Origin of the sequence: Mesobacillus persicus, assembly GCF_900109925.1 — a bacterium.
GTDB classification, from domain to species: domain Bacteria; phylum Bacillota; class Bacilli; order Bacillales; family Cytobacillaceae; genus Mesobacillus_B; species Mesobacillus_B persicus.
The window spans coordinates 65,381-123,051 of the sequence record NZ_FOBW01000010.1; the positions used below are offsets into that span (position 1 = coordinate 65,381).

Sequence of the window (57,671 nt, forward strand, 5' to 3'; positions counted from 1 at the left end):
ATCATAATCGGAAACCGGAGTAATCGGATGGAAATCGCCATATTAAATCTTGGGATTGTAAAGGATGCAATACCGGTTAATGAAACGATAATGACCATTGGAGCAGAAACAATTCCGGCTTCGACGGCAGCCTGTCCAATAACAAGTGCCCCTAATATACTGACTGCTTGACCAATAACCTTTGGGAGCCTTATCCCCGCTTCCCTTAACGCCTCAAAAGCGACTTCCATAATTAACGCTTCAATAAAAGCAGGAAAGGGAATTGCCTCTCTACTAGAAGCCACACTAAAGAGGAGATTGGTTGGGAGCATTTCTTGATGGTAAGTCGTTACTGCTATATAGATTGCCGGAAGTTCAAGAGCTAGAAAAATAAAAATAACCCTTATGACCCTTAAAAATACAGATATATGAAATCGGTGATAATAATCCTCGCTAGCTTGTAAAAACTGCCAAAAGGTTGTCGGGAGTATTAAGGCAAAGGGAGTACCATCAACAATAACGCCTACTCTCCCTTCAAGAAGATTGGCTGCCAATGTGTCAGGACGTTCTGTATTTTGAATTTGCGGAAACAAACTCCAGGAATTATCTTCAATGAGTTCCTCGATATAACCGCTCTCGAGAACCGCATCGATTTCAATCTTTTCAATCCTAGCCATTACCTCTTTAACTAATTCAGGTCGAGCAAGTCCATCGACATAAAGAATGGCAATATTCGTTTGCGTTTCTTCTCCTACCGTCTTGGCAATCATTTTCAAACGGTTGGACCGAATTTTATGCCTTACTAACGCAGTATTTACACGCAGACTTTCAGTAAATCCTTCACGTGGACCTCTAATAACTGTTTCTGTTTCCGGCTCGGCAACACTTCGTCTTGAACCACCCTTTGCATCAACAATAAGTGCCTCATTTAATCCGTCAATTAACAAGCCAGTATTACCAGACAAGATATCTTTTACAATAGCATCCAATTTTTCGGTTTCTTTAACGGAACCAATTGAGACGATTTTATCTTTTACTATTTCAATGGATAAGGATTCCCGACTAGCTTCTTCTAATGCATCTAAAACGTGAAACTGAATACTATTTGCATCAATTAACCCATCGATAAAAATTATACAGGCTTGATGAGAACCTACCTTGAATGTGCGGTAGATAACATCTGAACAATCTTCGAATAACTCTTTTAAAATATCTATATTCTCATCTAGGCTACTATGGACCTGACTTTCAGTTTTATCTGTATGAAGGTTGCTCTTTTTTTCCGATTGCTTATTTCTTCTCAACTTCATAATGAATCAAGCCCCACTTGTCAATCAAAATCAGTTCTTATTCCCAGAAAGGGATTTTTTTCGTGTAGACTTACATTTCCCCAATAACGGTAAATTTATCAATACTTAAATGAGAGAATCATTAAACAAACCATTAAACAGCAAAAAAAGCCGAGCTCACTAAACTGAGCTCGGCTTTTTTTACCTATTATCTCTCTTCTTTAAGAGTGCTTTCCATTTCTGCGAACCTCTGATGGACTGCCCCTTCAGGCTCTTTCGTAAATAAGCTTACGACAATTACAGTAAGTAGACTTAGGAAAAATCCTGGAATCATCTCGTACATGAAATCTGAAAGTGTAGGAATGTTTGCCCAAATAAGAACCGTAACAGCCCCGACAATGATGCCGGCTAACGCGCCCCATTTAGTCATTCGTTTCCAATACAGACTCAGTAGTAAGACAGGTCCGAATGCTGAACCAAAACCGGCCCATGCATATCCAACTAACCCTAAAATGGTATCATTCGGGAACATGGAAAGGGAAACCCCCACAATCGCCACTAGCAAGACAGCTAGTCTGCCAACAAACACTTGTTCTTTATCACTTGAATTTCTTTTAAGGAACGTTTTATAAAAATCCTCCGTTAATGAGCTTGATGTTACAAGAAGCTGAGAGGAGATTGTACTCATAATTGCGGCTAGTACAGCAGCCAACAAAAACCCTGTAATATACGGGTGGAATAAAACATCTGCAAAGTAAATAAAGATTGTTTCTGAATTATCAAGAGTTGTTCCGTTCATTGAGTGATAAGCTGCACCTACCAGCCCTGTTAGCATTGCACCGATAAGGGAAATCCCCATCCAGCCCATTCCTATTCTTCGAGCTGATTTAAGTTGCTTTAAGCTTCCCACTGCCATAAAGCGAACAATGATATGAGGCTGACCAAAGTAACCCAATCCCCATGCTAATAATGAAATAATACCAACGAAAGATGTGCCTTTAAATAAGTCTAACATCGCTGGGTCGATCCCACGTATTTCATCCATCGTTGCAGATACGCCACCAACCTGTGTAAAGGCTACAATCGGAACGAGGATTAGCGCTGTAAACATGATGACACCTTGAATAAAGTCCGTTATACTTACGGCTAAAAACCCACCAAATAATGTATAAGCCACTACGACACCAGCCGTAATTAATAAGCCAGTTTGATAGTTTGCTCCAAATGAACTTTCAAAAAGTGTCCCACCGGCTACAAGCCCGGATGAAGTATATAAAGTGTAAAAAATCATAATTACAATCGCTGATACAATTCGTAGTACTTTCGATTTATCTTCAAATCGATTTTCCAAAAAGTCTGGAATTGTTAAGGAATCATTCGCTACAATTGTGTATGTTCGTAATCGTGGAGCAAGAACTAAGTAGTTCACGTAAGCACCGACGAATAACCCAATTGATAACCATGCACTTGAAAGTCCTGAGACAAACATTGCCCCCGGGAGACCCATCATCATCCAGCCACTCATATCAGAGGCACCAGCAGATAATGCCGTAACGGCCGGTCCTACTTTACGTCCTCCTAGCATATAGTCACTGAGGTCTGACGTCCTTTTGTAAGAATAATAGCCTACTAGTAACATTACTAAAAAATAAACACCTAACGAAATAAATATCTCTACCTGCACCAAATCTCTCCCTTGTTGTTTAAATTTCTTGTAGATTAGTATGGCTTGGTGGAAAAGCCACTTTATAACCCTAACAGGGAATACAAGCTTATTCAAGTGATACGGGTTTTAAGGATGTTTTCCTTGTATTCCCTGGAGGCCAATGCCTTATTAGGATGGTATATTCCCTGCCTAGGCAAGATATTCCCCTTTGCCCCAATTACACTAACTTGCCAAATTATAACAATAGACCAGAATCTCCCTCATATTTTAATAGAAGTCGGCTTCATAAGCGCGTTCTTTAACACGAAACCTTTCCAAGACCTATATGGAAAGTACACTTTGTTCCCAATCCAGTTAGATAACGAATAGTTAGAGTTTCGCTAATGTGTTCGAATGCAAAAGAGCTACCTAAGGTAGCTCCGGCTTCGTATAGACTGGTGGCTCCCCACCCAGGACTTCTAAAAAAGCTAATAAATCATCTTTTTCTTCCTCAGTTAATCCCAAAGGATTCATGAACTGTTTCATGAAGAAGCTAGTATTGGGATGACCGTCTCCACCACGATCATAATAATCAATAACTTCTTCTAATGTTGCTAAGCTACCATCCCTCATATACGGTTCGGTATGCGTAATCCCATATAAACTTGGGGTTCGAATTCTTCCAATATCGCTCTCGTCTCCGGTAACAGCGAAGCGGCCAACGTCATCTGTGTTGATGCCGATATTATAATATTGGTTATCAGATAAATTTTCCCCATTATGACAAGTGCTACAAAATGCTTTCCCAGCAAATAAATTTAGACCACGTACCTCTTGGTCTGTTAAGGCTTCAGGATCTCCATTTAAAAACTGGTCATACGGTGTATCCTTCACAACAATTAACCTCTGAAAAGCAGCTAGCGCTTTAGCGATATTGTTTTCTGTTATACCATCTTCAAAGGCTGAAGCAAAAAGATCTTCATAACCTTTAACGGCTCTTAATTCAATCAATAACTCATCTAACGACTGATCCATTTCATCAGGATTTTGTATTGGACCTAGCGCTTGCTCTTCCAGTGAACTTGCCCGACCATCCCAAAAATAAGTGGAATAATAACCAGAGTTGATAATGGTTGGACTGTTTCTGGCTCCATCATCACCATCGACCTTCTCAAATGTTGGCCGGTCATCACCGTATCCCTTTTCAGGATCATGACAAGTGGCACAACTTATTTCATTGTTGCCAGAAAGTCTTGAATCAAAGAATAAAATCCGACCTAATTCCAATACTTCTTGTTCCATAGGATTATCAACCGGAATAGACACATCCCCAAGAGGAACGAGCATTCCATTACTGAGTAGCGCACTTTTCATACCATCGACTGATGGCTGAATTGCTTTCTCTTCCTTAATTCTTTCTACAGCTGAAATAGGTTTGTTATCCGTTTCAGCAGAACAGCCTAGTAATATAAAAGGAATTAAAAAAATAGGATATAGATACTTTCTCATATTTGATCGAACCTTTCTTTAGTGTCTACCTTTATTATAATTCTAGAACAACTTTCATAGCTGAATGTAATGTGGCTATATTATTAACAGTGAGAAAGCTATTTTTATAAATTGCCGGATAAATGATATGCTAGGAACTGATGACAACCCGGGATAAGCTTCAATATAAGGAAAAAGAGAGGTGGGATTTTGGTGGAGTGGTTAATCCAATATAATAAAAGGTACATTTTTGAAATGTTCTCAACCAGCCATATTCTTGTTCTTCTTCTTTTTCTAATTGGGTCTGTTACCATTTTTATTTTTCGAAATAAATTAAAAAAGGTAAAATGGAGACCCATCGAAATCGGGATTGCTCTTTCGTTGCTATTTTTTGAAGTTGCTTTTCATATATGGTTACTTGCATCTGGTTATTGGGATGCGAGTGATTCAATTCCGATTGAATTATGTAGCATAAGCTTAATTTTAACAATTGTCCTGCTTTTAACGGGACGCAAATTGATATATGAACTTTTACTATTTTCGGCATTATTAGGGGCAACCCAAGCCTTGATTACGCCTGTCCTGTACTATGATTTTCCCCATTTCCGTTTCTTATATTTTTTCTATACCCATGTGATGATGATTTGGGTGGCCCTATATTTTACTTGGGTAAAGGGTTTTCGACCAACGATTTGGTCTGTTGGTAAAGTGTTTATCTTCTTAAATGTTTTACTGCCCATCGTCATACTCGTCAATACACTTGTGGATGGGAATTATATGTTTTTGAGTCACAAACCCAAAACCGCAAGTCTTCTCGATTTCCTCGGCCCCCATCCATGGTACATTTTATCCATGGAGGCAATTCTCCTTTCCTTAAGTTTGTTTGTCTGGTTACTTTTAAGGGAAAAAGGCGATAAAAGGGCAGTTGTTAGAAAAAGCAATTGAAACAAAGACAATAAAAGCTAGCCCTCAATGAGCTAGCTTTCTTCGTGAATCTCCTTAAACAATCGACAATAATTGGTTAATGTATAAAGCCTCCCAGAAAAAATATATAAATCATTCAGGTTATTCTCCATGTATTCTGTAACATCACCCCATGCAGTAACAAATCGATCTATTAACATGGGGGAAGACCTTTCATCCCAGGCGTGCATGTTTACTCGCATCAACTCATCCGCAATCGTACCTAATCGGTATTCATCAATAATGAGCTTTAACCGAAATAACTTATCAGGTTGAGAGAAATGTTTATTAGGACCATGATAAATAAGATCTACAAATTCAACGAAACTTTTAAGATTTGTCGCTAATAAAATCGCTTTTTGACGCTCCAATTCCATTTCCTTCACACCCTTTAATCAAAAATGGTCTTTAAAAGTGTATGAAGTGGCTCGAGAAGATATTTCTTGCAAAAAAAAACCACCTTATTGGCAGCCCTCTACATCTTATTATTTTTCTGCTTGTCGGTTAAAAGCATATTCTTTAAAAGAAAAGCTAAAGAGCTTACGTTCCACGCGTCCTTTTTCACTAGTCAATTTATACCATGATTGGCCAATGTAGAACGGGTTTGAAATCATTTTATCAACTATATTAGAGATTTCAAATTCTGCTTGTTGAGGTTCAACTGTATTTTTCACAGAGAGTGCGACGACAAAGTACGTCTTGTCCTCAACAATTTCAAGTAATTCTAGATGAAATTGACCATAATGTTTTTGGTTAAACACCGTTAAGACGTCTTCTATACTTTTTTTAACGTCTATTTCATGCTTACTTGCTTGTGTCCAATTACAAATCACTGGTTCAAAAATGGACAACGTGAGGATATAGTGAGAGGCATATTCGCGAGGGTCGAAGCTTTTTTTGCTAAACTCAGGCTTCTCCACAGGAATGACAATATATTTTTTGTAGTCAGCAAAAAATTGAGTGCTCATGTTTTGATACCTACCTTCTCCAAGAAGTTGAAATTAAACGTCAAATTTCGATTATTTATTTATTCAACAACCGCAGCTTAAAACCCTGTTAAAATTTTAAAAAAACTCTATAATATTAGGAAAACTTTTTCCAGCTAAATAAAGACCTAAAGGCCGAAGCCTTTAAGTCTTATTTTTTATCAAAAGTAAGATGAATGACCATTACTTCTGATTGGCTACCTATACGAAGTGGCGGCCCCCATGTTCCAAAGCCGGAAGAAACGAGGGAATGGAGATTGCCCTTTTGAAGATAACCCCAATCATTTTCGAAAATCCTGCTCGTTATCAAATGTGCAGGGGCCATTTGTCCCCGGTGTGTATGACCTGATAGAATCAAATCAACCCCGTTTTCTTCAGCTATTCCAAGCGAGTTTGGCTGATGATCTAACATAATCAAGGGCTTTGAGTGGTCTAATTCCTTTACAAGATGGCTAATTTCTTTTCGCTTAACATCAGTTAGATCGTTTCTTCCAATTATATAAAACTGATCATTGATGAGGATCGATTCATCCATCAACATTTGAACTCCAGCCTTTTCCACCTCTTCAACAATCTCATCAACGTCATCTCCGTAATAGTCATGGTTTCCTGTAACAGCATAGACGCCAAGAGGGGCCTTAAGTTTAGACAACGTTTCCCCCATATCCTTTTCAAGGAAAGGTTCAATATAGTCATCAACCAGATCTCCAGGAATCAAGACGATATCAGGTTTAACTTCCTCCACGATGTCAACGAGGCGCTGAAGGTGTCTTTTTCCAACAATCTGGCCTAAATGAAGGTCTGATGCCATTAAGATTTTTATATCTTCTCCACCTGCTGTTTCTTTTTCAATAGTTAAATCATACGTTCTTACAACGGGATTCCATGCATTGTAAGACCCATAAACGAGTATGAAACCGAAAATCCCAGTAATCCCTAAACCAACCCAGAAAATCCCCCTTTTTCTCAAGAGAAACAGAAGTAAATTGGCAATGGGTAGCAGTATCAGGCTATATCCAATGATAACCAACCAAAAATAGCCGATCATCTTTAAAGGGAGAAACATGCTGAATTGCCCAATAAACATTGATAAAGAGACTAGAGCAATTACTCCGATATATATCCATTTATTTAACTGCAAACGGGTAGACTTTAACCAAACCCAGCCATTATAACCAACATAGAAACAAATAGCTGTATATAAAAGAATAAATAATAGAACTGCAAGCACTGCTAGAATTGACATAGATGTGTTACCCTTTCTTTTAGGATCTCCCCTCTATTATATACCTTGACGTTGATTGAAGTATAATTAAGGTTTGAGGAAAATATGTTTTGTTTTGGGTGAAAAGAAAATAGCTGTCTTCTACCTTTGTTAAAGAAGTTTTTCCTGAATACTTCTAAGGACCGATTCATAGTATGCCTTCTCATGTGGGACAAAACTTTCTCGCGAAACAGACTTACTAGTATTGGCTCTTTCTCCTTTATGATTAACAGTAAATCCCTCAACCTTGACCTCCTGTTTCTGTTCGGAAATGAGCAGAGCAAAATCGACTAATTTCACTCTAACAATCCCTGAAACCTCTTCCACTCGTAACTGAAAGTCTTCCAAATTTCCTTTCCAATTATATAAAAAGACATTGGCAAGCTCGTTATCAACAAGTTGTTCTGATACTACAGAATACTTAGCAATGCCTAGTGGCATCAACTCATCATAATCGACGGCTATACCAAGCTCTTCTTTTACTTCACGTATTCCATCCTTAACGTTTTCAGTCGCTAATAGGTGTCCAGCAGCTGTAATGTCAAAAAGGTCCGGGTAATCTTTTTTCTCTGGACTGCGAAGTTGGAAATAAAGGTGATTTTCTTCCTTTTCACGACAAACAAACCAGCAATGAAAGGTTTCATGCCAATGGCCAAGTCTATGTACTTCCTCGCGAGTCGCTGTGCCTAGGTGACGGTATTGTTCATCAAAGATATTTAAACGTTCAAGTTCCATTTATTTTCCCCTTTTTAATATTTGGCTGTCTACAGCAACTTTACTGTCTTCGAAAAAAGATAAGTCCTTTTTAAACAAGCTCTCTTTGCCCCTTTACCTTTATCCAGGGACTTTATTTAATTTGAATTTGGTACTCAATAGCTAGAAAGGGAAAACCGAAAATCCACATAGTATGAGTTGCCGCTAACTGATTATGTTCCCTTTCTGTAATAACAAATGTTTCGGACAAAGGCAAACGAATGGTCATATAACGGCTACGGAGGTAAATGCCTTCATCTCCGTTTCCATCAGGTCTTAATTTACTCGTTAAAATCAGGTTCTTGCCTTCATTTCTCAATTTTAGAATGCCCGTCATATTTGAAAATGGCAGTGGTAGCGCAATATTCATATACGTTTCAGCATCTGAAGTGTGCTGAGAATAGAGCGCGACAAAAATACTTTCTTGTTGTTCATTCTTGCGTACCCATGCACGGACTTTTTCACGTCCATCCCTATTAGAATTGACGCCAATGATCTCTCCCTGCATTGTCTCCCAATGATTTCCCATTCCTAAATGTAGTTGCTGAACATGTTTGCTGATTTTTTCATAAAGGTGAGCGAATGGCTTAAACCAAGGTGCCCAATGAATATTTGCTTTCAGGTCAAAATCACTTGTATGTTCATAAAAATCGCGAATAGAAGCAGAAAGTTTTTTATCATCGAAGTAGTCTGAGGAGTAATCGCTCATTTGATCAACCAGTCCTTTATATCCACTATCTTCAATCAAATTCTGTTTCGTTATAAATTCTTCACCAATTCTCTTTTTTCCAAAAAGAGCACTCATTGGCTTCTTATAATAAGGGTAAGCTGGTGCTGTGTCTTCCAAAAGCCAGCCGACTAACGCCGGGAGAACCACTCCAAACGCATTAACTACTCCATGAATAAAAATCATCGTTGGAATCGTAATTGTAACGCTGCTACTTACCCTACCAAATGCGTAAATGAGTGAGAAAGCGATAGTCATAAGGAGTACAGCCGCCGAAAATGAAACCAAGAATTTGGCCAACTTTCTCTGAAAATGAGCGGTGAATACGAAAAAAGCATAGAAAATGAGGGCAAGAACATACACAGTCACGGCGATAAATTCGAGTTTCCGAGAGATTGTTATACCTACCGCAATCGTCATTGGTGAAGAAATAATCACAAGCGAAACCAAAGTGTATAACCGATGACTGCTCGTTAATTTTCTTCCTATAAAACCCATAAAGATTGGTATGACAAATGCTGAGTAATGAAAGTGAATGGCAGTTAATAGGTTCGTTAAGCTTGAAAAACTCATTATTTTTATCTCCGAGACATAAGCAAAAAACCAAAAACCGCCTAGACCTAAATAAATTAAACCAAAATCAATGGCCGTTTCACTAATTGGCTTCCAGCCTCTCTCCAACAAACGACTTAGACCTAGCATCGTAATCAAAACGGTAAACCCAAACCAAACAACGGAAAAGACAAACACATCCGTTACAATTGCCAGTACTGCGCTTAAAGCGGCCAAAGGATAAATAGTAGAAAGATATTTTACTAGTCGGTCGTCTTTTCGATCGTTTCCAACTAGAAACATTGCAATTGGAACAAAGCACAACATCGACAGTAATAACAGGGCTTCAACTAGGTGAATCTGTTGCCAGTCTAGTGCAATATACACGAAAAAGGAGAAGACACCAAGCAGGATATTTCGTTTCATTCGCTTCTCCTTTCGACTTCTGTAAATTTCCCCTGGTAATAAAAAAGCCTACCCACCAATGAATTCTTCACTTCAACAATAATGCGATAACATTGTTCCCCTTCATCATAGGACTCCGATATGTTAGCCACTCCATGGAGGAATTTAGGCAAGGGAATTTTCTTCCCAAAGAGATTTAACCATTGTTTCTTAGAAGAAATCTGCATTGAACCGTTTTGATCAACAGTTATGGACAACGTGGAACCTAGGAGAGCAGGCTTGCCAAAATAATCGAAAAGCTCATCCCCACGTTCATTCAGAAACATGATGGCATCAAAATACCGAGATTTCTCTTTGAAACGGAAGGTCCGGTCCCAATGGACAATCTGTTTTCCCTTTTCATCTAAAGTTACTTTATTAACAATTTCAAAAGGAATTTGATTCCCCCTCTCGGCAAAGAAAATTCGGTACTTCGTTCCTAGGGTGAAAACCGGGCGTACAAGAAATGAGCCTCCGGAAATCTCGTCCATTATCCCTTTCCCGATAAAATCTTTTTCCTCGGTGAGCCGATAGCGGTGTTGCAATTTTGGATGTAAATTTTTATATGAATTTCCTAAGATTTTTTCATAAATAGATGACAAATAGATTCTCCCTTTCTGCAGTCCTTTACTATCCTCTTGTTCCCCTAGTTCTTCTTCTTCGGCAATTTTTAGCACTAGGTAACTGATCGCTATTGGCATACCCAATGATCGATAAACCGATCATGAGTAGATTTAATGTAATCGGGTTAAATGGCTGGATAAAGCTATTTGGATTAGCAAACCATGCAGTTACTGTTAAAACTAACATGATTGCTGCATGTACGATAAAAAGCTTCCTTTTATTAAAGGGAAAGAGCCAAATCAATCCAAAAAGCATTTCTGCTATCCCCACGAATTGAACTGCCATTATAATGTCTATACTGGTACCAATCGTTGCTGCAAGCATGTTAACTTCTTCTGGATGGCTGACAATTAACTTTGGTACGAAACCTTGATAGAACCATACAAAGGCTAGTAAAAAGCATACTGTCCAATAAGTAAACGTCTTTTGTAAGGATTGTTTCGGGTGAAGACCACTCTCAAGCCAAAGTCTTAATGAATCAAAACTCCACGCCGTAGCCCAACCAAGCATGGGGCGAAAAAGATACGCATCGATGATCCTGCCTATCTTACCAAAGTTCGTTTCGTAGTCATACTGAGTTTCAAATTCTATGCCCTTTTTCGTTTGAGTGTACTTCCAATACCCCCGCCCCTCTTGGATAAGTGATAATGGGTGCTCTGTTGAAAATTTCAAGGATGAAATTCTTTCTCCATTTTCTTTGTGAACCTGTCCTGCTGTTTCCCCTGTTCCCGTAATGGCAAGGCCAAAGCCTATTTTTGTTTGATATAAAAATTTTTGCGGTTCATCTGGCTTTTTATCAAGATAATTGATCTCGGTAAAACGCAAATCCCAAGCAGTATGTAAATCAGGGGTCTGGGTATATTCCCAGAGTTTGTCCATTGACGTTTTTATTTCAGATTGTACGTATATTGGTTTCTGTTTACCCATTGATTTCTCCCTATTGTTTATTCTTCCCTTTAAGTATAAAAAAAAGAGCGCGAAATCGCACCCTTTTCGGCTCTCCAACCTTTAAAGTAATTACTTGCCTATTAGTGTCAAAAGTGCAAAGAGCCCTAACAATAATAAAACGTATTTTTATGCCGAGTACTTTTCAGTGATAGCGAGTTTTAATTGTTTCCTTGCTCGATGGAGGCGGGTCTTGACAGTTGTCGATTTCAAATGAAGCACTTTTGCAATCTCGACTTCCTTTAAACCGTATTGTACCCTCAAGACTAGCACTTCCTGGTATTCCTTTGACAAATGATTCAGAGACTTATACAAGTCCTCTTTCAGAAACGTAATCTCAACCTCTTCTTCTGGGTTCATCCCTGTTTCAGTAAAGGATTCAAGATAATCCATGTATGATAAGTCAGCCGGAATCCACTTTCGCCGTTTCTCCGCCCTGAGGAAGTCAATAGCTGTCCTTGTGGTAATTGCAGCTAACCAAGAACCAATTTTTCCTGAATCCTCAATTGTATCAATTTTCTTATAGGCCTTAATAAATGCTTCCTGGACAACATCCTCAGCCGTATACCAATCCCTTGTCACAGAATAAGCAAGCAACGTCAACCTTTTGGAGAACACCGTAACAATCCCCTCAAAATCAACCATCCCATATTACCCCCTAAATTCTGGATGGTGCCTGGCACCATCCAGTTTTCCGCCAGTTCGTGTTTCTGTTTTTTCTATTTAAAATGGTTTTTAATAAATTCCGGCGTGTGTTCTTCGTCGAGGTAGAGAATGTCTGTATAGTTGTCTTGCTCAAAACGCAGAACAACGATGTACTTATGCGTTCTTCCCCAACCTGAATTGTTTAATATTTCACCTATTTCCTCTTTCTCGATTACCTTTAATACATCAGAGTTATTTTCCATTTTCTCAACGATTTGCTCTGGGAAATCATATTCATAATCTTTCTCGTTCCACTCAGCAATTTGAACACTAGAAATATCCTCAGGCATTACTCTGGCCTGGTCTAGGACCTCGCGATCCTCTAACCATTTCGTTACGCCCTTGTAAGTTGGTTTAAACTCAAAATAAGCAAAATGATCTTTGTCTAAGAAAACCTCGATACTTGGACCTCTTCCACTAAAATAGATTTGGTCCTGATAAGACTCCGCGAGAATGTCTCCTTGTAGAACCTGAACCAATTCTTTTATTTCATCAATATCATTTATTGTAACGTTTCTTTTTCCTGGTCCATTTGCACTAATCGTTATTTGATCAATATGATTTATGTTCAAATGAAAGATTTCATTCGTAGCACGTTTATATTCCTCTGATTCATAGATTCGCTTGTAAAAATCTTCATACACTCGTTCATAGACTTGATATTGGCGAATGACTTTCTTGCCATTTTTTAATTCATAAAGGAAAAACGCTGGAATCATGTATTCATTTTCTTTTAACTCAACAGGTATGTCTTTATCGTTTATGATTTGCTGATGAAGCTTTTGTACCGCCGCAATATTTTCTTTCTCCTTTAAAGGGTTTGGAACAAAATTATGGTCGAAGGATGCTTGATCCATATAGACATGTGGCGTGTCCGCAAGTAAGACACTTTGAACCTCACTTTCGTCTGGAACCTTATTTTCATAGAAGCCTAGAGTTTCAATTCCTAAAAGGAAGATACCGACAACCAACGCATAGATTACTAGACCTTTAATGCGCCCAAAAACTCGCCAATTTTTCTGAAGCACCATTTCAGCGATATAATAACCAAAAGTTGCTCCTATTGTATAGCCGAAAATCATCCAACCAAGGCTGTTCGTTTGAACCTCTCCGAAGTACATTCCACTAAGTAGCATCGCGCAAAAGGTCACACCATATTTAAAAAATGACCGTAGTTTCGGAAATGCGATGGCTTCCGATGCACTTTCAATTTTTCTTTTCTTATATAAAAAGAGTGATAATCCATAAAGAACAATGGTCAGTACTATATATAGAATAATATCTTCACTTCGAAGCAGCCTGCCATTAAGTAAGGATGCATAGGTAAGTGGAGACAACGTCTCGAGATTTTTGACTAGGAAATAATCACTTGGAAATCCATATAGAAAAAACTTCAAATTAAATAAGGTCATCAAGGTGATTCCAACTGGAAATAGAAGTAGTATATACGTCAGTACCCCCTGTACTGCGGATATTCCAGTGATCATGGCAACGAATACGCCTGCCATAAATATCAGCAAGTTTAGAACACTCATGGTTCCAACCCAGTACAAGATATCTTTCAATTGAAAAAACTCACCAAGGTCAAGTAGGTTATGAATGATGAATACGCTAATCGCAATCAGTCCTATTGGTAAAAGCAAAGAAACAATTCCACTCAACACATAGTGTTGAAATATTTTTCCTCTCTTCATTGGAATACTGTGCATTAAGTCCGCAGACTGCTTAACTTGTAAAAACCGAAATAGAAATACAGAAAGGAGAACTGGGATGACAATGAGTAAACCAATTTGAATCTCAAATGTATAATCAAATAAACTATTGACTTGCATATCATTCAAACGATACCTTTCATCAGAATATCGCATGATCATCACAAGTGGTACCGAAAAAAATAGACCTAGGAAGTATAAGATGGAAATCCAGCCTGTACTTCGGACAATTTGCAGGATTAACTCTTTATTCAACCATGATGTTATTGATGGCATAGCCGATATCCCCCATTTCATAAATGAAAATTTCTTCAAGGGTAAGCGGCAATAAGTCAAGTAAAACTGGTTTCGTTTTTTGGATCTGTCCAATTATTTCCTCTTCTTTGCCCCTGACAATACACAGGAAGACACTTCCCCTTTTCTCCGTGTGAAGCACATTTAATTTGCTTAATAACTGCTCTGGTACTCCGTCTTTATATGCAACCTGAACTTTATGGACATCTGATTTTAACTCATCAAGTTCCTTCTCTATTAACAGGTTGCCTTTATGAATGATGCCAATATGATCACATATATCCTCAATTTCACGTAAATTATGGGACGAGATTAGAATGGTCATTTCTCTATCGGCTACATCCTGAATCAACAGGTTCTTTACCTTTTTTCTAACAACTGGGTCTAACCCGTCCATTGGTTCATCAAGGATTAAAACATCTGGTTTTGCGGAAAGCGCGAGGATAAAAGCCGCCTGTCTTTGCCACCCCTTCGAAAACGTATGTATCCTTTTCTTCATATCCAGTTCAAACCAGGCAACTAAGGTTTGAAAGCGCTCATCACTCCAAGTAGGATAAATACTTTTATAAAATTGAGCCATTTGTTTTGTTGTGTACTGCGGTAGAAAATAGGGTTGATCCGGAATATAGAACACTCGCTCTTTTAAGCTGAGATTTTCAAAGACTAGTTCCTCTTCAATCGTTACACTTCCTTGATCTTGAAGGTAAATTCCTGCGAGAAGCTTAATTAAGGTCGTTTTTCCTGCACCATTTGAACCTATTAACCCGTATATAGAACCTTTTTGAATAGATAAATTAACATTTTCAATTGCTTTGAACCGATCAAATGTCTTGCTGACATTTTGCATTTTAATCATCAATCTCGCCTCCCCCTTTTGAAGCGTTTAATTTTTGAACCAACTGAATCAATTCATCCGTTGTTACTCCGAGGAAGAACGCCTCAAGAATCAGTCGTTCTAGCTCTTCTTTCACGGTTGTTATTTTCTCGGAATCCTTTGTTTCATTACCCGGATGCACGAAGCTCCCTTTCCCTTTTTGTGAATAGATAAATCCTTGGCTCTCAAGTTCTCTGTAAGCTTTTTGGATTGTGTTTGGATTAATTGTAAGTTGTTGAGCTAGAGTTCGGACTGATGGAAGTTGTTCATCTGACTTCAGTACCTCATTAATAATTAATTCTTTTAGTTTGTCAACTAGCTGCTCATATATGGGTTTACGGCTCCTCGTATCAAGTTCAAACATGCGGACCCCCAATCTGTACTAAGTGTATTAACTGTACCAAGTGTACTATTATTATTAATACAGTTGATTATAAGGGTGAATTTTCCAAAAGTAAAGGTCTTTATTCTATGAATAGTTATTGTTAAACAGAAATTTAGAAAAACAGCCAATTCTACACATGAAAAAAATCGTAAATCTAATACTAACAAGGAGGTGAATCTTTTGAGTTTAGCTTGGATATTTGGACTTATTTTACTAGCGCATCAAGGAGAGACGGCTCCAGAGCAAGAGTCATTATTAATTCTTCATGAACAGGATCCAGTTGTAAGAGTGAATCGAACTGATTTTTCATTGCCGATTGTTGGCTATCCGTTCATTGATGTGGAGGAATTCAATCAGTTAACAGAAGAGTTGGATAAGCATGTGAGGCAACCAGCAACAGATGCAATCATCGATGAGCAGGGCAAGATCGTTCCTGAGAAAGCCGGAATTGAATTAAACCGGGACCGTTTTGAGAAACAGTTCTATTCGTTCTTCCATGAGAAAAATCAAAGTACGGTTGAATTGCCGTTGAGAAGTGTTTATCCTCGTGTAGACAGCGAGCTGCTTTCAAGTATTAAAACGAAATTAATTGGCCATTATGTGACTTATTTTAATAGTCATAATGTTGAACGATCACATAATATTGGACTTGCTACAGCGGCAATTAACAACCATGTTGTATTTCCAGGTGAGACTTTTTCCTTTAACGAAATTGTAGGGATGAGAACAAAGGAGAAAGGTTACCTACCAGCTCCTATTATTGTAAGAGGCGAGCTGTCAGAGGGGATTGGCGGTGGGATATGTCAAGTTTCTTCGACGCTTTTTAATGCTGCGGACAGATCAGGTTTACATATTCTCAAGCGCTATTCGCATAGCAAACGTGTCCCCTATGTCCCTCCCGGAAGGGATGCAACCGTTAGCTGGTACGGTCCCGACTTCACGTTCAAAAACAAATACAATCAACCCATTCTCATTCGCGCACAGGCAAAATCAGGGATGATGGCAATCACGATCTTTTCCTCAGATCAAGTCAATGTCAATCCCCGGAAAATCCCAAGCATGAGCTACTTCAAATGATGGTAAAAAAATGGTAGGTGCCTGGCACCTACCAAAAATTATCCAAAAAACATCAAAAAAGGACCAAACTCATTTGAAAGTTTGGTCCTTACTTATTCCTACCTACTACTATACTACTTTTTCTTCAATCGGATTAACTTGCTTTGGTGATTTCCCCGATAGGAACCAAATCCCGATGAGGAATAAGATAACAACAGCTAGCGCCGCCATTGTGCTACCAGTAAATCCAACGATAATAAAGCCAATAGAAGCTATGCCTGCGCTGATAAGGGCATATGGCAATTGCGTCATTACATGGTCAATATGGTTCGATCCTGCACCTGTCGAAGACAAAATGGTTGTATCAGATATCGGAGAGCAATGGTCTCCAAACACAGCTCCAGCAAGAACTGCTGACATCGCTGGAAGAATTAAACTAATATCTGATACCGCTGCAATTTCACCAGCAATCGGAAGTAAGATCCCAAAGGAACCCCAAGATGTACCCGTTGCAAATGCCATAAAGCCAGCAAGGATAAATAGGATAAATGGTAGATACGCAACATTTAGGTTTGCATTCTCTACCACTCCCGCTAAGTACGTTCCTGTTTCAAGTCTACCAATAAGGTCACCGATAGCCCAAGCGAATATCAGGATGTACACCGCAGGGAGCATGGATTTTAATCCTGCTATTACCCCACTACCTAAAACATTTGCTTCAACACCACGTAGTACCAAAGCCTGCCTTGCAAACATGATCATCGAAACAATAAAGCCTAACAAACCGCCTAGGATCAAGGATAAAGTAACATCGGTGTTTTCAAAGATTCCTAAGATTGTCGTTTCACCCTCAATAGCTTGCGCACCTGTCCATAGCATTGCACCGACTGTACCGACAAAAAGACCAAGAATTGGCCAAATTAAATCACCAATCGTTCCAGTTCTACTAGTTGGTAAATCTTCTTTCAACTCACCAGGAATTGTTTTGTCTGGATTGAAGACTTCCCCTGTGCTAATCGCTCGGTCCTCATGGACTTTCATAGAACCTAGATTCATATTTCTGATAGCCACGATAAACACCATTCCAATAGCTGCCCAAACATAAAAATTCATTGGTACCATTTGCATAAATGCAGAGAATGCGCTATATTCCGTTACACCGTGAGAAGCTAGAATCGTTCCGATCAATACAATGATTGTTGCACCCCAGCTAGAAACCGGCGAAACGACGCAAATCGGGGCAGAAGTTGAGTCAATAATATACGCAAGTTTTGCTCTAGAAACCTTTTGTCTATCGGTAATTGGACGGGTAACTTGTCCAACGGCAAGAGCATTAAAATAGTCATCAATAAAAATAATAATTCCTAAAATAGCACCGACGAGTTGTGCGCCAACACGTGTTTTCACACGTTTCATTGCCCAGTCCCCAAATGCTCTGCTTCCACCTGAAATCGAAATGAACGCAGTAATGATTCCTAGCAAAAGTAGGAACAAGATAATGTAGACGCTTGATGTGTTTATAGCCCCTTCTGAAACGAAGATGCCTTTCACTGCATCCCAAGTAATCGCAAACGTCTCACCAATCTTAAAGTCAGCGAGCAATAATGCGGAAACAATAATTCCTACACCTAATGATAAGAGTACTCGTCTTGTTATCACTACCATCAATATTGCTAAAATCGGTGGTAGTATTGAAAAAATTGTGTTTTCCATTCCTTTGTCCTCCTCCTATTTTTTGAAGGGGGGAACTTACCATGATGAGAAATGCTAGATTTATCTATAGCGCTCTTTTCAAGCAAAATAAAAAAGAGCAACGATAGAGAAAAATCTATCGTTGCTCTTTGTAAGCAACTAGTTTCTCCATCACGATCTGTAGCTCCTCATTATGAGGGAATCCTCATAATGACAGTGTTACTCTTATTCAAAGTAACCCCAGCAATTAACTTTAGACAAGTTTAATTACTTCGGCAGTATTTCCTTTTAACTGTGGTCATTGTTGTCATCCTCACACAGTCTACTCTTAAATCCTGCACCTCTACCCCATCGGAATGATAAGGTGAATATTTAATTTTCTATATCAATATACCAAATTCAGACCTTATTTGACAACATAAAAATCATTTGTATTCAAAAAAATTTGCTCATAAACATTATCAAGAAGATAACGTTTAATGCTTGAAATTTCAGTCATTATCCCATGTATCATTGCCGGTCTAGTTCTCTTCCCTGCAAACGGTCCCTCGAAGGGCCATGGTCCATCCGTTTCTAGCATTATTTTATTCAATGGATAATATTGAACAAGCTTTTTAATTTCACTTTCGTAAACAACATCAGGTGTAACCGAAATAAAATAACCATTTGCCGCTAATCTTTCAACGATTTTATCATCACCCTTAAACCAGTGAAAATGGGCTTTCTCAATTGTATGTTTTTCAAGTAAATCACATACAATATGGGCATCATCATAGACGGCGTGTAGAGCGATAGGCTTACCTAATTGTTTTGCTAATACAATGAAGGCTTCTAAGTATTCGATGTATTGATCGTAGGACTGAAGTAACTTCCCTTTCCTACGCAAATAATATGGAAGACCTACTTCACCGATCGCAACCGCTTTTTCTTTGTTCGTCTTAATCCATGAAAATAATTCTTGCATACCCTCTTCTGTGGGAAGTTCTTGTTCGGGGTGGAAACCAAATGCTGGCCGTACTGTTGGGTAGCGTTGTGATAATGCCGCATTTTGTTCACAGGATTTTAAGTCATTTGAAACAGCAACAAGTGCTGCGGCGTCTGTGATAATTTCACTTATTTCAGCTTCAGGATATTTATCCAAATGTATATGGGCATCAATTACTTTCCGCAAAACAGGTCCCTCCAGCATCATTCTAATTATATTCTAGTAAATCATATACTAAGCTGATACGTCCGGGAAAGGGCTACAGGAGGTGCACTTATGACTAAGGAAAAATCCCCTATCTCCATGAGAATCAATATGTTATTCTTTCTTGTTTTCCTCCTCTTTTCCCTGCTTATTTTAAGACTAGGAATTGTCCAAATCGTTCATGGTGAAGATTATCAACGGGAAATTGATAGGAAAGATGATATAACAGTAAATAATCCCGTGCCCCGTGGTCGTATCGTGGATCGAAATCTTGCAATTATCGTCGATAATGAAGCAAGAAAAGCGATTACCTATACAAATGAGGGACATAATCAAGAAGAAAAGCTTCGTATAGCCGAAAATCTTGCGAAACTAATTGATAAAAAAACGGACCGAGTGCGTTTAAGAGATAAAAAGGATTTTTGGATAATGAAAAATCCAAAACTGGCAGACAAGCTGATTACCAACCAGGAAAAAATATTAGTTAAACAAAAGAAACTCAGCCAACAAGAGCTATATAGACTTAAATTAGAAAGAATTACAGAAACAGATTTAAATCAATTGAGTGAGGAGGATTTAGAGGTATTAGCCATTTTTCGTTTACTAAACCTTGGTTCTAAATTTTCTCCGCAAATTGTAAAAAATGAAGAAGTCACACCTGAGGAATTTGCCTTGGTAAGCGAACATCTCGAAGACCTACCTGGCATTAATACAACAATCGACTGGGAACGTTCTTATCGGTTTGACCATACGCTTAGGACTGTATTAGGATCTGTTAGCTCCTCTGAAGAAGGACTTCCAGCTGATCAACTAAATGATTTCCTATCACGTGGATATACAATGAATGATCGTGTTGGTAAAAGCTACTTGGAAAGCCAATATGAAGATGTCCTCCACGGAAGAGAAGAAAAAGTCGTTCATATAACAGATAAAAAAGGACACTTAATTAGCACAGAAGTCAAGGATGAAGGAAACCGTGGAAAGGATTTGATTCTTTCCATAGATATGGAATTGCAACAGAAGGTTGATCAAATTATTGAAAAAGAACTTTGGGCGGCCAAGAATAGTCCCGGTACCAAACTGCTTGACCGGGCCTATGTAGTATTAATGGATCCATTTACTGGGGAAGTATTAAGTATGTCCGGAAGAAGATTGGTCAAGGACGAAAAAACAGGCGAACGAAAAATGATTGATGATGCACTCGGGACAATCACCACAACCTATAGTGTTGGTTCTGCGGTCAAGGGTGCTACCATTTTAACTGGTTACAAAACGGGCGCAATTAAGCCTAATACTTATTTTGACGATAAGGGCCTTAAAATCAAAGCTACCCCATTAAAGGCTTCTTATGCTTACCTCGGATTCCTAAATGAAGTAGATGCCTTAAAGAAGTCGTCAAATGTGTATATGTTTCACACTGCGATAAAGATTGGGAATGGTCAGTATGAATATAATAAACCTTTAAACCTAGAATCTGCTGCATTTGAAACGATTCGAAATTCATTTGCCTCATTTGGACTTGGGGTGAGAACAGGGATCGACCTTCCAAACGAACAGTCTGGCTATAAAGGAGCTAGCAGACTTCCAGGCTATGCATTAGACCTTGTTATTGGTCAGTATGATACCTATTCGACCATGCAACTCGCTCAATATGTATCAGCAATTGCAAACGGTGGTTATAGGATGCAACCGAGAGTGGTCAAGGAAATCTTTGAGCCAGAAACTTCTCAAGAACAAATTGGAACTATTTACCATGAGTTTGAGCCGAATGTATTAAATACGATTGATGTAAAGGAAGAATGGTTAAACCGTGTCCAACTTGGCTTTAAAAAAGCATTGACGGAAGCTGGTGGTACCGGGGTTAACTTCTTTGGTGATGCCCCCTACTCACCAGCAGGGAAAACAGGAACAGCTGAGGCTTTTTATGACGGGCCATTAAGAGGCAATTATGGAAAAGTCCCACCAGAGGTACTCAACCTAAGCCTGGTTGCATATGCTCCCTATAAAAATCCTGAGGTTGCGATGGCTGTTGTTGTCCCTTGGGCTTACCAAGGTAAAAAAGATCACAAAGCTAATTTGAAAATTGGTCGAAAGGTAATGGATGCCTATTTTCAACACAGCAGAAATCGATGAGGTTGCCGTAGCATTTATACTGCAGCCTCATTTTTTTGTTCTATCTTGAAACTTCCGAATATTTATAATCGTATAATATAATTAGAGAGGAGTGTTATCATGGATCCAATGAATACAGGGAATTTCTTGTTCCAGTTTGGACCAATTTTTATTGGGATTGTTTTTATAATTGTAATTGGTGGAATTATCTTTTCCATTGTCAAAGGAGTTGGCCAATGGCAGAAAAATAATAACTCCCCACGTCTCACCGTCTATGCAGTAGTTACCTCAAAGCGGACCCATGTTTCCCGAAGAGCTAGCAACGAGCACCATCATACCCATACATCATATTATGTAACTTTTGAATTTGAGAGTGGGGACCGCTTAGAACTCAAGCTGTCGGGAACCGACTACGGTCAATTATCAGAAGGAGATAAAGGATTCCTTGCCTTTCAAGGCACAAGGTATCTTGGATTTGAGCGGGAATCTAACTAACGATACTGAAGCTTTTCTGTTATAGTAATAGTTGAAATAGCAGGAAAGGAATTAAAACATACAATGAAATGTTTTTCAATTGATCTTGATGGGACATTATTAAATTCACAGCATGAAATCTCGGAGGAAAACTTAAAGACTTTAAGTGACTTGCAAGCACAAGGGCATTGCCTTATTTTAAACACTGGGAGGGCTTATGCGGACGTTAAGAAAATTAAAGCCATCCAAGAGATGAAACTCCCCATCTTTTGTGTGAATGGGTCTGTTTTATTCTCCGAAAACGGAGAGTTATTATACGAAGCAACGATTCCGATCCCCGTATATAAGGACCTATTTTCGTTTCTAAAAGAAATGGGCGTAGGAATTCTCGTCTATACAAATGACGGTGGGTTCCCTTCTACCTTGCCTCCATTACATCATAAAAGCAAGGAAGAGCTTGATGCCATTTTCACGCAGTTCAACTATGATGCAATTCTTGAAAAAGAGGAGCTCAAAATCTATAAACTCATTGCGCTTGTTCACATTGATCAACTAGCACGGATTGATGAAGTAAAAAAATCCTTATTCGGCAAATTCGATCTTACAATGGCTTCCTCCTTTCCCAATAATATCGAAATTACCTCAGGGGAAGCTCATAAAGGCAAGGCATTAATCCGCTACCAGCAAATGATGAATCAAAAATTCGAAGAGATTATTGCCTTTGGAGACGGTGGCAATGACCTTGGCCAATTCGAGGTTGCAGACATTGCCGTCGCGATGGGCAATGCTCCTCGTCACATCCAACAAGCAGCCAACATCGTCACAAAATCAAATGATGAAGATGGATTTTCCTATGCAGTCCGCCATCTGTTAAATTCTTAAAATCCAAAAACTGGATGGCGCCTGGCACCATCCAGTTTTTGGTTAATCCACTCATTCACATGAATCCTATAAAAAGCTATTCCTTACATGGTTAGAATCTAAATACTTTTTGACTATTTGATCTGCACAAGCTTCCAAACTTTCCATACTAGTATTTACTTCAATATCATAGGGTTCTTTTTGCTGATGCACATATTTCAGTTGTGTTGTTGCCAGACCTAAGTACCGATCACCTCGTTCCTTCTCTCTTCGTTCTAACTCATCTTGTGAGCAATGAACTCCTACGAAGAAAACCGGATACCCTTTGAGTGCAGTGAGACAATCTTGTAGGGTTTCGTCATTATGTAAAATTTGATCGACAACTACGTTAATACCTGAATCAGAAAACATTCGGATTGTTCGATGAAAATAGTACTCTGTCGACACTGGAATTAACCTTTGATTTTCACGGTCCTCCATTCGCTCAATCACTAAATCAAAATCATCAATGCTATAGTGAAAATGATCAGGAAGCTTATTCACCAACACTTTCGATAAAGAAGATTTCCCAGAACTTGATACCCCATTTAATAAAATAATTCTTCCCTGTGCCATCTTCGGCCTCCATATTCCATTGAATACTAGTAGAATACGCCAAAGCATCTCTTTATGGCAATAGAACTTTTCAATAAAAAAACATTACCATCTTTAACTCCCTAGACGATAAAAAAGGCGAAAAACGCCTTTAGTTTGCTTGGTGATAGGAACGTTGATCTATTAAACGCTTCTCCTCTTTGTTTAAGCTCCCCGGTGCGACCTTTTTTACCACAGGGGTAACACGAATAGTCTCTTGCAGCTTCTTAACTAAGTTAGGGTTTACCTTCTGGTCGGATTCAATCGATATTTCAAGGATGTCTTGTTCACGATCCTTGATAACAATTGCTTGAAAATGGGGATACCCTTCTTGCTCTAAAACTTGCGCAAGCTGCTTTTCTCGAACAAACATCCCTTTTACCTTTACCCCATCGCTTACACGTCCAAGGATGCCTTTTATCCGTTTTCCTTCATGACCTTCAACCCACGCTGATAAATCCCCAGTGCCAAACCGGATTAGTGGGTAGCTTTTATCAAAAAGGGTGACCACAATTTCACCTTCACCGGAATCAACTTCCCTGCCAGTCAATGGGTCACAAATCTGTACAATGGCGGAACTCGTCAACTTTAATCCTTGACCTTCTTTGTCTTCGAATGCAAGGCATCCGCAATCCGCGGTACCGTACCCCTCATAAACTACAATTCCATTTTCCTCACATTTAGTTCTCATCGTAGGGGTGAGCATTTCCGCTGTGAAAAACGCTTTTTTAATCGAAAGGTCCCTTTCAACAGACCATCCTTTTTCTTCAATCGCGTCAAGTAAAATAGAGAAAAAGCTCGGTGTACCCACATACCCTGTTACTCCTAAATCCTTCATAACTTGAATTTGTAATTCCCGATTTCCTGTTCCGGCCGGAATAACGGTAGCTCCTATTTGCCTTAGTGCAGAGTCAAACATAAAGCCTGCAGGTGAGAGATGATAAGAAAAAGTGTTTTGAACAATGTCTTTTTCCGTTATTCCTGCAGTACGAAGAGCCTCTGCGAACCTCCAAAAATCATTCTCATGGGTTTGTGGGTCATAGATGGGACCAGGGGACATAAAAATTCGGGCCATTTCCTTTGAATCTATTGTAGTTAAGTTGGCAAATGGTCCATTATCCGCCTGTAACTCAGGTAACCGGTCTTTTTTCAGCACCGGAATTTTCACAAGGTCCCCCACTGTCAAGATATCAGATGGCCGAATCTCTGCCTGATCCATGTGGTTTTTGAAGCCACTCGCATGATCGTATCCGTACTGAATGATTTCACGTAAACGATCCATTATAACCACCGCTTCCTTCTTTTGTAGGATTTAATATTTTTATAGCTTTTCCTTCCCTTCTCACCCATTCCTAGGTAAAATTCGCGGACATCCTGATTGGATAGTAGCTTATCTACGGTCCCGTCCATGACAATTCTGCCGTTCTCCATGATGTATCCGTAGTCAGCGATTGATAGAGCAATATTGGCATTTTGTTCAACGACAAGGATAGTGGTCCCTTCTTCTTCATTAATTTTTTTAATAATAGCAAAGATCTCTTTTACTAAAAGCGGAGCCAAACCAAGCGAAGGCTCATCTAAAAGTAGTACCTTTGGTTTTGCCATGATTCCGCGACCAATCGCGAGCATTTGCTGTTCCCCGCCAGACAAATAACCCGCTTGGCGAGACTTAAGCATTTCTAACTTTGGAAAATAGTGATAAACCTTTTGGATATCTTGTTTGATGTTTTTCCGATCTTTCCTTGTATGAGCACCCGCCATTAAATTTTCCTCCACGGATAAATGCTCAAACACTCTTCTCCCTTCCATGCACTGAAAAATGCCCTTTTTTACAATCGCTTCCGCGTCACTGACTTCAATCCGTTCTCCGTCCATTTCAATAAACCCGTCGGTCACCTCACCATTCTCACTCTTTAATAAACCTGAGATGGCTTTCAAGGTTGTCGTTTTTCCCGCTCCGTTGCTTCCCAATAAAGCGACGATTTTGCCCTGTGGTACCTCCATTGACATTCCTTTTAAAACTAAAATTACCCGGTCATACATGACTTCAACATTGTTAATAGTTAGCAATCGAGTCCCCCCTTTATTTACTTAAAGAAAGGCGATCCAACTTTCGACCGCCTCCTATGCCCACTTAGTACCCGATATACTCTGTGAATATTTCAAACTTCCCGTCTTTTACTTCTGCAAGTCGGATTTGATTCGTCCCAGCATGATTGTCTGAACTAAAGGAAACTGGCGCCGCCAATCCACCTAAATCAAGATTGTTCAGCTTTTCTAGACCACCCCGAATCCCTTCACCTGTCGTTGGATCATCCGCGAGCTTCATTCCTTCGATCATAATTTTCGCGGATACCCAGCCTTGGATGAACTTTTGGTCTTTTTCTTCTAATTTTTCACCTTTAGTTTCTAAATACGCCTTGATTTCATCCATTCCTGGCAGATCCTCATATGGAAATGCATGCGTCACTACGCCGATAAAGCCTTCTGCCGCATCGCCAGCGATTGGGATTAACCCCTCTCCAGTCGCCCAGTTTAAGCCAATGAATTGTGTATCGATTCCAAGTTTTTTCGCATCCTTTAAAATCGTTGCCGTTGCTCCCCATGTTTGCTGAATAATCGCGTAGTCAGGGTTTTTCTTTTCCATATTTAATAACTGTGAAGTCGCATCAAGAGCCTGTAGGTCCACCACTTGTTCATCGACCACTTCAATGCCATTTTCCTCCGCGAATTTTTTGGCATCTTCAATTGGGGATTTTCCAAAGGCGGTGTCATTATAAAGGAAAGCGATAGTTGGTGACCCTCCGCTGTGATTATCCTTAATCCATTTAATCGCCGATCTCGCTTGGTCAGAATACGTTGCCGCCGCTAAGAAGTTATATGGACTCTCTTCAATGTTTTTAAGATTTTCAGAATAAGAGCCAGAGATATAAGGAAGTTTATCTGCTGCAATTTGCTGACGGAGGGCTTCGGTATCCCCTGTTCCCCAGCCTAAGATCGCAGAAACTTTGTCTTTTGATTTTAATTTTTGATACATTTTCTGCGCTTCTGGAATTTTATAAGCATAATCGTCGCCAATAATCTCGACATTGTACCCGTTAATCAATTCCCCTTTTAATGAGTCAAAATAAGCCTCTGCCCCTTCAGCATAAGGTGTCCCAACATCGCCTGTGCCACCAGTCAGGTCGAAGATGCCGCCGAATTTAACGGTGCCTTTTGCCCCTCCAGAACTCTTTTCATCCCCTGATCCCTTCTCATCGCCACCGGAACAAGCTGCTAGGACCCCAACTACCAACAAGATTGCTAGAAAACCAGACCATACCTTTCTCATACTTTTCCCCCTTGTTATGTTTTTCTTTTAAAATAAATTATCCATTGAAGCAATTTCAGATTGAAATTACTAACAATCTAGCTAATAAGAAAACGGCCACAGTTTAAAATAGTCTTTAATGTTTTTCCAGATCTTCGCCAACCCTTGTGGCTCGTAAATGAGGAACAGGATAATCACTAGACCAAAGGCGACTTCTTTTAAACCGATTAAGACTGCTGAAAGTTCTGGAAAGACTCCGCTTAATAACTCAACCCCTGCCCGCAGCACGACTGGGAGCAAGGTAATAAACACCGCTCCATAGATGGAACCAAACACACTTCCCAGTCCCCCGACGAGAATGATTGCCAAATACTCAATTGAAACAGTAATGCTATACATTTCCGGACTCACAATCATTGTGTAATGTCCTAGTAAGGCGCCCGCAATGCCGATAAAAAACGAACTGACCACAAACGCTAATACCTTGTATTTAAACAAATCAATCCCCATAACTTCTGCGGCAATATCACGGTCACGAACCGCAATAAATGCCCTACCAACACGTGAGCGAAATAGATTTAGCGTAAAAATGGTCGTCAACACCAGGATGGTGAACATGAGATAGTAATAGCTTCGCTCACTGTAAAAAGCAAAATTGCCGATTTCAGGCCGAGATAACACGAGCCCCGCGGTCCCGCCTGTAACCGCATCCCACCTCGAAATGATAAACAAAATGATTACCTGAGCAGCTAATGTGGCAATCGCTAAGTACAGGCCTTTTAACCTCAAAGAAGGCAGACCAAACAATCCACCGACGATGGCTGTAATAATCCCAGCCATGGGCATCGCAAGCCAAAAGCTCAAGCCCAGCTTGGCCGTCAGAATCGCCGAGGTATATCCACCTACGCCAAGAAAAGCGCCAACACCAATTGAAATCTGCCCTGTGAAGCCGGTTAAAATATTGAGGCCAATCGCCCCAATCGCGGCAATGCCACAAAGGGTCGCGAGCCCAATCAAATAGTCGGAGGAAATGAGCGGCAAGAGAGCAAATACAGCAATTAATAGAAACACTCGCCACCTGACACGGGCAATTTTCCAAATCCTCATGTCTTGCTTATAATTCACATGGAATTCACCACAGTCCATTACAAAGGGATTCTTCATGCCGCTACACCCTCTCGATTTCTTTTTTACCAAACAGTCCGTAAGGCTTGAACATTAGAATAAATACAAGGATCACGAACGGCATCACCTCTTTTAAGCCCCCGCCAACCAAAGGATCTAAGTAGCCGCCAGTCATACTCTCTATTACGCCAATGATGAGGCCACCAATAATCGCACCTGGAATGCTATCAAGTCCACCGAGAATGGCGACTGGCAACACCTTCAGGCCAATCGCAGAAAGGGAGGCATTAACACCATTGATATTCCCGAGCAGGACGCCACCGACCGCGGAAACAATCGCGGCAATCGCCCATGCAACCGCAAAGATCGCTTTTACACTAATCCCCATCGACATCGCTGCTTGCTGGTCATCTGCTGTGGCTCGCATCGCAATGCCCATTTTTGAATACTTGAAAAATAGGGTAAAAATAAGAAGCATGATGATGACAATTAAAAGCGACCATAAATAAACAGGGGCGATGACGATTTCACCTAAACGAACCGGCTGGTCCGAAAAAATCTGCGGGAAAACCCGCGTCTCATGGCCCCAAATGATATGGACGATTCCCGCCAGGACGCTCGATAACCCGATTGTCGCCATGATCATTGAAATCACCGGTTCCCCAATAAACGGTCTAAGCACAATCCTTTCAATGGCGAACCCAAGAACTGCGCTAAACAGGAGCGCGATTAACAGAGCTGCGATAAAGGGAATATTGTACGAGGTGATAAGCGTCAAACAGACATACGTACCAATCAGCAAGAACTCCCCTTGAGCAAAGTTGATGGCATCACTAGATTTATAGATTAGAACAAAGCCAAGCGCGACAAGGGCGTAGACACTGCCAACCACAAGCCCTGTTACAAGCATTTGTAAAAAAAAGTCCATTATGCCGCCCCCTCCCCTTCTTCCATAAAAATCACCTGAAGTGTCGTTTGGATGGTTTGCTCTGCTCCATCCCGGTATTTTATTTTTCCAAACACTTCAATCTGTTCATCTTCAGAGTACATACCTTCAATTAAATCCTCGTATTTCTTGGCGACGAACTGACGGCGGACCTTTTTGGTTCTGGTCAATTCTTCGTCATCTGCATCAAGTTCCTTGTACAATAGGACAAACTTTTTGATTTTAGCCTTATCAGGTAAAGATTGGTTGATTTCGTTAACCTGCTTTTGAATCAACTCAAGCACCTCAGGTTTCGAGGATAAGTCTGTATAGGTGGTATAACTGACCTGGTTTTTTTCGGCCCAGCGCCCGACATTTTTCATATCAATATTAATAATGCCAACCACATACGGACGATCTTTCCCAATGGCCACAGCTTCCTGAATATAAGAGCTGAACTTTAACTTATTTTCAATAAACTGCGGGGAATACATTTCGCCCGATTGTAGGCGGATAACATCTTTTACACGGTCGATGACATAGAGATGGCCTTCTTCATCCAGTCTTCCGGCATCTCCCGTATGGAGCCATCCTGATTGAATCGTGTCTTTCGTCGATTTTTCATTTTTATAATAACCAGCACACACGCTAGAACTTTTAATTAAAATCTCTCCTGTTTCAGAGATTTTCACTTCTGTACCAGGCAATGGAAGCCCGACGCTATCAAATTTAATATCCCCATCGCGGTGAACAATCGATATCCCCGAAACTTCCGTCTGGCCGTAGATGCTTTTAACATTGACCCCAATACTATGAAAAAATTCAAATACATCAGGACCAAGTGGCGCACCACCTGTATAGGCACGTTTGATTTGGGCTAACCCGAGGTGATCGCGAATCGCACTGAAGAGGAGGTAGTCTGCGAGTTTATATTGCAGCTTTGTTGTCAATGGAATCGGTCTGTTGGTAAAATGAGCTTCCGCTATCTTTTTACCAATCGGTTTGCTCCATTCATAGACTTTTCTTTTCAACCAACCAGCATCCTGAATTTTTACCTGGAATCTTGAAACCATATCTTCATAGATTCTTGGCGGCGAGAACATGACTTGCGGTCCAATTTCACGCAAATTTTCTAAAACCGTTGTCGGTTCTTCTGGGAAGTTGATGGTCATTCCGTTATAAAGCCCCATGGCAATCGACATCATTTGTTCGCCAATCCAGGCTAATGGCAGGAAGGATAAGTATTCATCCTTCTCCGAAAGTGGGTCAATACTTGATAGATTTTTCGCCATGTCGAGCAAATTTTTATAAGAGAGCATCGTTCCTTTTGGATTTCCTGTCGTTCCTGAGGTATACGAGAAGATGGCAATGTCATCACTTTGTCCTTTTTCTACCTCGCGTTGGAAATAATCAGGGTCCAGCTTCTCTTGTTCTCTCCCTAAATCTAGTACCTCTTCAAACGCTAGAAGAAAGGATTCATCGTATGCCCTCATTCCGCGAGGGTCGTAGTAGATGATGGATTTTACATGAGGTATTTCAGATTTGATTTCTAATAGTTTATCTACTTGCTCTTGATCCTCTGCGACAACGATGCTTGCCTCACAATCATTTAGGATATAGCTAAGCTCATTTGTTAGCGACTCTTGATAGATTCCAACCGAAATCCCACCTAAACTTTGAGCGGCCATTTCGCTAATGACCCATTCAGGCCGGTTATCGCCAATAATCCCGAGCTTATCTCCGCGTACTAGCCCGAGCTTAGCCAGTCCGAGACTAAAGAATTTTACCTTGTGTAGATATTCCTCATAGGTAACTTCATTCCAAATCCCAAAGTCCTTTTCTCGTAACGCAACCTTCTCCCCAGAATGCCTCGCCCATTCTATTAAAAGTTGAGGAAACGTATTTTGCTCCTTAGACATCATCATATCCCTCCATTCATACGAAATCGATGTAGGTTAAACTGTGTTTTCTTCTCCCAGGTACGCTTCAATAACTTTTTGATTATTCTGAATTTCATTCGGAGTCCCATAGCCAATTAATTTTCCAAAATCAAGGACTGCAATATGATCGGACAGGTCCATCACGACCCCCATATCATGTTCAATTAACACAATCGTGGTCTGCATTTCTTCATGGATATCAATGATATAACGAGCCATATCCTCTTTTTCCTCAGTATTCATTCCCGCCATGGGCTCATCTAATAGTAGTAAATCCGGCTCAAGCGACAGAGCTCTTCCCACTTCGACCCGTTTTTGGAGACCATAAGATAAAGTCCCAACCGGAGTATTTCGGATGTGTTCAATTTCTAGGAAATCAATTACCTGCTCGACCTTTTCACGGTGCTCGATCTCTTCTCGCTGCGCTTTCCCAAAAAAGACTCCACCGGCTAAAACCCCCGTCTTCATGCGGACATGTCGCCCAAGCATCAGGTTGTCTAAAACAGACAAATGAGGAAAAAGTTCAATATTTTGAAATGCCCTCGCAATCCCTAAACTAGCTCGTTTATACGGCTTCAAATTTGTGATAGGAGAATCCTTAAATTGGATTGAGCCTTCATTCGGACGGTACAACCCGCTGATACAATTCAACATACTCGTCTTCCCCGCACCGTTTGGCCCAATTAACGAAAAAATCTCCCCTTCCTTCACCTCATACGACACATCATCTAAAGCAACCACTCCCCCAAACCTAAGAGTGAGATTTTTAACTTCTAGAATTCCCACAACTCGTCCCCCTTACCTCCTATATAAAAGCGCTTACATTTTTGTAAAAAAACAATTCTCTACTAGTTTCAAGTGCATAGCTTTTCTCACTTTTCAAACTTATGCCGGAATCCATTTTGATATTCCTTTAAAGTTTTAGATCTTCAATTATACAAATAAAACCATCCTAGTACTTTTAATAGGCGGCTATCGTATTCCATTAAACTCAAATCTTATCTAGCCAAAAAACATTTATATATGTAGGTGCTTAATGCCATCTAAAAAAACAACTCCGTCTGGACAAACGGAGTTGTTTCCTTTTGGTTCTATGTATGATATCCCTTACAGACTTACTTCCTTAGGATTCCCTGGATTACGTGAGCCATTCCGGTGTGTAGGATTCCTTCTTCCCGATTTTGTTCGCCGTAGAAAAAATGCTTTACCTCAAATCCTTTGCTCCATTCTAACAAATGTTGCGGATTATAAAGCATATCTTCCGTTTTTGGACCTCCTGTTTGATAGCGAAGCTGTTCCTCCGAATACACTTCAAATAATACCAGGCCACCTGGCTTTACAGTTGAAAGCAATTTATCGAATACCGTTTTTTGGTTTTCTTTCGGGAAATGTCCAAACACCATAATACCTACGTCAAACTCCTCAGTAATAACTTGATCGTGAATTAAGTCTTTTTGCTCTGTTTCTACTCTAACATTGTATTGGTTCGCCAGTTGTTCTGTTTTCTTTAAGCCGTTTACTGAATAATCCCAAGCGGTCACATCATGCCCCTGCTTTGCAAGAAAAACAGCGTTTCTGCCCTCTCCTTCTGCAAACGCTACTACCTTTTTCTTTCCTTCTAATAGGCTCACTTGTGATTCAATAAAGGCATTCGGCTTTTCCCCATAAACAAAAACATCTGATCCGAATCGTTCGTCCCAATGGTTTCCCATACACACACCTTCTTATATTTTTTTTACTATAAATCTAAATCTAGGCTAAATATCATTATAACCTCTCAAGAAGAGAAAATTCGCATGCAACGTATCGAATAAAATGGAAAGGATAGCCTAACTTGTATAATTGAACTAGATTAAAGGACAAATAAAATTTAATAGTATGGAGGTACTAGTTGATGGCAGAACTCACTTCAATTGAACAGGTTGAACAATTTATTAAGGATAATGAACTTAGTTTTATTTATGTGTTAACTGACAGCTGAAGTGTTTGTCACGGTTTGCTTCCTCAGGTTGAGGATGTTCTTAAAGATTTCCCACGAATCAAAATAGGGGTTATTAATGGCGAAACAGTTCCCGAAATAGCAGGATACTTAATGGCTTTTACAGTACCTGTCCTTGTCTTATATTTTGACGGGAAAGAGGTGTTAAGAGAAGCACGAATGGTACATATGGAAAAGTTTCATGAAAAAATTACGAGGATTTACGACTCCATCTAATTTATATAAAAAACCTTCACAACATGTGAAGGTTTTTTGTCTTATAAACGACTTAATGCATACCTTTCCATTCGCCTTGGTTTTTAGATGATTTTTTTCTCTTTTCTTTTTCCTTATGTGCTCGGTTAGCGGCCGCACTTCCAAATTCTTTGGAGAATTCCGAATCCGTTTTTGCTGCGTCGAAACCTTGTTTATTCTTTTGGTCTGCATCATTTTTCTTCGTTCGCTTTGCCATGTGTATCCCTCCTTCAATGTTTATTATGGGAGGTAAAAAAAGAATTATTCTCAATGTTTTTTGTTGCATAGTGGATAGTTTTTAGATGATGTTCTTTTAAATTTATGGCAAAAACTTAAAACAAGGGCTTCAAACAAAATAGGTCTTCTTTGTTAGTCTTTTGTATCTAATGGCTCTAGTCTTGCTTCAATTTCTTCCCGCTGGTCTTCAAAATAGGGTGGTAATGCAAGGCGTTCGCCGAGATGCTCAAAATCTTCATCTCCCTCAAAGCCAGGTCCATCGGTCGCGAGTTCAAATAGAATGCCATTCGGCTCGCGGAAATAGAGAGAGCGGAAATAATACCTTTCTACAAATCCCGTATTGGGAATGCGATTTTGTTTTAGGAGCGTTACCCACTTTCGTAATTCCTCTTCGCTCTCCACACGAAAAGCTACATGATGGACACTCCCTCGACCTGCACGTTCCCGCGGAAGATCTGCACGCACTAACACATGAAGTTCAGCACCATTGCCTCCTTCTCCTGTTTCAAATACCATTACCTCACCATCACTACCAGAGAGACCATATTTTCCGCTTTCACGATAACCTAACAGCTGTGTCAAGATCTGTTTAGTAGGTGCAAGATTAGCAACTGTCAACATGACCGGACCAAGTCCAATTATTCCATGCTCTTGTGGAACCGGGCTATTTGCCCAGGGCCTTCCACCTGATACACCAGTGTTCTTTTCATCAGAAATCAAAGCAAGTCGTTGTTCTTCAAAATCCCTGAAAAATAATGCCTTTCGCCCATTCATTTTAGTAATTTCATCATGATCCACCTTAAATTCTTTAAAGCGGTCTTTCCAATAATCGAGTGACTCATCCGTCGGGACCCTTAAAGTTGTTAGCGAAATACTATTAGTACCTGGATACGTTCGCCCAGCATTTCGAATCTCAAAGAAAGTCAAATCCGTACCAGGGTTCCCCCTCTCGTCAGCATAAAACAGATGATACATCGAGGTTTCATCTTGATTGACGGTTTTCTTCACTAGCCTCATCCCAAGAAGCTTCGTATAAAAATCATAATTTTTCGTTGCACTTTTAGTAATTGCTGATACATGATGCTGTCCTTTTAATGGTTTTAACTCCACTATACTACCCCCTTTAATTTTCGGCTTCGTTTCATTGTAATTGTTACACTCTAGCTTTTCCAACAGCATGTTTTTAACTTATTACATTTATTTAAATATCGTCCACTAGTAGTTGTTTTAAATGAAGATTTTGTGAAATATTTATCAAAATTGCAGAATCGAATCCGTTTTATGTAAAAATATAGAAGTAGACATGTAAATGGTTTATCCCTCATTTCCTGAATTGGAGGTGCATGATATGCACATGCAAAAGCCGTTAAAGGGGAGCTTGGTGGTGTTAGATAATATTACAGAAGAGGATCTGCCTGAGTTATGGGAAATCATCTATGATACAGAGCATCCGGAATGGAGGAAATGGGATTCTCCCTATGTTACCTTGCACCCAATGGATTACGAAAAGTTTCATGATCAAATGCTCAATTTAATAAAGCATAAGCTCGATAAGCAGTTCCTAATAAAGGCAAACGACGAAATTATCGGCATCATCTTTTACGATTGGGAGCATGAATCATCAAATTCATTAGAAGTTGGTTTAACCATTTACCGCCACGAATACCTAAATAGAGGATATGAATTAGACACCTTGAAGACTTGGGTTGATTACTTATTTGACAACTTTCCGATTCCGCGGATTGGATTAACTACCTGGTCAGGAAATGAACGTCTGCTTTCAATTGGAAAGGAGTTAGGAATGATGGTCGAAGGTCGCATTCGTAAAAGCCGCCTTTACCGTGGGAGATATTATGATAGTGTGAAGCTTGGCATATTGAGGGAAGAATGGGAAGAACAGCAGCATCAATAAAAATTCCAGCCTATTTTTTTAGATAGGCTGGAATTTATTAAAGCTTATTTACAAAGTATATTGATACGACTCGAAATCAACCTTCTCAATATAAACATCATCCTTTAAAACAAACGCCTCCTAGATGATTAGGAGGCAGTAATCAGTTGGTTCTTTTTCGGTTTTACTCTTTCCACCAATCATCAAAAATGGTAGCAGGCAATTGACGTTTATGTTCAGTAGCTAGGTACCGCTTCTCAATCTTTTCAGCCACTTCAGATGCAACTTTTTTCCCTTCAAGATAATCGTCAAGTGCATCATAGGAGATGCCAAGTTCGGTTTCATCTGCTTGGCCAGGCTTTTGATCTAATAAATCAGCCGTTGGAACCTTTAAATATATTCTCTCCTCTGCCCCAAGTTCCTGCAACAATGCTCTTCCTTGGCGTTTACTCAAGCCAGAAAGTGGGAGAATGTCAGCTCCACCATCCCCATACTTGGTATAGAATCCAGTTACAGCTTCTGCCGCATGATCCGTACCGATCACAAGTAGGCCTTCTTCACCGCCAATTGCGTATTGGGCGATCATTCTCATTCTAGCTTTAACATTACCTTTTTGATAATCACTTAACGGTGTGTCCGCCATTTCGTCATATTCTGCTTTTGTCGCATCAACGGCTTCTTTGATATTAAAGACGTATTCTTTGTCCGCTTTAATAAAATCAAGCGCAGCCTGCGCATCGTCTTCATCTTTTTGTACACCATATGGTAAACGGACGGCAATAAATTTGGCGTTATACCCATCCCCTCTAGCATCCTCAACCGCTAATTGGGCAAGCCTTCCCGCCAAACTTGAGTCCTGTCCACCACTGATTCCTAGAACAAAGCCCTTCGCTCCTGATTTTTTTAGGTAATCCTTCAAAAAACCAATCCGATCTTTCACTTCCTGTTTTGCATCAATCTCTGGTTTCACGTTCAATGCTTCAACTATCTTCTTTTGTATGCTCATCGTATCCACCTCTTATTTAACATAGTAAAAGTGTAATACTTTCTAGCTGTAGTTTCAAATTGTTGAGAATCTCTCTCATAAATACAACATTTTTCCATTGGTGTTATTCGACACAGATGACGCAAAATCCCCAGGAAATTCGCTATCTTTGACGAACCGAAACTTGTTTTGTCAGATAGAAAGGATTCTGTTTTTAAGCATCGAATGTAAGTAGTATCGGGGAGGGATTCGTATGAATACAAATGCAGTTGCAAAGTTACTTGGTGTTTCACCGAGCACCATCCAGCGCTGGGTGAAACATGCCAATCTAACGATGAATCGTAATGAGCTGGGTCATTATGTTTTTAATGAAGATGACATTGAAGTGATGAAGAAAATCCAAGAACAGATCAATAATGGAGTCCTCCTACAAGATATAGCTGCGGCAGCAAAGAAGACAAGACAAGCAACAATAAAAAAAGAAACTCGGCAACCTGATTATGGAAGTCTAGTAACGAAAATCAAAGAGTTGGAAATGAAATTAGACCGAAAAGCAGATGAGCATGTTTCTTACCAACTGCTCCAACATCGGAGAGAAATCGAAGAGCTCCATAATAAAATCGAAGTATTAACGGAGAAAATTGAGCTGTTAGAAGGCAAAACAGCCAAAGAGGAACATAACCCTGAAGAAATGGTTGCAGCTACCGCCGAGGAAAATAAGATATTTAAAAGATTAAAAAAGAAAAACTTTATTAGTTCATTATTCGGTTTTTAACAAAAAGCACATTCGAAAAATGTGCTTTTTATTTGGAAACAGATGAATTCCTTATAAGTTAGCTAGGATATAAGGAACCATAGTTAATGATTTTATCATTTAATTTTTTTATAGGTTAGTTCATCACAAATAACAAACATTTTCGCGTTGTTTGAGATTTTTTCATTTGAGCGTCGGGCTAGATCTAAATGACTACCATCGGATATTAGTGTGGCACCCTGTTCAAAGAGTTCCATTGCAGCATCCTTATAAGTAATCCAATGAGGTTTTTTCTCTATCTCGTAAAGATTTTCTCCTTCTGTCTTACTTAACAACTGCTCAAACAACTTACTTGAACCATGATGAATGGCCGCTTGCGCCATTAACCGAGAAAGGGAATCACTCGAAAGAATGAATTCATCTACATTCGCGTGCTCGAATAAAACCATATGTCGTTCCTTCTTGATTTCCACTACCGAGTAGATGTTCCGGTTGTGTTTTTTTGAAAGATGCTCCACTTGTGATGCAATTAATAGTGTTTTGCCATCGGCGTATTCCGCATGTTGATTTCCTTCACCTGAAAATATCGCAACAGATTTTGCCTCAAGAATATTTGCCTGCATCAGCACCTCTTCATCAGCAGGGTTCCCACTGACAAAATGAACCTTATTATGTTCAATCGGAGAACGGTCTGCATGGTCGATGACAACAACATCACCATTTTGATTGCTAAGGAGGATTTCTTCGAGAATACTTCCCAACTTATCTCTTGAAGAGCCTATCAGAATGTAATGATTTTTCCCGTCATATTTCAATTTCCCTGCCTCCTTCAACCTTCTGTATAATGTAAAGCTTTCAAAAATCTTACCGACAAGAATCCCCATTGCACCAATCCCGAATGTGTAAATCAGTGTCATCGTAAAAATCTGTCCGAAAGCTGTTTTGGGATATAAGTCTCCGTAACCGACTGTAACAAGCGTTGTCATCGTCCACCAAAGTGCATCAATGTAACTTGGGAATGTTTCTGGTTCAATTGTTCTCATTAAAATACTGCTTAAAATAATTAAAAAAACAGCAATTCCTGAAGCCTGCCATAGGCTTATATTAATTAATTTCGAAAGAATTCGGTGTAAGATTCCCATGTTTACTCCTCTCTTTCCGTATTCTTTTTCCGATTCTCATATGTAAATACCCATTCTTTCTATTATACCGCTTTTAATGCTCATTTTAAATCTCACGATAAATATCGTCTTTATAACAGAGCTATAAAAAAGGCCGATATATAACCAGGAGAGGTCTCACCTTTTCCATTGCTCCTGCGGGACACTGATTAACATCCACGCACGAGAAAAGTACAGTTCATTTTCTAGGAGCCAAGCGCCTTCCACTTCAATCATCGGTTAATAAAATATAGACGACCCTTTAACAAAGCCTAAAAAAAGAACGGCAGTAAAAACACCGTTCCAAATAGTACGTATTTTATTTGGATTATCCCCTTTACCTAACCAATATCACTTCGTAAACTTATTTGCATAACTGGAGGCAACAAACGCTTCTGGTTTGATCTTTGGCTCGACACCAATGGACTCAAGTCTTGATACCATTTCTTGAACAAAAATTCTTGTTTTATTTCTTTGTCCTGCACCAATATCTAGATGTCCCTCCATTGTAAAGGTAGCTCCTTTATAAATAAATGGGAGAACGACATCAATCATCTTGTTCTTGCGTTCCTCTGTAAACATGTAGACTACTTCCTCTGTAAGCGAGGTTTCATAACTAATTCGTTCATGTAATTGAAGCATTTTTCGAGGAATAATCGTTTTCTTTATACAGGCCCAGGCTCCCTTTCCTTCGTTTTGAATGACAATCCCCGTAATAAAAACAGTCCTGTCCACATGGACTTGAGAATCTGTCCCAACCATTAACCGATAATTTCCGTTAGGCTTCCGTTTCATAAACTTTAAGATTCTCTCAAAAACTACTTCAAACGTCATGTACCGTTCTTGTAAATTTTGAAAAACATGTTTTTGTTCTAGAGGTCCCACCCGTTATCACCCACAATATATGGGATAGTAAAGGTTTCAGAACACACCTTTATATCCTTAGATACTATTAGTATATTGAGGGACTAGTGGGATGTTGTCTCTTTTTCTAAAGTTTTAGATGGACACGCACATTAAATTCCAGTTGGCCAAGTTGACAGTAGACGCTCCCCTTTTTCTCGTTTAGAGGTTAATAGGTATTCAAGGGACTGGCATAAAAACTTTCGAGTATCGGCAGGTTCAATGACATCATCAATTAAATGTTTGGCTGCCGCTTTATAAGGTGAACTGTCAAATGACCAATGCTTGAGAAGCTCTTGCCTCATTTCTTTCGGATTTTCAGCACGTGCGAGCTCTCGACCGAACACGACATTCACACCAACCTCAGGACCAGTAAAATTGATCTCAGCGGTTGGCCAAGCGACAACTAAGTCACCACCCATTCCCGGTCCTGACATATTGCCATATGCAGCACCAATACTTTTCCGAATAACCACTGAGATCTTAGGCACAGTTGATAAGGCTAGTGCTTGATTCCAAACCATAATTTTTGTTGGCATTTTTGCCTTCTCTGCATCTGAGCTGATCCTAAATCCAGGCGTGTCATGGAGAAAAACTAAAGGAATATGATAAGAGTCACAAAGGCAAATGAATTCGGTTGCCTTTTGACATTCTTGAGGACCAGGAGCCCCGGCGAATTGGTTCGGTTGGTTCGCAATAATCCCCACCGTATGCCCATTTAAATGAGCAAAAGCTGTAATTAAGCCTTTCCCAAACTTCGGCTGAACCTCAAAAATCTTCCCATCATCAACGAGGACACCGATGATTTTCTTCATATCGTAGACTCGATTTCTCTGCTGGGGAAGAATATCTAATACTTCCTCAACCCTTCGGTATGGATCATCACTTGTTCCTCTCATCTTTGGGCGTTCATCCGCATTTTGGGGCATATAGTCAAAATACTCTTTAAGCTGATCAATACATTCTTCTTCTGTGACCCCATCTTGGTCAATCTGACCAGTATTCTTATTATGAACATCTACCCCACCCAGTTCTTCTGGAGGTATTTTTTGACCATTAGCAAGCTCAAGCATCCTCGGTCCTGCAATGGCCATACAAGTTCCATGGAGCTGGGTAACAAAATCGGAGGAAACCGCCATCCATGTTGGGCCACCAAAGCTATCACCCAAAATCGCTGTCATTGTCGGAACTTTTCGATGATGAGTTAACATTTCCGGCGGAAACAATTTGTCACTGATTCCATCAGAACCCATTCCATCCGGCATCCGTAAGCCACCACCTTCGTGTAAAAAGAACATAGGCAGTCCATTCCGGATTGCAAAATCATGAACCATCCGAGATTTTCGAATGTGAACATTTCCCTCTGTGGCAGCAAAAACAGTTTTATCCCCAGCCTGTACAACAGCTGGTCGCCCATTTACCTTACATACACCAGCCACTAAACCGTCCCCATAGCTTTTGTTTTCCGTACCACTAACATCTGAGGTGTTTAGCATTCCGAGTTCCATAAATGTGTCGGAATCAGCTAGTTTTTCAATTCGCTCACGGGCTGTCAGGAAACCGCGTTCATGTTGATTTTGAATTTTTTCTACTCCGCCTCCAAGACGAGCTGATGCTTTTCGTTCTTGCAGGTCCTCTACTTGCCTTCTAATCGTATCCATAGTACCCTCCTAAAACATTTTCTACCAACATCCCAACCAGTTAGTATAATGAGTTCATAAAACTGCATTGGGTGTCTGTGTCCACACAATGAATCAAACCGGTTTACAACTATGGTGTGGATGATATTCAAAATTTTCAGAATTAACCTTATGTTTTATCATAATACTTTTGAAAGCGTTTAACAAATATTTTAATAGTTTACTCTGTTCTCATTTGGTTATCTGTTAAGTGCAATCTTTTCAATCAATTGTTAGAATTAGATATCACTTATTTATGGAGGTTTATCATGAACGGAATCATCTTATTTGACGGCGAATGCCACTTTTGTGACCAGAGTGTTCAATTTATTATAAAAAGAGATCCTCATGCATATTTTAAATTTGCCTCATTACAGAGTGACCTCGGGCAACAATTATGTAAAGAACACGATATCTACTCAAATATAGACAGTTTGGTTCTCATCGAAGGCAACCAATCTTATATTAAATCTACTGCCGTTTTTCGTATTTGCAGAAACTTAAAGGGTGCATGGAAAGCTCTTGCATTTTTGCAAGTCCTTCCAGCACCCCTCCGAAACTTTGGTTATGATGTTTTCGCAAAAAACAGACATAAATGGTTTGGAACAAAGGATACATGTGAACTGCCTCCCCCTGAAATTAGAAAGAGGTTTTTATAGCTTCCACCCAAAAAGCCTCCTCTAATTCAGAATTTGACTAGCGTCTATAATTTAAATCTTTCTTTAATGGTTTCGGTAACTTCTTTCGCACTGAGAGTCGTATTGTTTATTTTTATATAATTTTCCTTGATGATTTCACCTGGAAAAGAGTTTAATCTGTATTGATCCATGCTTGCTTTTAGTTCATTTTCTGACCATTCAATGTTCCGCTTTGATGGCTTATGTTCTAGTCGATTTGAAGTTTTATTCCGCTCAAGCCTCTCCTTCATTTCTGCTTCAAGCTCGACAAAGTAGACGCTTCCACCTTTGCTCTCAAAGATTTGGCATAGGTCCTCTACAAATTTCCAGTCATCCTCTTCATTAAAAGCCCAAACATAGGTGAAAATTAACCCTTCTAATTTACTATTAGCAGCTGCTTTAAAGATTTCGAAACGAAACAGGGTCGATAGTCTCCATGTTTCAGAACTAAATCCGAAAAGAGGGGGTAGTAATTCAAGAGTCATATGATTATGGAAAAGTTTTAATTCTGTCAGTTTTTCAAGTTCTTGTCCTACCGTCATTTTGCCGACTGCTTGAGGACCAAAAATCAACACTAGTTTCATTAATATTCACTCTTCTCTATAGAAATAACACCATATGTTCTTCGTCTAAATAGGTTCCATCTTCGAATTTTAAAGCATGTCTTTCCCTTCCAAACACCTCAAAACCTAGTGAGGTATACAAGTTCTTGGCAGGTTCGTTTGTTGCGACTACGGTTAAATTCAATTGCTCGATTCCATCGATTGTATTTGCCTGATTAATTGCTTCTAACAATAATTTTTTCCCAACCCCCAAGCCACGTTTGTCAGGTTGAACATACATAGCAAAGATATTCGCTTTATGACTTAACTTCAAATATTTCTCTCTAAACAACGTCACTGTTCCAACCAATTCAGCTTCTTGAAAAGCACCAATTGTAATGGATTCATCTGACGCCAACCTCTCGGCATAGGTTTCAATGGACCTGTCCTTCTCCTCTGCATAACTAGATCCGAAGGCTTCAGGATTATTCTTTAATGCTTCTAATCTAACTTTCTGATAGGATTTAGCATCTTCCGACTTCAATCTTCTAATTTCCATTTTACACCTCAATTTTTTTATTCATTATACACGATTTCCTTATGGGTAATATAGGAAAAAGGTGCCCCAACGCTTATGGAACACCTTTTTTATACTAATTTATTTATCAACTACTTCTAAATAAACATTTTCAGCATTTAATTCAAGATCTCTAGGTACCCTTAGATAGATAAATGACTCCCCGCTACTAAAGTAATGATTCTGAATAAATTCCCCGGTGAATTGTCTTATTGGATAACTATTCGTCGCAATCGATAAATCTATATTCTGCCTAATGGGGACGATAGAAAGAGTGTGACCAGCCAACTCGATATCGGGCAACTTAATAATATTAGAAAAGTCGTATCCATCCACAGTTAATTCGTTTCCATATAAAAACAACTCAACCGTGGAATCCTCCCCTTGTTTCTTTTCCACAAAAACTTGTGACCCGTAATCGGGGCTTGCAGTAATCGTTAACGTTTGATTTTGGTAGTTATCAAATTTGATCTCTTTTATTAAATATTCATCGGCCTTATCGATTTGCCCTTTGCTTAGGTTGGTATATAAGGAACTCAAGCCTTCGTCATGGACTTCCTGCCCCCCTTTTGCCTGACTTATCGTTTCTTCAGTCAAAACAGCAACAGCAATAGTGGAAAGAACCAGTACACTGGTATAAACAACTAATAACCAGTGGGTTATTTTTATGGTTACAAAGCTATTCCCAGCTTTAATCATATAAAAGATCAACCCACCTAAAAGTACGATCAGTAGCAAGCTCATCGTCTAACCTCCAATCGATTTAAGATGCTGATGGCCGCTATGAACAATGCGACAGCAGTTAATACAGTCTTTCCTACAAATAAGAAGAGGACAGATTCCATCGCATAAAACTTATAAACATTCGATACGATAAATCCATTAGTAACTACACCTTCCAGAAATAATAGTCCAATAAATAGGATTGGAAAGAGAAGGACAAACAATTTACTTACTTGGATTAACGAACCAATCAAATATCCACATGCGCCAATTAACATTAAATAAAGAAAAGCCACGACAAATCCAAGTACCATATGTTCAGCACCACTACCTATGTTGTACAACTGTTCATTTAAAATCAAATAAGAAATCATCTGAAGCAAATTCCCTGAAAGCAAAGCTGTTACGCTTCCTAGAACACTTGCCGTGACAAGGAAAAGGATATTCGAAAGGCTGCTACTTAGTCGACTAGTCACAAAAGAAAAGTCATGGTTCCTATAGGGTCTAGTTGTGATTGTAACCGCCGTAATAAACGACCAAATAAGGGTGAAAACAAGCACCAAATCCGGGGAATAATATTTTACATTCACATTGACAAAACTTCCCCCCATGCCAGACGAACTGATGCCACCTAACGAAAACAGAATAGCCAATATTTGAATTCCAACGAGCGAACTAAAAGAATCAATATTCGCTTTTAGCTTATAAAAATACTGTTTTTTTACTGTTTCTGCTAAACTAGTTGTTGTTAAAGACATCATCAATTCCTCCTTTCGTTTCTGTTGTCAGGTACACAAACAGATCACTTGAACGAACAGGTGTTAATTCTAACCCCAATTGATGTGCTTTATTAAGTGCTTCCTCAGAAAAATCATTTTTAACAACGACATATAGAGTGTTCATCCCCACGGAATTCTTATAAAGAACTTCTCTCTCCTTTGTGAAGTCGAGAACATCTTCAGAAGCTCCCTTCACTCCAATTGCCCACTCTTTTAAATCAGAGACTGGCATATGCAAAAGTATCATGCCATTATGGATTAACAAAACATCCTCCAACAAATCTTCAATTTCGTCAAGATGGTGACTTGATAGTATGATTGTTCGCGGATAGTCAATATAATCCTTGAGTAAGGCACGGTAGAAATCCTTCCTAACCGCTTCATCCATTCCAGTTGTCGGTTCATCAAAAATGGTCAACGGACATCTCGATGCCAATCCGATTATCATATTGAACGTGCTTGTTTTTCCTTTCGAAAGTCGATTGTGATACCCCTTCGCATCAAAAGAAAAATAGTTAAACAACTTTCGTGCCAGTTGGTCATCCCAATTTGGATAAAAACGAGCGGCTTCGTTTAATAATTCACCTAGCTGTAATGCTGGGGGGAAGCTCATTTGGTCGTCAACAAAAATCGAATTAACGGATACGTTTAAGCTATTGAAGGGAGTTTCTGAAAAAACATTCATCTTACCTGATGTCTCCCGAATAAATCCCGCGATAATTTTAAGTAACGTCGTTTTCCCCGCTCCATTTCGACCAATTAATCCCGTTATCTTGTTTTCCTCAATCGAAAAAGTAAGCTCTTTTAAAACCTGTTTACGAAAATAATTCTTCGTTATCCCCTTAGATTCAATTACCTTCATTTTCCGCCCTCCTCAGCCATTTTCTCTCTCAACATCGCGAATAAATCATCATTACTAATTTGTAGTCTTCTTGCCTCTAATACTAACTCTTGTACTAAGTGCTTTAACGTTTGATTTTTCCGTTTATTGAGGATGATTTCTCTCGCTTCACCCGTAACAAACATGCCCAACCCCCGCTTTTTATATAAAATGTTTTCTTCAACAAGCAAATTGAGTCCCTTTGCGGCCGTGGCGGGATTAATCGTGTACATTTCAGCTAATTGGTATTGTGAATACACCTTTTGATCGCTGTGAAAATGTCCATTTAGAATTTCTGATTCAATCCACTCTGCAATTTGCACATAAATAGGCTTAGTACTATCCGTATTAAGAATCGTCCTCGCCTCCCTCTAATATAGTGCATTACTGTTGTAATGTAGTATATAACGTACATTGAGAAACTTCAATGGGTTTTACCAAAAAAGGGCATTTATCTACGAAACTTTCCAAATAAAAAACAGTCCAAGAATGATATGGACTGTTTATTCTTTACAACTTATTATCAGTTTCCCAACCTTTGACTATGGCATTGTTTCGCTACCATCTGAACTACAGCGAGTTGATTCTCTCCAACTTTTTCTAAGATAATGGATTATGACAAGTAGGCTATGTATTTTTTAAAGAAACTCAAAACCAATGAAAATAGGATCATATATAAGTCCTTCATAATTACCGAAAGTCTTATCCCTTATCATCGCTTCCGATCTTGCTCCATTCATGTTCCAACATACTCATTTCCCAGAGACTCCAATATTCATCCTCAAATTTGCAGGTATCTCTTAACAATCCCTCTTTTTTGAATCCTACCTTTTCATAACAAGCAATAGCCGTCAGATTGAAGTCAAATACCCCCAGACTTACTCGGTGCAGCTTTAATTCTTCAAATGCTATTCGTAGGATCTCATTTACCATTAATTCCCCAATCCCTTGTCCTCGAACAATCGGATCTCCAACCAAGACTCTCCCGATTCTAGCGGATTTGTTTGTCTGATCAATCCTAGCTAACGATATATGACCAATAACCTTGCTAGTACCTTTCTGATAAACACTATATGCTAGAATCGTAGGGTCTTGTTTATATTTATTTAATTGTTCGTCATCTAGAGGATATTGAAAGCTAGAACCAGCCCATTGCAACAAAAAGGCAGGTGATTGAACCCAATTGATTAATTGAGGGAAATGTGAACGCTCAAAAGGTTTCAATTCAATCATGATCTAACTCCTCCAATAAAATGTCATTAATTTAAATAATTGAGGAGTTGCACTAGCAACCCCCTTGTCCTTTTCTTGCTGATTGTACTTAGTGTAATTGAATATCGTCTCTAAGTGAACCGACTTTTTCTAATGCTTGTCCAATATCAGATTCGCTCACACCGTAGTGTGTCAGTGCATCATGTAGATGGGTAACAATAGCATTAAAATGTTCAGGTTGAATATTCATCCCTTCATGGGCCTTTTCCATTGATTTTCCAGAATACTGATGGGGACCACCCAATGCGAAGCTGATAAACTTCGTTTGATGGCGAATTTGTTTTTCCATATCAGTACCTTCAAAGTAGTGGTTTACCGAATCATCCTTTAGCACCAATTGATGATAAAAATAGTCCACCACTTTCGCAATCGCTTCTTCTCCGCCAACTTTCTCGTACAGGCTTTGTTCCATTAAGTACACCTCTTTTTATTTAATATAGGAATTATTTTCTTCAGAAAATAAATTTATATCCATTTTTTTCTAAGACGTTTAGAGGTAAGAGCCTTCCTACGCATTAACTTATATAAAAAAAGCTGCTCAATAAGCATATCTGCCAATTAAACCTATGGACCAAAATTTATGTATAATTAATAAATACTAAAGTTTAAAGATTGAACGCAACCTTCGTATCTATCAAGTTATGAAAGACTTCAAACTATTATTGAGGTGATAAAATGATATTACACATTAGTCCTATGAATGAACATTATGCATACCAAATCCTAACCTGGCAGTATGAGCCACCTTATGATTTTTACAATAATAACTTTAGCGATAGTGCTTTGCAAGAGTTGCTTGAGAACCCCTATTATGCGGTAATAGATAATCATGATCAATTAATCGGATTTTTTTGTACTGGAATATCAGCACAAGTGCCAGCTGATTCCATGGTGGATGTCTATTCAGAACAGAAACTCGATATCGGGGTCGGAATGAAACCCGAGTTAACGGGGCTAGGCAATGGAAAGGCATTTTTTTCGTTTGTTCTCAACTACCTTCAAAAGTGCTATAATGACGTACCCTTTCGCTTGACCGTGGCTAAATTTAACAAGAGAGCCATTCGCCTCTATAAACAGTTAGGTTTCAGTGAGGAAACAGAATTTACACGTGGCTCTACCGTTTTTATAACGATGATACGGTGAATAAGCATGAAAAAAAGGCAGGAAAACGTATCTGCCTTTTCTTTTAATTGACTTTTTCAATGGCCTCTTCTAATGCGAAGGATCTTTCGGTATCTTTTAAGGAATGTAACAAACTTGGACTTTAAAAACATGTTCATCCACTTTGATTCTCTGATTGAAGCACGGAGATTCTGATAGGAGCTCACTAGCCTATCCTTTAGTTTCCCTTCTTTCTTCTCACGTGGACCATTTATGTATCGTTTCCAGAAAAACTGGACCAGTTCCTCGATCACAAGGAGTAAAACAATTGGTATCAGGGCTATCAACACCCATTTCAACATAGTTCCAGCTCCTTTCATCAAAAATAACTGTTTCCTATAAAATATATGAAACTATCACCATATCATTCCTTTTGAGACATATTTAGTTACTTTAAAGTTCCCCCCCTTAAACCGTTGTAAACCTGAGACTCTTCATCTTAAGTTGACCCTTACTCCAAACGGTCTAAATTGTTCAACTTTTCCCTTTGCTGCTACAGTTCCTTTACTACATCTGACATCTTCCATGCACTATTAAAGGACCTAAGATATTATTTCGACAAATTCCATACATTTCCTGTTTTTACTTTCTTAAGAACATAAGCGCAAGCGCCTTGGTCAGCCCCGTGAGTCTAGACGAGCCGGCCAGAAGGTTGTCCTTTAACCTTCTTGACGGATTGTACGAAAAGCGGAGGCGACTGCACAGGGACGACAAGCATAAGACGCGCCCTGTAAGAAGGTGCTTTTTACCTTCTGAAAGGGAGTGGCTTATGTCTTCCGAGTCCCTAGGAGCTGCAGATAGACAAGCTTATGACCCGAGGGGCTAGGCGATGGAGCTGGATGCAGAGAACGAACACAATTATCCACATCCTTAACTTTTTATAAAAACAAACAAAAAAACGCCATTTGGCGTTTTTTCTCTATTGCCTATACATTCTTAACGACCATAGAAAGACGACGGTTCCGCTCTTCCTTTTCTGCTTCGCTAGCTAAATCATATTTTTTGAGAAGGTGGAAAACTTCATTTAGGATATCCTGAGTATGTTCGTCTGCAAAGAACCCTTGGAACAATGGTTTTAATTCTTCTGGTAAAAACGGTTTCTGTTCCTCGTATTTTTTCCTTACATCATCGTGGCTGTGATCTAGTTTGCATTCTCCCATGGCATAGCGCCTCCTTAAGATATTCTTCCTTTAGAATACCAAACTTTTTAGGGATTACGCTTTAACATCTAATATTTTATAGAATTTTGTTCTTAATTATAATTGGTTTACACTATGGGTGAGCCTATAAAAAAAAGAGGAATTTTTATGATACGCACATTAGCCATTACTAGAAATAATGATGTTCACTATGATATACCTGTAAAAGAGCTTGTCAGCGGGGATTACGCTTGGTTTTGGATTGATTTTTATCAACCTTCGAAGGAAGAAGTTGTTCTCTTAAGAAATCCACTAAGGTTCCATCCATTAGCAATCGAAGACTGTCTACATACTTTACAAAGGCCTAAGCTGGATTATTATCAGGACCATACATTTTTCGTCTTCCATTCACTTAACCAGAAAAGTTTAGAAAAAGAAGAAGTCGATTTATTTCTTTCGGAAAAATATATTGTCACGTTCCATCTACATCCATCATCTGAAATCAATGAGGTATGGAAAAGACTAAAATATTCAACGGACCCTAGCATTTTAAGTCCATCGAACTGTTTGTATCATATCCTTGATAAGATAGTTGATAATTACTTTCCACTTGTCTACGAGATTGAGGACATATTAAATGATTTAGATGAAAATTCAAATCAGGAAACAATGGAATCCCTTCTAGAACGGTTATTTGATACTCGACACGACCTACTATCATTAAGGCATACGGTTAGCCCTATGCGTGATCTAGTCTATCGAATGCTTAATTCGCAAAGGATAGCTGAACTGTTTACGAATATCGAATACTTTTCAGATATTCATGACCACTTACTAAAATTGACTGAGATGGTCGAAGCGAACCGAGAACTAACAACAGATATCCGTGACAGTTATCTTTCCCTGAATTCACACGAAACGAATCGAGTGATGAAGGTCCTCACAGTGATTACGACCATTTTTATGCCTTTAACGTTTATAGCTGGAATCTATGGAATGAATTTTGAGAACATGCCAGAGCTAACATGGGAATACGGCTATTTTGTTACTCTATTAGTTATGCTTGTTATCGGCCTAGGCATGTTTCTATGGTTTAGAAAAAAAGGGTGGTTCAAATGAACCTCTCATCACTAAAGTAACGAGTGTTCTAGGGAACAACTATACATCAAATCAATCATTACTATACACAACATGCAATAGTGAATGGAGAATAAAAGAATGAACAAAAAAACAAGCCATTCCACCTGACAGAATGGCTTGCGATTGTGCGTATATAGATCTTTACATACAAACTACTATCTGAATACATCATTGGGCACTTCAAAAATATTCCATAAAAAAACAACAAATAACAGTGAGAGAATCCACGCAACCCAAGTTTTTAAGTAATGAATTCGCAGGATTGTAAACAGAACAAAATCAAACAGAATAGACCAATAGAAATTCCAACCATTATTATATTGAATCAGATTAAGTTTTAGATCTATCCATTCATTTACAGCATATATCACAACCCATAACAACAAATACAAGAATTGTTTAATCTTTTTCCCTTCAGGAAATTTAGACAAAAATATAAAAACTGTTGCTGGGTATTTAATCAACATTACCGATAAAGAAACATGTGTGTTCGTTAACCCGATTTGCTCATCCATTCCTCTCGGGTTATATGTCCACATAGGATATAGGTCGGATAATAGATAAAGATACAGAAAATCTCCTAACATAAAAAAAAGAAGAGTCGGATAGTATTTTTGCCAATTTTTCAGATCCCCCCATATGAGCAGAGGAAGTAACCAAACTAAAGCGTATATTGCATTCAAAGTTCACACCCACTAAATTCCAGATATTAACATTATATCCACATAACGTCGTTTTATTTACATTTATTGGGACAAAAGCCATTTCGCTCTTTTCCAACTTCAAGAAAATCTATATAATGATGAAAACACTATCTGAAACCAAGATTAGCCGTTTTACGTATTAGTATATATAGCACTTCATGAAGATAGGAGATCGAATGGATAAAATCAAACAAAGAATCAAAGCAGTTCTAAAACGAATATGGGACGCACTCATTCTCTTTTGGCAAAGAAAACATATTACTCAAATTTTGTTATTAACTATATTGGTCATTGTCCTCCTATCCATCCTTTGGTTCGCCTTTATTGCCAGCCAAGCGAACGTCCAAAGCCTAAAGGACGGACTAGATCAGTCAACCATTATTTATGATAAGGATGGGGATAGTGCCGGGAGTGTTGCAAATAACCGCACCAATCGTGTAGTTTTCACCCAACTTCCAGACCATATTACCAACGCTGTGATAGCAATTGAAGATGAACGATTCTATGAACATAACGGTTTTGATATTAAAGGAATTGCTAGGGCCTTTTTCGGTAATCTCTTTGCGGGGAGTATTACTGGTGGTGGCAGTACGCTCACCCAACAACTAACAAAAAACGCTCTACTGTCTCAAGAACAAACCTATAAACGAAAAGTGGAAGAATTGTTCCTCGCTGTAGAGATTGAAAAAGCCTACGAAAAAGAAGAAATCCTTGAAATGTATTTGAATCAAAGTTACTTTGGAAGCGGTGCTTGGGGGATTGGTAATGCTTCAAGAAAGTATTTTAACAAGGATATCCAAAATGTGACCATTAGTGAAGCAGCCCTTCTTGCTGGGTTACTCAAGGCTCCTTCTAGCCTTGACCCCTATAAAAATTACGACGGTGCAGTGAATAGAAGAAATATCGTCCTTGATAAAATGCATGAACTTGGAATGATTACAGATACCGAACATGAACTAGCTAAAAAAGAGCAAATCACTTTGAAAGACGGCGGCGGTAGTCTGTACGAACGTAAATTCCCTTACTACATGGATGCTATTTTAGACGAAGCAATTAATGAATACGGACTAACCCAAGAAGAAATTTTAACGAGAGGCTATGTCATTCATACTCAGCTTGATCAAAATTTACAAACTAGCCTTGAAAAGGTCTATGCGAATGACTCTAATTTCCCGAGAAGTAGTGGTAAGCAGAAGGTCCAAAGTGGTGCTGTCCTCCTTGATCCCGGTACAGGCGGAATCCGTGCACTTGTTGGAGGGCGTGGGGATTATGTGTTCCGTGGCTTTAACAGAGCAACTCATTTGAGGGCGCAGCCAGGTTCAACAATGAAGCCTCTAGCTGTCTATACTCCTGCACTTGAAAATGGTTTTAAATATGACTCCATGTTAGTGGATGAACAAATGGCCTTTGCCAATTATAAACCAGAGAATTTCTCGAAAACATACCAGGGAGAAGTTCCAATGTATGAAGCAGTAGAAAAGTCAATCAACCTTCCTGCGGTATGGCTTTTAAATGAAATTGGCCTTAAAAAAGGGATAGATAGCATAAAGAAGTTTGGAATTCCCGTACAAGAAGAAGATCAAAACCTTGCGATTGCTCTTGGAGGGATGCATAAAGGGGTTTCCCCTCAGCAACTTGCTGAAGCTTACTCTGCTTATCCAAATGAAGGCGAACGGATGGAAAGTCATATTATTACCAAGATTATTGGACCTACAGGGAATACCATTGCAGAATATAAGGGAAATTCCGTTCGAGTGACCTCCAAAAAAGCAGCCGAGGAAATGACATCCATGCTTCTTAATGTTGTTGAAACAGGAACAGGACAAGCGACTAAAATCGATGGTTTAAGTATCGCCGGGAAAACGGGCTCCACTCAGCTCCCTTTTAATGACATCAGGGGGACGAAGGATCAGTGGTTTGTTGGCTATACCCCTACTATTGTTGGTGCAGTCTGGATTGGTTATGATAAAACAGATCGTGAGCACTATTTACCAAACAGTAGCGCTCAAACCGTTGTTCCGATTTTTCGGAAGATAATGGAGCAAGCTTCTCCTCATATCGAAGAAGGCCAATTTAATGTCGAGTCAGTGAACTCGAGGCTTGAGGGTTCGGAACCAAACAAATTGGATGAAGAAGAGTTAAAAGAACAGGCTAAGAAGCTTGAAGACGAATTGAAAAAGGCTGCAGAAAAAGTAGAAGAGAAAATCAAAGAAGAAGCACCAAAGTGGAAAGATGTTTGGGAGAAAGCCAAAGAGGATGCCGATTCACTCGGAGGATTGGTTAAAGATAAACTTAGGGAATGGGCTCCGTAAGAACAAAAGCGCAAGCGACTTGATCAGGCCCGTGAGTCTAGACGAGCCGTCAAGAAGGTTGCCCTTTAACCTTCTTGACGGATTGTACGAAAAGCGGAGGCGACTGCACAGGGACAACAAGCATAAGACGCGCCCTTTCAGAAGGTGCTTTTTACCTTCTGAAAGGGCGTGGCTTATGCCTTCGTGTCCCTAGGAGCCGCAGCTAGACAGACTTATGACCCGAGGGCCTAGGCGCTGGAGCTGGATTCAGAGAACGAACACAATTTTATTCACACCTTTAACTTTTATAAACGATTATAAGAACGCTTGGGAATAAGCTCCCAAGCGTTTACTTATTTGTGCCCTGCTGACTGCCATTCATTAGCTTGAGACAGTTGTTATATGTTTTTGAGTCCAATCTCTTAAAACAGAGTACAACTCTTGACTTAATGGCTTATGAATACTTTTTTTATAAATTGACTTCACCTTCAACATTGATACCGGTTCATCCTGGTCACGTAAGAGATGGTTCATCCCCTCAATAACATGCGCTTCTGCTTCACCATTAACATTTTTAGCAAGAAGATAAACATGTTGCGGGTTTACCTGAACATCCTTACTCCCTGTTATCGCAAGAATCGGACACTTAATAGCTGCGAGATCTTCGGTAATTTCATACTGAAAGTGTTCTCGCAGCCATTTGGCATTTACTTTAGCTAGACCCTTTCTAATCACTGTTTCATTCGATTGCGCAATTTCATCAAATAATTTTCGTTGCTTGGAAGCTGAGGTTTTATGTACCTTCAATCGTCTGAGCAACCATCCTTGAAATCCCTTCATGCTAGAGACTTCCTCTTCTAAGAGTTTTACCTGCAATTCTGAGGCATTACGAACATTGTCTGCCTGACCCGCAATAAATATAAGCCCTGCAGCATCAACTTCTTTATTTATTGCTGGTAATAATGTACATCCTTCGCTATGTCCTAGAAGAAAGACCTTATTAGGGTCAATTTCGGGGAGCTGCCATGCGGCTTTTACAGCTGCAATTCCATCGTCCACTAAGTCCTTCATACCGGTATGATAGAAGTCTCCCTCACTTGCTCCTGCGCCGCGTTTGTCATATGTAATACTAGCGACCCCTAAGGAAAAAAAGAACTCCGCAAGATCCTTATAAGCATTCATTTTCATTCCTTTTACATTGCCATCTCGATCAACTGGTCCTGAGCCATGAATCAAGACAATAATGGGGAGCTTCCCTCCTTGATTATCTGGAACTCTGACTGTCCCTTTCAAGGTTACATCAGTGTCAAAATGAATCTCACGCGTTTCCACTTGATTCCCTCCTTTTGTTGTGTAGCAGCTTGGCTATGCACGTTCAATGTATTTTGTATACTTCAATTTTATCCCAATGCCTTTATTTATAATAGCAGCTAATAAGCCCTTAATTAGTTGGTCTTTTAAAATAATTTCAAAATGCTTCCAGTCCTGACACTAAATCTTCACGAACTTCACTTGTTAAGCAGCCTTTTATAAAGAAATTTTTATTATAATGGTGATATTGCTATAAATTAATAAGATAGGAATGAGACTTCATGGGAAAATTGCTTTATGTGACTGCCAATCCGAAGGGTTTAGATAAATCCAAGGGTTTACAAATTGGAGAAACCTTTATTGAGGCATTTCAATCCGAGCGACCTGATGTTGAAATTACCAGGCTTGATTTGTTTCAGTTTGATATTCCAGCCATGGATGCTGAATTGGTTTCCGCACGTGCGAAGGTTGGTGGATATAGAATTCCAATCGATCAACTTGAAGAAGGAGAAAGAACCAAATTAATAAAAATGCATTCATTAGCTGAGGATTTTAAGAGCTATGATTATTATGTATTTGTCTCCCCTGTCTGGAACCTTGGTTCCCCAGCGGTCTTAAAGGCCTTTTTAGACAACCTTTTTGTCCATGGAAAGACATTCGCCTTCACCCCTGAAGGACCTAAAGGATATCTCACGGACAAGAAAGGCATCCACATTCAAACACGTGGAGGAGTTTATACCCACGGGCCTATGAAAGATTTAGAATCTGGGGACAGGTATTTACAGATTGCTCTCAAATTTCTCGGCATTACTATGATGGACACTGTAGTTGCTGAAGGTTTTGACCATTTTCCAAATGATATACCAGAAATTGTTGCCAAAGCTAAAGAAAATGCGATTGTGGCTGCAAAGAAAATGGCTAGAAACTAAAGATGGTTTAGCGTTAGTCCTAAAACTAAAGGAGTTATAAGGGCTGGATAAAAACCCGCATTTTCGCAGACACTATAAATGATATTCATCAAGAATATCTCCCGTTTCAACTATACCATCCAAGAGGTGATTTGATGAGTTACAGAGATTTCTTAGACCCACAATCACAGCGCTTCGTGAAAAACACGACGAGACCGAAACACTTAAGCGCTCAAATTAATGGTGAAACGAAAAGAAGCCAGAGCAATACAATTGCGTTTAGTAATTCCAAAGCGCATAGGATGTTTTGATAACGGGATAAGTGAAAGTGAAAAAAGGCGCATTTATTTGCGCCTTTTTTCATTTGTCCAAAAACATTCAATTTGTTTTAAAATTAGAAGACATTGTACCTTTTTGCAATTCCTACCCATTCGAACCGTTTTTGGGTTTCAAGCTTCTCACCGATTTTTTGACGGTGATTTTCCACAGTCTTAACAGTTATATTAAGTTTATCGGCAATATCCTTTTGCGAATAGCCCATTACTGTTAGGACGAATACTTCTTTTTCTCGTTTAGAAATAGGAAGGTCTAATTGGTAGAAGCTATCAGAGGCAGATTCTTCTTCGAGAACTTGATTAGTAAACACTTTTTTATTAGCTAAAATTAAATCGAGTGATTCAATTAATTCTTCTTTTTTAAGTTGCTTTATTAAATATCCATCTGCCCCGCAATCATATGCTTTCTTTTGGTAGCCAATATCATCAAACATTGAAAAGATAACAATTTTTGATTCGGGTAAAATTTTTTTGAGTTTTTCAATTGTAGAAAGTCCATCGAGCCCTCCTGGCATCGATACATCTAAGAGAATTAAGTCTGCAGCAAAATCCTCTGCTAGCTTAATTGCCTCATAACCATCGGAAGCAAATTTTTTCGAATCAATACAAAAGGATTGCTGTAAAAGCATGGCTAATCCATCCCGCACGATTTCATGATCATCTACTACCATTAAATTCACTACTGAACTCCTCCATCTTTTATAAGTGAGACAAACCCTTCAACTTTGGTTGGACCACCTAATTTGCTACTCCATCGTATATCCCCGTCAAGTATTCTACTTCTTTCTAAAATGTGCCTTAAACCTAGGCCTTTATAGTTGTTCTCCATTTCAAAACCTGTTCCATTGTCATATATCGTAAAAAAGATATATTGTTGATGCAATTTTAAGTGAATCGAAATCATGTCTGCCTTTCCGTGTCTAACGGCATTGACAACTGCTTCTTGAATGATTCTAAAGAGATGAAGTTCTTTCTCTCTGTCAAAAGAACCGTTATCTTCAAAATCTAGGTCAAGCTCAATAACAATTTGATATAAATTCATCCAGTTTCTTATTGCTTCACGTAATGATTCTTTAATACCAACATGAAATAGCATTTCTGATCTTAGACTTTTCGTTAATTGTTTGATATCGTCAAGCGTTTCCCCCATAACGTTCACCATATTTGAAATATGACTTTGATAGATTGGATCTTGAACATTTTGTTTAATGACCTCAAGGCCAAGAAAGATACTGTAAACACCTTGCCCAATATGATCATGGAGCTCCCTAGCAATCCTTTTTCTTTCTGCTTCTTGGGCAAGCATCGTCTCTTGGACAAGGAGTTCATGAAATCTGGCACGTTCACTATGCTCATTTTCCACTGGCTGTCGTATACGAAGGACGAAGAATAGCTGATCGTTAATGAGAAGTTTCTTTAAAGACATCTCAAACTCTTCCATTCCTTCATATACCGCCATATGTGAGTTGAAGAATGGAATGGACTGTTCAGATGTCAGTATACATCGGTTTTCGTCATCTTCTATTTCTCTTTGGCTACAATAAGAACAATAGGGAACACTCCCACCTAACATCCAACCGGTCATAGCCGACGCTTTGTAATTCATATAATGAATGATTCTCGCTTCGTCCATTAAGATAATGCCCTCGGGAAGGTGTTCCACAATTTTCGAAAAAGATTCTTTGGGTATTTCCATCCAACTTCCTCCACAACCTATTTACGATTAATTTAAATTGAATATAGTTTTATTTTACCTTTATATCGAGACTATAGATTGTGAAATTTTAAACATTATTTGAATAATAGCCTGGACAAGGAATCGTCCAGGCTACTTCTAACGTTTAGAAAAAAGAGATTGGCACAGCTGCCAATAAAACTAACATACGAAGGATGAATCCTCCAGCTAGGACTGCACTTTCTGTTATAAGTGTAGCCGCAATTCCATGTGACCCTGAGGCTGCAACTTGAAGCCCTACCGGATCATGCTCGAATTTCTTTTTAGATAAAAGCTCTAATGCTTCAATGACAATTGGCAACACCAGTCCTACACCTATTAAACCAACCCAGAACAGCATGCTATATTGCCCTGAAACAATCATTGAAATCGACTCTGCTGCAGCAACATTCGTAGAAGATGTAATCAAAAACATCGTAAAGATTAAGAATACTTCTGCTACCAATAGAGATAAGTGAATCTTTTTGACTGAAATGACGTGATGAACCATCTTTTTATCAATAAAGGCGGACACGAGCATGGTTGCTGCAATCCCCGTTGACAAGCCGGAAACTACGAACAAGATTGGAAGAATAGCAGTGTTCCATAAAGGTACAGTTTGTACGACACCAATAAGGAAGCCCGTATAAATGGCTACTGCCCCTGCAAAGAAAATTCCAATGTACTCCACAATTTTGTTTACATCCTTTTTCAGGAATTCCATTAAGGC

At 39.2% G+C, this 57,671-nt stretch carries 59 protein-coding genes and 1 riboswitch (2 of these 60 running past the window's edge); of the genes, 14 read left to right on the top strand and 45 right to left on the bottom strand.

What is annotated here, in order from left to right; translation table 11 throughout:
* From BMX30_RS14490 to BMX30_RS14505, 3 genes are all read right to left on the bottom strand, one after another.
* A protein-coding gene (locus BMX30_RS14490; protein WP_090747060.1) for a spore germination protein crosses the window boundary here: on the bottom strand, window positions 1–1,289 show its 5' portion. It extends 271 nt beyond the left edge of the window; only the first 1,289 of its 1,560 coding nucleotides appear in the window; it begins with the start codon at window positions 1,287–1,289; the stop codon falls past the left edge of the window.
* Between the two features lie 187 nt (window positions 1,290–1,476).
* On the bottom strand, window positions 1,477–2,952 hold the full coding sequence (gene putP, locus BMX30_RS14495; protein ID WP_090747063.1) for a sodium/proline symporter PutP: 1,476 nt from the start codon (window positions 2,950–2,952) through the stop codon (window positions 1,477–1,479).
* A gap of 390 nt (window positions 2,953–3,342) precedes the next feature.
* Window positions 3,343–4,422 carry a cytochrome-c peroxidase gene (locus tag BMX30_RS14505; RefSeq protein WP_090747070.1) on the bottom strand — a complete coding sequence of 360 codons (1,080 nt, stop codon included), beginning with the start codon at window positions 4,420–4,422 and terminating at the stop codon, window positions 3,343–3,345.
* 192 nt (window positions 4,423–4,614) lie between these two features.
* Between BMX30_RS14505 and BMX30_RS14510 the strand changes: the two genes are divergently transcribed.
* The gene (locus BMX30_RS14510; RefSeq protein WP_090747073.1) at window positions 4,615–5,346 is read left to right on the top strand and encodes a YwaF family protein; all 732 of its coding nucleotides are present in this window, start codon (window positions 4,615–4,617) and stop codon (window positions 5,344–5,346) included.
* A gap of 32 nt (window positions 5,347–5,378) precedes the next feature.
* On the opposite strand, the gene BMX30_RS14515 is transcribed toward BMX30_RS14510, so the two are convergent.
* The 11 genes from BMX30_RS14515 to BMX30_RS14565 all read right to left on the bottom strand — a co-directional run bounded on the left by BMX30_RS14515 (window position 5,379) and on the right by BMX30_RS14565 (window position 15,608).
* Window positions 5,379–5,741 (bottom strand): hypothetical protein, encoded by a 363-nt coding sequence (locus BMX30_RS14515; RefSeq protein ID WP_090747076.1) that lies wholly within the window; start codon window positions 5,739–5,741, stop codon window positions 5,379–5,381.
* A gap of 108 nt (window positions 5,742–5,849) precedes the next feature.
* Entirely contained in the window at window positions 5,850–6,332 is a 483-nt protein-coding gene (locus BMX30_RS14520; RefSeq protein WP_090747079.1) for a hypothetical protein, read from the bottom strand.
* A gap of 169 nt (window positions 6,333–6,501) precedes the next feature.
* Window positions 6,502–7,596, bottom strand: coding sequence for a metallophosphoesterase (locus tag BMX30_RS14525; protein ID WP_090747082.1), 1,095 nt, complete (start codon window positions 7,594–7,596; stop codon window positions 6,502–6,504).
* Window positions 7,597–7,725: 129 nt separating this feature from the next.
* Window positions 7,726–8,349, bottom strand: a complete 624-nt coding sequence (locus BMX30_RS14530; protein WP_090747085.1) for an NUDIX hydrolase — start codon at window positions 8,347–8,349, stop codon at window positions 7,726–7,728.
* Window positions 8,350–8,461: 112 nt separating this feature from the next.
* Window positions 8,462–10,072 carry a YndJ family protein gene (locus BMX30_RS14535; RefSeq protein WP_090747088.1) on the bottom strand — a complete coding sequence of 537 codons (1,611 nt, stop codon included), beginning with the start codon at window positions 10,070–10,072 and terminating at the stop codon, window positions 8,462–8,464.
* Window positions 10,069–10,692: a DUF4166 domain-containing protein gene (locus tag BMX30_RS14540; RefSeq protein WP_090747091.1), complete on the bottom strand. Its 624-nt coding sequence runs from the start codon at window positions 10,690–10,692 to the stop codon at window positions 10,069–10,071. The genes BMX30_RS14535 and BMX30_RS14540 overlap by 4 nt, the downstream gene beginning before the upstream one ends.
* A gap of 28 nt (window positions 10,693–10,720) precedes the next feature.
* Window positions 10,721–11,641: a DoxX-like family protein gene (locus BMX30_RS14545; RefSeq protein ID WP_090747094.1), complete on the bottom strand. Its 921-nt coding sequence runs from the start codon at window positions 11,639–11,641 to the stop codon at window positions 10,721–10,723.
* 147 nt (window positions 11,642–11,788) lie between these two features.
* Window positions 11,789–12,304, bottom strand: a complete 516-nt coding sequence (locus tag BMX30_RS14550; RefSeq protein ID WP_090747097.1) for an RNA polymerase sigma factor — start codon at window positions 12,302–12,304, stop codon at window positions 11,789–11,791.
* 74 nt (window positions 12,305–12,378) lie between these two features.
* The gene (locus BMX30_RS14555; protein WP_090747099.1) at window positions 12,379–14,352 is read right to left on the bottom strand and encodes a DUF6449 domain-containing protein; all 1,974 of its coding nucleotides are present in this window, start codon (window positions 14,350–14,352) and stop codon (window positions 12,379–12,381) included.
* Window positions 14,324–15,226 carry an ABC transporter ATP-binding protein gene (locus BMX30_RS14560; RefSeq protein WP_090747102.1) on the bottom strand — a complete coding sequence of 301 codons (903 nt, stop codon included), beginning with the start codon at window positions 15,224–15,226 and terminating at the stop codon, window positions 14,324–14,326. Before BMX30_RS14560 ends, BMX30_RS14555 begins: the two co-directional genes overlap by 29 nt.
* Window positions 15,219–15,608 (bottom strand): GntR family transcriptional regulator, encoded by a 390-nt coding sequence (locus BMX30_RS14565; protein WP_090747105.1) that lies wholly within the window; start codon window positions 15,606–15,608, stop codon window positions 15,219–15,221. The genes BMX30_RS14560 and BMX30_RS14565 overlap by 8 nt, the downstream gene beginning before the upstream one ends.
* A gap of 201 nt (window positions 15,609–15,809) precedes the next feature.
* On the opposite strand from BMX30_RS14565, the gene BMX30_RS14570 reads away from it, so the two are divergent.
* The gene (locus BMX30_RS14570; protein ID WP_090747107.1) at window positions 15,810–16,706 is read left to right on the top strand and encodes a VanW family protein; all 897 of its coding nucleotides are present in this window, start codon (window positions 15,810–15,812) and stop codon (window positions 16,704–16,706) included.
* Between the two features lie 108 nt (window positions 16,707–16,814).
* Here BMX30_RS14570 and BMX30_RS14575 read toward each other — a convergent pair whose 3' ends face one another.
* Both BMX30_RS14575 and BMX30_RS14580 read right to left on the bottom strand, forming a co-directional pair.
* On the bottom strand, window positions 16,815–18,398 hold the full coding sequence (locus BMX30_RS14575; protein WP_090747110.1) for a Na+/H+ antiporter NhaC family protein: 1,584 nt from the start codon (window positions 18,396–18,398) through the stop codon (window positions 16,815–16,817).
* Between the two features lie 152 nt (window positions 18,399–18,550).
* A riboswitch (Lysine riboswitch) is annotated at window positions 18,551–18,731 on the bottom strand.
* A 52-nt stretch (window positions 18,732–18,783) separates the two neighbouring features.
* A complete protein-coding gene (locus BMX30_RS14580; protein ID WP_090747113.1) occupies window positions 18,784–19,548 on the bottom strand; it encodes a TatD family hydrolase in 765 nt (254 codons plus the stop codon).
* 90 nt (window positions 19,549–19,638) lie between these two features.
* Between BMX30_RS14580 and BMX30_RS14585 the strand changes: the two genes are divergently transcribed.
* From BMX30_RS14585 to BMX30_RS14595, 3 genes are all read left to right on the top strand, one after another.
* Window positions 19,639–21,699 carry a peptidoglycan D,D-transpeptidase FtsI family protein gene (locus tag BMX30_RS14585; RefSeq protein ID WP_090747117.1) on the top strand — a complete coding sequence of 687 codons (2,061 nt, stop codon included), beginning with the start codon at window positions 19,639–19,641 and terminating at the stop codon, window positions 21,697–21,699.
* A 99-nt stretch (window positions 21,700–21,798) separates the two neighbouring features.
* Complete coding sequence (locus BMX30_RS14590; RefSeq protein ID WP_244532606.1) at window positions 21,799–22,173, top strand: DUF2500 domain-containing protein; 375 nt, start codon at window positions 21,799–21,801, stop codon at window positions 22,171–22,173.
* Between the two features lie 63 nt (window positions 22,174–22,236).
* Entirely contained in the window at window positions 22,237–23,034 is a 798-nt protein-coding gene (locus BMX30_RS14595; RefSeq protein WP_090747120.1) for a Cof-type HAD-IIB family hydrolase, read from the top strand.
* A 66-nt stretch (window positions 23,035–23,100) separates the two neighbouring features.
* Here the strand turns inward: BMX30_RS14595 and BMX30_RS14600 are convergent, their stop codons facing one another.
* The 9 genes from BMX30_RS14600 to BMX30_RS14640 all read right to left on the bottom strand — a co-directional run bounded on the left by BMX30_RS14600 (window position 23,101) and on the right by BMX30_RS14640 (window position 32,658).
* Complete coding sequence (locus BMX30_RS14600) at window positions 23,101–23,628, bottom strand: phosphotransferase-like protein (RefSeq protein ID WP_170843900.1); 528 nt, start codon at window positions 23,626–23,628, stop codon at window positions 23,101–23,103.
* A 130-nt stretch (window positions 23,629–23,758) separates the two neighbouring features.
* Window positions 23,759–24,928 (bottom strand): phenylacetate--CoA ligase family protein, encoded by a 1,170-nt coding sequence (locus tag BMX30_RS14605; protein WP_090747125.1) that lies wholly within the window; start codon window positions 24,926–24,928, stop codon window positions 23,759–23,761.
* Window positions 24,928–25,716, bottom strand: a complete 789-nt coding sequence (locus tag BMX30_RS14610) for an ABC transporter ATP-binding protein (RefSeq protein ID WP_090747128.1) — start codon at window positions 25,714–25,716, stop codon at window positions 24,928–24,930. The genes BMX30_RS14605 and BMX30_RS14610 overlap by 1 nt, the downstream gene beginning before the upstream one ends.
* A gap of 64 nt (window positions 25,717–25,780) precedes the next feature.
* A complete protein-coding gene (locus BMX30_RS14615) occupies window positions 25,781–26,977 on the bottom strand; it encodes an ABC transporter substrate-binding protein (protein WP_090747131.1) in 1,197 nt (398 codons plus the stop codon).
* Between the two features lie 81 nt (window positions 26,978–27,058).
* Entirely contained in the window at window positions 27,059–28,120 is a 1,062-nt protein-coding gene (locus tag BMX30_RS14620) for a branched-chain amino acid ABC transporter permease (RefSeq protein ID WP_090747134.1), read from the bottom strand.
* A 4-nt stretch (window positions 28,121–28,124) separates the two neighbouring features.
* Window positions 28,125–29,009, bottom strand: coding sequence for a branched-chain amino acid ABC transporter permease (locus tag BMX30_RS14625; RefSeq protein WP_090747137.1), 885 nt, complete (start codon window positions 29,007–29,009; stop codon window positions 28,125–28,127).
* Complete coding sequence (locus BMX30_RS14630) at window positions 29,009–30,925, bottom strand: AMP-binding protein (RefSeq protein WP_090747425.1); 1,917 nt, start codon at window positions 30,923–30,925, stop codon at window positions 29,009–29,011. Before BMX30_RS14630 ends, BMX30_RS14625 begins: the two co-directional genes overlap by 1 nt.
* A 36-nt stretch (window positions 30,926–30,961) precedes the next feature.
* Window positions 30,962–31,732, bottom strand: coding sequence for an ABC transporter ATP-binding protein (locus BMX30_RS14635; protein ID WP_090747140.1), 771 nt, complete (start codon window positions 31,730–31,732; stop codon window positions 30,962–30,964).
* Window positions 31,733–32,061: 329 nt separating this feature from the next.
* On the bottom strand, window positions 32,062–32,658 hold the full coding sequence (locus BMX30_RS14640) for a class I SAM-dependent methyltransferase (protein ID WP_090747143.1): 597 nt from the start codon (window positions 32,656–32,658) through the stop codon (window positions 32,062–32,064).
* 380 nt (window positions 32,659–33,038) lie between these two features.
* On the opposite strand from BMX30_RS14640, the gene BMX30_RS24205 reads away from it, so the two are divergent.
* Window positions 33,039–33,161, top strand: coding sequence for a hypothetical protein (locus BMX30_RS24205; protein ID WP_342028077.1), 123 nt, complete (start codon window positions 33,039–33,041; stop codon window positions 33,159–33,161).
* A gap of 52 nt (window positions 33,162–33,213) precedes the next feature.
* On the opposite strand, the gene BMX30_RS14650 is transcribed toward BMX30_RS24205, so the two are convergent.
* Complete coding sequence (locus BMX30_RS14650; protein ID WP_090747146.1) at window positions 33,214–33,396, bottom strand: hypothetical protein; 183 nt, start codon at window positions 33,394–33,396, stop codon at window positions 33,214–33,216.
* Window positions 33,397–33,548: 152 nt separating this feature from the next.
* Window positions 33,549–34,526 carry a ring-cleaving dioxygenase gene (locus tag BMX30_RS14655; protein WP_090747149.1) on the bottom strand — a complete coding sequence of 326 codons (978 nt, stop codon included), beginning with the start codon at window positions 34,524–34,526 and terminating at the stop codon, window positions 33,549–33,551.
* Between the two features lie 238 nt (window positions 34,527–34,764).
* On the opposite strand from BMX30_RS14655, the gene BMX30_RS14660 reads away from it, so the two are divergent.
* Window positions 34,765–35,328 (top strand): GNAT family N-acetyltransferase, encoded by a 564-nt coding sequence (locus BMX30_RS14660; protein ID WP_244532607.1) that lies wholly within the window; start codon window positions 34,765–34,767, stop codon window positions 35,326–35,328.
* A gap of 163 nt (window positions 35,329–35,491) precedes the next feature.
* Here BMX30_RS14660 and nadE read toward each other — a convergent pair whose 3' ends face one another.
* Complete coding sequence (gene nadE / locus BMX30_RS14665; RefSeq protein WP_090747152.1) at window positions 35,492–36,313, bottom strand: ammonia-dependent NAD(+) synthetase; 822 nt, start codon at window positions 36,311–36,313, stop codon at window positions 35,492–35,494.
* 232 nt (window positions 36,314–36,545) lie between these two features.
* On the opposite strand from nadE, the gene BMX30_RS14670 reads away from it, so the two are divergent.
* Window positions 36,546–37,067, top strand: a complete 522-nt coding sequence (locus BMX30_RS14670; protein ID WP_090747155.1) for a MerR family transcriptional regulator — start codon at window positions 36,546–36,548, stop codon at window positions 37,065–37,067.
* A gap of 95 nt (window positions 37,068–37,162) precedes the next feature.
* Here BMX30_RS14670 and BMX30_RS14675 read toward each other — a convergent pair whose 3' ends face one another.
* The 3 genes from BMX30_RS14675 to BMX30_RS14685 all read right to left on the bottom strand — a co-directional run bounded on the left by BMX30_RS14675 (window position 37,163) and on the right by BMX30_RS14685 (window position 40,770).
* Window positions 37,163–38,188, bottom strand: a complete 1,026-nt coding sequence (locus BMX30_RS14675; protein WP_090747158.1) for a potassium channel family protein — start codon at window positions 38,186–38,188, stop codon at window positions 37,163–37,165.
* Window positions 38,189–38,557: 369 nt separating this feature from the next.
* Window positions 38,558–39,040 carry a ribonuclease H-like YkuK family protein gene (locus BMX30_RS14680; protein WP_090747430.1) on the bottom strand — a complete coding sequence of 161 codons (483 nt, stop codon included), beginning with the start codon at window positions 39,038–39,040 and terminating at the stop codon, window positions 38,558–38,560.
* Window positions 39,041–39,222: 182 nt separating this feature from the next.
* The gene (locus BMX30_RS14685; protein ID WP_090747160.1) at window positions 39,223–40,770 is read right to left on the bottom strand and encodes an acyl-CoA carboxylase subunit beta; all 1,548 of its coding nucleotides are present in this window, start codon (window positions 40,768–40,770) and stop codon (window positions 39,223–39,225) included.
* A gap of 287 nt (window positions 40,771–41,057) precedes the next feature.
* Between BMX30_RS14685 and BMX30_RS14690 the strand changes: the two genes are divergently transcribed.
* Window positions 41,058–41,447 carry a thiol-disulfide oxidoreductase DCC family protein gene (locus BMX30_RS14690; protein WP_090747162.1) on the top strand — a complete coding sequence of 130 codons (390 nt, stop codon included), beginning with the start codon at window positions 41,058–41,060 and terminating at the stop codon, window positions 41,445–41,447.
* A gap of 44 nt (window positions 41,448–41,491) precedes the next feature.
* Here the strand turns inward: BMX30_RS14690 and BMX30_RS14695 are convergent, their stop codons facing one another.
* The 8 genes from BMX30_RS14695 to BMX30_RS14730 all read right to left on the bottom strand — a co-directional run bounded on the left by BMX30_RS14695 (window position 41,492) and on the right by BMX30_RS14730 (window position 46,650).
* The gene (locus tag BMX30_RS14695; RefSeq protein WP_090747165.1) at window positions 41,492–42,049 is read right to left on the bottom strand and encodes an AAA family ATPase; all 558 of its coding nucleotides are present in this window, start codon (window positions 42,047–42,049) and stop codon (window positions 41,492–41,494) included.
* Window positions 42,050–42,065: 16 nt separating this feature from the next.
* Entirely contained in the window at window positions 42,066–42,566 is a 501-nt protein-coding gene (locus tag BMX30_RS14700) for a GNAT family N-acetyltransferase (RefSeq protein ID WP_090747168.1), read from the bottom strand.
* Between the two features lie 99 nt (window positions 42,567–42,665).
* The gene (locus tag BMX30_RS14705) at window positions 42,666–43,328 is read right to left on the bottom strand and encodes a hypothetical protein (RefSeq protein ID WP_090747171.1); all 663 of its coding nucleotides are present in this window, start codon (window positions 43,326–43,328) and stop codon (window positions 42,666–42,668) included.
* Window positions 43,325–44,068, bottom strand: a complete 744-nt coding sequence (locus BMX30_RS14710) for a hypothetical protein (RefSeq protein WP_139195398.1) — start codon at window positions 44,066–44,068, stop codon at window positions 43,325–43,327. Before BMX30_RS14710 ends, BMX30_RS14705 begins: the two co-directional genes overlap by 4 nt.
* Complete coding sequence (locus BMX30_RS14715) at window positions 44,046–44,948, bottom strand: ATP-binding cassette domain-containing protein (protein ID WP_090747177.1); 903 nt, start codon at window positions 44,946–44,948, stop codon at window positions 44,046–44,048. The genes BMX30_RS14710 and BMX30_RS14715 overlap by 23 nt, the downstream gene beginning before the upstream one ends.
* Window positions 44,945–45,289 (bottom strand): GntR family transcriptional regulator, encoded by a 345-nt coding sequence (locus BMX30_RS14720; protein ID WP_244532610.1) that lies wholly within the window; start codon window positions 45,287–45,289, stop codon window positions 44,945–44,947. Before BMX30_RS14720 ends, BMX30_RS14715 begins: the two co-directional genes overlap by 4 nt.
* A gap of 379 nt (window positions 45,290–45,668) precedes the next feature.
* Window positions 45,669–46,199: a GNAT family N-acetyltransferase gene (locus BMX30_RS14725; protein ID WP_090747182.1), complete on the bottom strand. Its 531-nt coding sequence runs from the start codon at window positions 46,197–46,199 to the stop codon at window positions 45,669–45,671.
* An 88-nt stretch (window positions 46,200–46,287) separates the two neighbouring features.
* Complete coding sequence (locus tag BMX30_RS14730; protein WP_090747185.1) at window positions 46,288–46,650, bottom strand: group I truncated hemoglobin; 363 nt, start codon at window positions 46,648–46,650, stop codon at window positions 46,288–46,290.
* A gap of 263 nt (window positions 46,651–46,913) precedes the next feature.
* Here BMX30_RS14730 and BMX30_RS14735 point away from each other — a divergent pair, with 263 nt between their 5' ends.
* Window positions 46,914–47,381 (top strand): GNAT family N-acetyltransferase, encoded by a 468-nt coding sequence (locus BMX30_RS14735; RefSeq protein ID WP_090747188.1) that lies wholly within the window; start codon window positions 46,914–46,916, stop codon window positions 47,379–47,381.
* A gap of 944 nt (window positions 47,382–48,325) precedes the next feature.
* Here BMX30_RS14735 and BMX30_RS14745 read toward each other — a convergent pair.
* On the bottom strand, window positions 48,326–48,559 hold the full coding sequence (locus BMX30_RS14745) for a group-specific protein (RefSeq protein WP_090747193.1): 234 nt from the start codon (window positions 48,557–48,559) through the stop codon (window positions 48,326–48,328).
* Window positions 48,560–48,706: 147 nt separating this feature from the next.
* On the opposite strand from BMX30_RS14745, the gene corA reads away from it, so the two are divergent.
* Window positions 48,707–49,657, top strand: coding sequence for a magnesium/cobalt transporter CorA (corA, locus tag BMX30_RS14750; RefSeq protein WP_090747196.1), 951 nt, complete (start codon window positions 48,707–48,709; stop codon window positions 49,655–49,657).
* 176 nt (window positions 49,658–49,833) lie between these two features.
* Here the strand turns inward: corA and BMX30_RS14755 are convergent, their stop codons facing one another.
* A complete protein-coding gene (locus BMX30_RS14755; RefSeq protein ID WP_090747199.1) occupies window positions 49,834–50,361 on the bottom strand; it encodes a CBO0543 family protein in 528 nt (175 codons plus the stop codon).
* 197 nt (window positions 50,362–50,558) lie between these two features.
* On the opposite strand from BMX30_RS14755, the gene BMX30_RS14760 reads away from it, so the two are divergent.
* Window positions 50,559–52,694, top strand: coding sequence for a transglycosylase domain-containing protein (locus tag BMX30_RS14760; RefSeq protein ID WP_090747202.1), 2,136 nt, complete (start codon window positions 50,559–50,561; stop codon window positions 52,692–52,694).
* A gap of 360 nt (window positions 52,695–53,054) precedes the next feature.
* On the opposite strand, the gene BMX30_RS14765 is transcribed toward BMX30_RS14760, so the two are convergent.
* Window positions 53,055–54,005, bottom strand: coding sequence for an alpha/beta hydrolase (locus tag BMX30_RS14765; RefSeq protein ID WP_090747205.1), 951 nt, complete (start codon window positions 54,003–54,005; stop codon window positions 53,055–53,057).
* A gap of 260 nt (window positions 54,006–54,265) precedes the next feature.
* Here BMX30_RS14765 and BMX30_RS14770 point away from each other — a divergent pair, with 260 nt between their 5' ends.
* Window positions 54,266–54,913, top strand: a complete 648-nt coding sequence (locus tag BMX30_RS14770) for an FMN-dependent NADH-azoreductase (protein ID WP_090747208.1) — start codon at window positions 54,266–54,268, stop codon at window positions 54,911–54,913.
* A gap of 134 nt (window positions 54,914–55,047) precedes the next feature.
* Window positions 55,048–55,203, top strand: coding sequence for a YpzG family protein (locus tag BMX30_RS14775; protein ID WP_090747210.1), 156 nt, complete (start codon window positions 55,048–55,050; stop codon window positions 55,201–55,203).
* A gap of 83 nt (window positions 55,204–55,286) precedes the next feature.
* Here the strand turns inward: BMX30_RS14775 and BMX30_RS14780 are convergent, their stop codons facing one another.
* From BMX30_RS14780 to nrfD, 3 genes are all read right to left on the bottom strand, one after another.
* Window positions 55,287–55,898: a response regulator gene (locus BMX30_RS14780; RefSeq protein WP_244532614.1), complete on the bottom strand. Its 612-nt coding sequence runs from the start codon at window positions 55,896–55,898 to the stop codon at window positions 55,287–55,289.
* Window positions 55,899–55,906: 8 nt separating this feature from the next.
* Window positions 55,907–56,923, bottom strand: coding sequence for a sensor histidine kinase (locus BMX30_RS14785; RefSeq protein ID WP_090747215.1), 1,017 nt, complete (start codon window positions 56,921–56,923; stop codon window positions 55,907–55,909).
* A 145-nt stretch (window positions 56,924–57,068) separates the two neighbouring features.
* Window positions 57,069–57,671, bottom strand: partial view of an NrfD/PsrC family molybdoenzyme membrane anchor subunit gene (gene nrfD / locus BMX30_RS14790; protein ID WP_090747218.1) — the 3' portion only. The gene runs 294 nt beyond the window's last position; only the last 603 of its 897 coding nucleotides appear in the window; the start codon falls outside the window, past its right edge; it ends in the stop codon at window positions 57,069–57,071.

Bases quoted from the DNA above. Each gene is read 5' to 3' on its own strand.
- BMX30_RS14505 (WP_090747070.1), bottom strand. From the start codon at position 4,422: ATGAGAAAGTATCTATATCCTATTTTTTTAATTCCTTTTATATTACTA.
- BMX30_RS14515 (WP_090747076.1), bottom strand. From the start codon at position 5,741: ATGGAATTGGAGCGTCAAAAAGCGATTTTATTAGCGACAAATCTTAAA.
- BMX30_RS14520 (WP_090747079.1), bottom strand. From the start codon at position 6,332: ATGAGCACTCAATTTTTTGCTGACTACAAAAAATATATTGTCATTCCT.
- BMX30_RS14525 (WP_090747082.1), bottom strand. From the start codon at position 7,596: ATGTCAATTCTAGCAGTGCTTGCAGTTCTATTATTTATTCTTTTATAT.
- BMX30_RS14530 (WP_090747085.1), bottom strand. From the start codon at position 8,349: ATGGAACTTGAACGTTTAAATATCTTTGATGAACAATACCGTCACCTA.
- BMX30_RS14535 (WP_090747088.1), bottom strand. From the start codon at position 10,072: ATGAAACGAAATATCCTGCTTGGTGTCTTCTCCTTTTTCGTGTATATT.
- BMX30_RS14545 (WP_090747094.1), bottom strand. From the start codon at position 11,641: ATGGGTAAACAGAAACCAATATACGTACAATCTGAAATAAAAACGTCA.
- BMX30_RS14550 (WP_090747097.1), bottom strand. From the start codon at position 12,304: ATGGTTGATTTTGAGGGGATTGTTACGGTGTTCTCCAAAAGGTTGACG.
- BMX30_RS14555 (WP_090747099.1), bottom strand. From the start codon at position 14,352: ATGCCATCAATAACATCATGGTTGAATAAAGAGTTAATCCTGCAAATT.
- BMX30_RS14560 (WP_090747102.1), bottom strand. From the start codon at position 15,226: ATGATTAAAATGCAAAATGTCAGCAAGACATTTGATCGGTTCAAAGCA.
- BMX30_RS14565 (WP_090747105.1), bottom strand. From the start codon at position 15,608: ATGTTTGAACTTGATACGAGGAGCCGTAAACCCATATATGAGCAGCTA.
- BMX30_RS14575 (WP_090747110.1), bottom strand. From the start codon at position 18,398: ATGGAAAACACAATTTTTTCAATACTACCACCGATTTTAGCAATATTG.
- BMX30_RS14585 (WP_090747117.1), top strand. From the start codon at position 19,639: ATGACTAAGGAAAAATCCCCTATCTCCATGAGAATCAATATGTTATTC.
- BMX30_RS14590 (WP_244532606.1), top strand. From the start codon at position 21,799: ATGGATCCAATGAATACAGGGAATTTCTTGTTCCAGTTTGGACCAATT.
- BMX30_RS14595 (WP_090747120.1), top strand. From the start codon at position 22,237: ATGAAATGTTTTTCAATTGATCTTGATGGGACATTATTAAATTCACAG.
- BMX30_RS14600 (WP_170843900.1), bottom strand. From the start codon at position 23,628: ATGGCACAGGGAAGAATTATTTTATTAAATGGGGTATCAAGTTCTGGG.
- BMX30_RS14605 (WP_090747125.1), bottom strand. From the start codon at position 24,928: ATGGATCGTTTACGTGAAATCATTCAGTACGGATACGATCATGCGAGT.
- BMX30_RS14615 (WP_090747131.1), bottom strand. From the start codon at position 26,977: ATGAGAAAGGTATGGTCTGGTTTTCTAGCAATCTTGTTGGTAGTTGGG.
- BMX30_RS14620 (WP_090747134.1), bottom strand. From the start codon at position 28,120: ATGAAGAATCCCTTTGTAATGGACTGTGGTGAATTCCATGTGAATTAT.
- BMX30_RS14625 (WP_090747137.1), bottom strand. From the start codon at position 29,009: ATGGACTTTTTTTTACAAATGCTTGTAACAGGGCTTGTGGTTGGCAGT.
- BMX30_RS14630 (WP_090747425.1), bottom strand. From the start codon at position 30,925: ATGTCTAAGGAGCAAAATACGTTTCCTCAACTTTTAATAGAATGGGCG.
- BMX30_RS14640 (WP_090747143.1), bottom strand. From the start codon at position 32,658: ATGGGAAACCATTGGGACGAACGATTCGGATCAGATGTTTTTGTTTAT.
- BMX30_RS24205 (WP_342028077.1), top strand. From the start codon at position 33,039: ATGGCTTTTACAGTACCTGTCCTTGTCTTATATTTTGACGGGAAAGAG.
- BMX30_RS14650 (WP_090747146.1), bottom strand. From the start codon at position 33,396: ATGGCAAAGCGAACGAAGAAAAATGATGCAGACCAAAAGAATAAACAA.
- BMX30_RS14660 (WP_244532607.1), top strand. From the start codon at position 34,765: ATGCACATGCAAAAGCCGTTAAAGGGGAGCTTGGTGGTGTTAGATAAT.
- nadE (WP_090747152.1), bottom strand. From the start codon at position 36,313: ATGAGCATACAAAAGAAGATAGTTGAAGCATTGAACGTGAAACCAGAG.
- BMX30_RS14670 (WP_090747155.1), top strand. From the start codon at position 36,546: ATGAATACAAATGCAGTTGCAAAGTTACTTGGTGTTTCACCGAGCACC.
- BMX30_RS14675 (WP_090747158.1), bottom strand. From the start codon at position 38,188: ATGGGAATCTTACACCGAATTCTTTCGAAATTAATTAATATAAGCCTA.
- BMX30_RS14680 (WP_090747430.1), bottom strand. From the start codon at position 39,040: ATGACGTTTGAAGTAGTTTTTGAGAGAATCTTAAAGTTTATGAAACGG.
- BMX30_RS14685 (WP_090747160.1), bottom strand. From the start codon at position 40,770: ATGGATACGATTAGAAGGCAAGTAGAGGACCTGCAAGAACGAAAAGCA.
- BMX30_RS14690 (WP_090747162.1), top strand. From the start codon at position 41,058: ATGAACGGAATCATCTTATTTGACGGCGAATGCCACTTTTGTGACCAG.
- BMX30_RS14695 (WP_090747165.1), bottom strand. From the start codon at position 42,049: ATGAAACTAGTGTTGATTTTTGGTCCTCAAGCAGTCGGCAAAATGACG.
- BMX30_RS14700 (WP_090747168.1), bottom strand. From the start codon at position 42,566: ATGGAAATTAGAAGATTGAAGTCGGAAGATGCTAAATCCTATCAGAAA.
- BMX30_RS14705 (WP_090747171.1), bottom strand. From the start codon at position 43,328: ATGAGCTTGCTACTGATCGTACTTTTAGGTGGGTTGATCTTTTATATG.
- BMX30_RS14710 (WP_139195398.1), bottom strand. From the start codon at position 44,068: ATGATGTCTTTAACAACAACTAGTTTAGCAGAAACAGTAAAAAAACAG.
- BMX30_RS14715 (WP_090747177.1), bottom strand. From the start codon at position 44,948: ATGAAGGTAATTGAATCTAAGGGGATAACGAAGAATTATTTTCGTAAA.
- BMX30_RS14725 (WP_090747182.1), bottom strand. From the start codon at position 46,199: ATGATTGAATTGAAACCTTTTGAGCGTTCACATTTCCCTCAATTAATC.
- BMX30_RS14730 (WP_090747185.1), bottom strand. From the start codon at position 46,650: ATGGAACAAAGCCTGTACGAGAAAGTTGGCGGAGAAGAAGCGATTGCG.
- BMX30_RS14735 (WP_090747188.1), top strand. From the start codon at position 46,914: ATGATATTACACATTAGTCCTATGAATGAACATTATGCATACCAAATC.
- BMX30_RS14745 (WP_090747193.1), bottom strand. From the start codon at position 48,559: ATGGGAGAATGCAAACTAGATCACAGCCACGATGATGTAAGGAAAAAA.
- corA (WP_090747196.1), top strand. From the start codon at position 48,707: ATGATACGCACATTAGCCATTACTAGAAATAATGATGTTCACTATGAT.
- BMX30_RS14760 (WP_090747202.1), top strand. From the start codon at position 50,559: ATGGATAAAATCAAACAAAGAATCAAAGCAGTTCTAAAACGAATATGG.
- BMX30_RS14770 (WP_090747208.1), top strand. From the start codon at position 54,266: ATGGGAAAATTGCTTTATGTGACTGCCAATCCGAAGGGTTTAGATAAA.
- BMX30_RS14775 (WP_090747210.1), top strand. From the start codon at position 55,048: ATGAGTTACAGAGATTTCTTAGACCCACAATCACAGCGCTTCGTGAAA.
- BMX30_RS14780 (WP_244532614.1), bottom strand. From the start codon at position 55,898: ATGGTAGTAGATGATCATGAAATCGTGCGGGATGGATTAGCCATGCTT.
- BMX30_RS14785 (WP_090747215.1), bottom strand. From the start codon at position 56,923: ATGGAAATACCCAAAGAATCTTTTTCGAAAATTGTGGAACACCTTCCC.